The sequence below is a fragment of the Streptomyces caeni genome (assembly GCF_042678285.1).
Classification (GTDB): domain Bacteria; phylum Actinomycetota; class Actinomycetes; order Streptomycetales; family Streptomycetaceae; genus Streptomyces; species Streptomyces caeni.
Window position 1 is genome coordinate 1 of the sequence record NZ_JBHUDX010000089.1, and the last position, 44,122, is coordinate 44,122.

At 69.9% G+C, this 44,122-nt stretch carries 48 protein-coding genes; 43 read left to right on the top strand and 5 right to left on the bottom strand.

From position 1 onward, the window contains the following. The first annotated feature begins 13 nt into the window (after nucleotides 1–13). The 15 genes from ACFSL4_RS29425 (at nucleotide 14) to ACFSL4_RS29495 (ending at nucleotide 11,151) form a co-directional block, all read left to right on the top strand. Nucleotides 14–532, top strand: a complete 519-nt coding sequence (locus ACFSL4_RS29425) for a GAF domain-containing protein (RefSeq protein ID WP_381089552.1) — start codon at nucleotides 14–16, stop codon at nucleotides 530–532. A gap of 87 nt (nucleotides 533–619) precedes the next feature. After that, the gene (locus ACFSL4_RS29430) at nucleotides 620–1,873 is read left to right on the top strand and encodes an acyl-CoA dehydrogenase family protein (RefSeq protein WP_381089444.1); all 1,254 of its coding nucleotides are present in this window, start codon (nucleotides 620–622) and stop codon (nucleotides 1,871–1,873) included. 128 nt (nucleotides 1,874–2,001) lie between these two features. After that, nucleotides 2,002–2,493 carry a LuxR C-terminal-related transcriptional regulator gene (locus tag ACFSL4_RS29435; protein WP_381089447.1) on the top strand — a complete coding sequence of 164 codons (492 nt, stop codon included), beginning with the start codon at nucleotides 2,002–2,004 and terminating at the stop codon, nucleotides 2,491–2,493. Nucleotides 2,494–2,567: 74 nt separating this feature from the next. Beyond that, on the top strand, nucleotides 2,568–3,140 hold the full coding sequence (locus tag ACFSL4_RS29440) for a carbohydrate kinase family protein (protein ID WP_381089450.1): 573 nt from the start codon (nucleotides 2,568–2,570) through the stop codon (nucleotides 3,138–3,140). After that, nucleotides 3,137–3,712 (top strand): DUF6624 domain-containing protein, encoded by a 576-nt coding sequence (locus tag ACFSL4_RS29445; protein ID WP_176119292.1) that lies wholly within the window; start codon nucleotides 3,137–3,139, stop codon nucleotides 3,710–3,712. The genes ACFSL4_RS29440 and ACFSL4_RS29445 overlap by 4 nt, the downstream gene beginning before the upstream one ends. Before the next feature lie 73 nt (nucleotides 3,713–3,785). Then, nucleotides 3,786–4,253 carry a DUF6082 family protein gene (locus ACFSL4_RS29450; RefSeq protein WP_381089453.1) on the top strand — a complete coding sequence of 156 codons (468 nt, stop codon included), beginning with the start codon at nucleotides 3,786–3,788 and terminating at the stop codon, nucleotides 4,251–4,253. Between the two features lie 59 nt (nucleotides 4,254–4,312). After that, nucleotides 4,313–4,723: a 6-pyruvoyl trahydropterin synthase family protein gene (locus tag ACFSL4_RS29455; RefSeq protein ID WP_381089456.1), complete on the top strand. Its 411-nt coding sequence runs from the start codon at nucleotides 4,313–4,315 to the stop codon at nucleotides 4,721–4,723. Further along, nucleotides 4,720–5,463 carry a 7-carboxy-7-deazaguanine synthase QueE gene (locus ACFSL4_RS29460; RefSeq protein ID WP_285557734.1) on the top strand — a complete coding sequence of 248 codons (744 nt, stop codon included), beginning with the start codon at nucleotides 4,720–4,722 and terminating at the stop codon, nucleotides 5,461–5,463. The genes ACFSL4_RS29455 and ACFSL4_RS29460 overlap by 4 nt, the downstream gene beginning before the upstream one ends. A gap of 56 nt (nucleotides 5,464–5,519) precedes the next feature. After that, a complete protein-coding gene (gene folE / locus ACFSL4_RS29465) occupies nucleotides 5,520–6,149 on the top strand; it encodes a GTP cyclohydrolase I (RefSeq protein ID WP_181802182.1) in 630 nt (209 codons plus the stop codon). Next, nucleotides 6,146–6,973 carry a hypothetical protein gene (locus tag ACFSL4_RS29470; RefSeq protein ID WP_189902691.1) on the top strand — a complete coding sequence of 276 codons (828 nt, stop codon included), beginning with the start codon at nucleotides 6,146–6,148 and terminating at the stop codon, nucleotides 6,971–6,973. Before folE ends, ACFSL4_RS29470 begins: the two co-directional genes overlap by 4 nt. Then, nucleotides 6,970–8,049: a hypothetical protein gene (locus ACFSL4_RS29475; RefSeq protein ID WP_367547403.1), complete on the top strand. Its 1,080-nt coding sequence runs from the start codon at nucleotides 6,970–6,972 to the stop codon at nucleotides 8,047–8,049. Before ACFSL4_RS29470 ends, ACFSL4_RS29475 begins: the two co-directional genes overlap by 4 nt. After that, entirely contained in the window at nucleotides 8,046–8,738 is a 693-nt protein-coding gene (locus ACFSL4_RS29480) for a dTMP kinase (protein ID WP_381089462.1), read from the top strand. Before ACFSL4_RS29475 ends, ACFSL4_RS29480 begins: the two co-directional genes overlap by 4 nt. Nucleotides 8,739–8,774: 36 nt before the next feature. Further along, nucleotides 8,775–9,704, top strand: a complete 930-nt coding sequence (locus ACFSL4_RS29485; protein ID WP_381089465.1) for a DUF2797 domain-containing protein — start codon at nucleotides 8,775–8,777, stop codon at nucleotides 9,702–9,704. Between the two features lie 59 nt (nucleotides 9,705–9,763). Beyond that, nucleotides 9,764–10,609, top strand: coding sequence for a class I SAM-dependent methyltransferase (locus ACFSL4_RS29490; protein WP_381089468.1), 846 nt, complete (start codon nucleotides 9,764–9,766; stop codon nucleotides 10,607–10,609). Further along, entirely contained in the window at nucleotides 10,606–11,151 is a 546-nt protein-coding gene (locus ACFSL4_RS29495) for an NUDIX hydrolase (protein WP_176119282.1), read from the top strand. The genes ACFSL4_RS29490 and ACFSL4_RS29495 overlap by 4 nt, the downstream gene beginning before the upstream one ends. Before the next feature lie 20 nt (nucleotides 11,152–11,171). Here ACFSL4_RS29495 and ACFSL4_RS29500 read toward each other — a convergent pair whose 3' ends face one another. Beyond that, complete coding sequence (locus tag ACFSL4_RS29500; protein WP_381089472.1) at nucleotides 11,172–11,678, bottom strand: NUDIX domain-containing protein; 507 nt, start codon at nucleotides 11,676–11,678, stop codon at nucleotides 11,172–11,174. Between the two features lie 166 nt (nucleotides 11,679–11,844). Here ACFSL4_RS29500 and ACFSL4_RS29505 point away from each other — a divergent pair, with 166 nt between their 5' ends. The 18 genes from ACFSL4_RS29505 (at nucleotide 11,845) to ACFSL4_RS29590 (ending at nucleotide 31,087) form a co-directional block, all read left to right on the top strand. Continuing rightward, a complete protein-coding gene (locus tag ACFSL4_RS29505; RefSeq protein ID WP_381089475.1) occupies nucleotides 11,845–13,053 on the top strand; it encodes a hypothetical protein in 1,209 nt (402 codons plus the stop codon). A gap of 470 nt (nucleotides 13,054–13,523) precedes the next feature. Further along, nucleotides 13,524–13,991 carry an NUDIX domain-containing protein gene (locus ACFSL4_RS29510; protein ID WP_381089478.1) on the top strand — a complete coding sequence of 156 codons (468 nt, stop codon included), beginning with the start codon at nucleotides 13,524–13,526 and terminating at the stop codon, nucleotides 13,989–13,991. Then, on the top strand, nucleotides 13,988–15,085 hold the full coding sequence (locus ACFSL4_RS29515; protein WP_381089481.1) for a DNA-3-methyladenine glycosylase family protein: 1,098 nt from the start codon (nucleotides 13,988–13,990) through the stop codon (nucleotides 15,083–15,085). The genes ACFSL4_RS29510 and ACFSL4_RS29515 overlap by 4 nt, the downstream gene beginning before the upstream one ends. A 585-nt stretch (nucleotides 15,086–15,670) precedes the next feature. Beyond that, the gene (locus ACFSL4_RS29520) at nucleotides 15,671–17,539 is read left to right on the top strand and encodes an ABC transporter ATP-binding protein (RefSeq protein ID WP_381089484.1); all 1,869 of its coding nucleotides are present in this window, start codon (nucleotides 15,671–15,673) and stop codon (nucleotides 17,537–17,539) included. A 267-nt stretch (nucleotides 17,540–17,806) separates the two neighbouring features. Beyond that, nucleotides 17,807–19,192 carry an MFS transporter gene (locus ACFSL4_RS29525; RefSeq protein WP_381089487.1) on the top strand — a complete coding sequence of 462 codons (1,386 nt, stop codon included), beginning with the start codon at nucleotides 17,807–17,809 and terminating at the stop codon, nucleotides 19,190–19,192. Next, nucleotides 19,189–19,638, top strand: coding sequence for an NUDIX hydrolase (locus tag ACFSL4_RS29530; RefSeq protein WP_381089490.1), 450 nt, complete (start codon nucleotides 19,189–19,191; stop codon nucleotides 19,636–19,638). Before ACFSL4_RS29525 ends, ACFSL4_RS29530 begins: the two co-directional genes overlap by 4 nt. Nucleotides 19,639–19,829: 191 nt before the next feature. After that, nucleotides 19,830–20,135: a hypothetical protein gene (locus ACFSL4_RS29535; RefSeq protein WP_381089493.1), complete on the top strand. Its 306-nt coding sequence runs from the start codon at nucleotides 19,830–19,832 to the stop codon at nucleotides 20,133–20,135. Nucleotides 20,136–20,146: 11 nt separating this feature from the next. Continuing rightward, on the top strand, nucleotides 20,147–21,061 hold the full coding sequence (locus ACFSL4_RS29540) for a methyltransferase domain-containing protein (RefSeq protein ID WP_381089496.1): 915 nt from the start codon (nucleotides 20,147–20,149) through the stop codon (nucleotides 21,059–21,061). Continuing rightward, complete coding sequence (locus tag ACFSL4_RS29545) at nucleotides 21,058–21,591, top strand: HIT family protein (protein WP_381089499.1); 534 nt, start codon at nucleotides 21,058–21,060, stop codon at nucleotides 21,589–21,591. Before ACFSL4_RS29540 ends, ACFSL4_RS29545 begins: the two co-directional genes overlap by 4 nt. Before the next feature lie 134 nt (nucleotides 21,592–21,725). Beyond that, nucleotides 21,726–22,424, top strand: a complete 699-nt coding sequence (locus tag ACFSL4_RS29550; RefSeq protein ID WP_381089502.1) for a class I SAM-dependent methyltransferase — start codon at nucleotides 21,726–21,728, stop codon at nucleotides 22,422–22,424. After that, nucleotides 22,421–23,800, top strand: coding sequence for a phosphotransferase (locus ACFSL4_RS29555; protein WP_381089505.1), 1,380 nt, complete (start codon nucleotides 22,421–22,423; stop codon nucleotides 23,798–23,800). Before ACFSL4_RS29550 ends, ACFSL4_RS29555 begins: the two co-directional genes overlap by 4 nt. Nucleotides 23,801–23,850: 50 nt before the next feature. Further along, nucleotides 23,851–26,175: a methyltransferase, FxLD system gene (gene fxlM, locus ACFSL4_RS29560; RefSeq protein WP_381089508.1), complete on the top strand. Its 2,325-nt coding sequence runs from the start codon at nucleotides 23,851–23,853 to the stop codon at nucleotides 26,173–26,175. Nucleotides 26,176–26,362: 187 nt separating this feature from the next. Further along, nucleotides 26,363–26,977 (top strand): GFA family protein, encoded by a 615-nt coding sequence (locus ACFSL4_RS29565; protein WP_381089511.1) that lies wholly within the window; start codon nucleotides 26,363–26,365, stop codon nucleotides 26,975–26,977. A gap of 373 nt (nucleotides 26,978–27,350) precedes the next feature. Then, a complete protein-coding gene (locus ACFSL4_RS29570; RefSeq protein WP_381089514.1) occupies nucleotides 27,351–28,424 on the top strand; it encodes an NUDIX hydrolase in 1,074 nt (357 codons plus the stop codon). Nucleotides 28,425–28,619: 195 nt separating this feature from the next. Then, on the top strand, nucleotides 28,620–29,384 hold the full coding sequence (locus tag ACFSL4_RS29575) for an NUDIX domain-containing protein (RefSeq protein WP_381089517.1): 765 nt from the start codon (nucleotides 28,620–28,622) through the stop codon (nucleotides 29,382–29,384). Nucleotides 29,385–29,449: 65 nt separating this feature from the next. Next, the gene (locus ACFSL4_RS29580) at nucleotides 29,450–29,878 is read left to right on the top strand and encodes an SAM-dependent methyltransferase (RefSeq protein WP_381089555.1); all 429 of its coding nucleotides are present in this window, start codon (nucleotides 29,450–29,452) and stop codon (nucleotides 29,876–29,878) included. 15 nt (nucleotides 29,879–29,893) lie between these two features. Beyond that, entirely contained in the window at nucleotides 29,894–30,529 is a 636-nt protein-coding gene (locus ACFSL4_RS29585) for a M15 family metallopeptidase (RefSeq protein WP_381089558.1), read from the top strand. Between the two features lie 39 nt (nucleotides 30,530–30,568). Next, nucleotides 30,569–31,087 (top strand): P-loop nucleotide/nucleoside kinase family protein, encoded by a 519-nt coding sequence (locus ACFSL4_RS29590; protein WP_145870844.1) that lies wholly within the window; start codon nucleotides 30,569–30,571, stop codon nucleotides 31,085–31,087. Here ACFSL4_RS29590 and ACFSL4_RS29595 read toward each other — a convergent pair. Genes ACFSL4_RS29595 through ACFSL4_RS29610 form a run of 4 tightly spaced genes read right to left on the bottom strand, consistent with a single transcriptional unit; the run spans nucleotide 31,065 to nucleotide 34,733 of the window. Further along, nucleotides 31,065–32,513 carry an amidase family protein gene (locus tag ACFSL4_RS29595; RefSeq protein WP_381089521.1) on the bottom strand — a complete coding sequence of 483 codons (1,449 nt, stop codon included), beginning with the start codon at nucleotides 32,511–32,513 and terminating at the stop codon, nucleotides 31,065–31,067. The genes ACFSL4_RS29590 and ACFSL4_RS29595 overlap by 23 nt on opposite strands. Continuing rightward, the gene (locus ACFSL4_RS29600) at nucleotides 32,510–33,718 is read right to left on the bottom strand and encodes an MAB_1171c family putative transporter (protein ID WP_381089524.1); all 1,209 of its coding nucleotides are present in this window, start codon (nucleotides 33,716–33,718) and stop codon (nucleotides 32,510–32,512) included. The genes ACFSL4_RS29595 and ACFSL4_RS29600 overlap by 4 nt, the downstream gene beginning before the upstream one ends. Beyond that, nucleotides 33,715–34,227: a hypothetical protein gene (locus ACFSL4_RS29605; RefSeq protein WP_245765974.1), complete on the bottom strand. Its 513-nt coding sequence runs from the start codon at nucleotides 34,225–34,227 to the stop codon at nucleotides 33,715–33,717. The genes ACFSL4_RS29600 and ACFSL4_RS29605 overlap by 4 nt, the downstream gene beginning before the upstream one ends. Before the next feature lie 35 nt (nucleotides 34,228–34,262). Further along, a complete protein-coding gene (locus tag ACFSL4_RS29610) occupies nucleotides 34,263–34,733 on the bottom strand; it encodes an XRE family transcriptional regulator (RefSeq protein ID WP_234377040.1) in 471 nt (156 codons plus the stop codon). 845 nt (nucleotides 34,734–35,578) lie between these two features. Here ACFSL4_RS29610 and ACFSL4_RS29615 point away from each other — a divergent pair. The 10 genes from ACFSL4_RS29615 (at nucleotide 35,579) to ACFSL4_RS29660 (ending at nucleotide 43,961) form a co-directional block, all read left to right on the top strand. Then, the gene (locus ACFSL4_RS29615) at nucleotides 35,579–36,466 is read left to right on the top strand and encodes a helix-turn-helix domain-containing protein (RefSeq protein ID WP_381089529.1); all 888 of its coding nucleotides are present in this window, start codon (nucleotides 35,579–35,581) and stop codon (nucleotides 36,464–36,466) included. Between the two features lie 2 nt (nucleotides 36,467–36,468). Continuing rightward, a complete protein-coding gene (locus tag ACFSL4_RS29620) occupies nucleotides 36,469–37,185 on the top strand; it encodes a zinc finger domain-containing protein (RefSeq protein ID WP_055493677.1) in 717 nt (238 codons plus the stop codon). 155 nt (nucleotides 37,186–37,340) lie between these two features. After that, the gene (locus tag ACFSL4_RS29625; RefSeq protein WP_040896654.1) at nucleotides 37,341–37,985 is read left to right on the top strand and encodes a WhiB family transcriptional regulator; all 645 of its coding nucleotides are present in this window, start codon (nucleotides 37,341–37,343) and stop codon (nucleotides 37,983–37,985) included. Further along, entirely contained in the window at nucleotides 37,982–39,712 is a 1,731-nt protein-coding gene (locus ACFSL4_RS29630; RefSeq protein WP_381089535.1) for a collagen-like domain-containing protein, read from the top strand. The genes ACFSL4_RS29625 and ACFSL4_RS29630 overlap by 4 nt, the downstream gene beginning before the upstream one ends. Then, nucleotides 39,709–39,900 carry a hypothetical protein gene (locus ACFSL4_RS29635; RefSeq protein WP_055493674.1) on the top strand — a complete coding sequence of 64 codons (192 nt, stop codon included), beginning with the start codon at nucleotides 39,709–39,711 and terminating at the stop codon, nucleotides 39,898–39,900. Before ACFSL4_RS29630 ends, ACFSL4_RS29635 begins: the two co-directional genes overlap by 4 nt. An 88-nt stretch (nucleotides 39,901–39,988) precedes the next feature. Further along, nucleotides 39,989–40,222 carry a hypothetical protein gene (locus ACFSL4_RS29640; RefSeq protein WP_006143111.1) on the top strand — a complete coding sequence of 78 codons (234 nt, stop codon included), beginning with the start codon at nucleotides 39,989–39,991 and terminating at the stop codon, nucleotides 40,220–40,222. A gap of 113 nt (nucleotides 40,223–40,335) precedes the next feature. After that, on the top strand, nucleotides 40,336–40,854 hold the full coding sequence (gene mobC, locus ACFSL4_RS29645) for a plasmid mobilization relaxosome protein MobC (RefSeq protein WP_381089540.1): 519 nt from the start codon (nucleotides 40,336–40,338) through the stop codon (nucleotides 40,852–40,854). A gap of 59 nt (nucleotides 40,855–40,913) precedes the next feature. Continuing rightward, nucleotides 40,914–42,641: a relaxase/mobilization nuclease domain-containing protein gene (locus ACFSL4_RS29650; RefSeq protein ID WP_381089543.1), complete on the top strand. Its 1,728-nt coding sequence runs from the start codon at nucleotides 40,914–40,916 to the stop codon at nucleotides 42,639–42,641. A gap of 83 nt (nucleotides 42,642–42,724) precedes the next feature. Beyond that, nucleotides 42,725–43,180, top strand: a complete 456-nt coding sequence (locus ACFSL4_RS29655) for a hypothetical protein (RefSeq protein WP_381089546.1) — start codon at nucleotides 42,725–42,727, stop codon at nucleotides 43,178–43,180. An 82-nt stretch (nucleotides 43,181–43,262) separates the two neighbouring features. Beyond that, nucleotides 43,263–43,961 (top strand): hypothetical protein, encoded by a 699-nt coding sequence (locus ACFSL4_RS29660; protein ID WP_381089549.1) that lies wholly within the window; start codon nucleotides 43,263–43,265, stop codon nucleotides 43,959–43,961. Nucleotides 43,962–44,122 lie beyond the last annotated feature (161 nt).

Below are 44,122 nucleotides of genomic sequence, written 5' to 3' on the forward strand. Positions count from 1 at the left end.
CTGCACCTGTGTGGTGCGATGCTCTGGCTCCGAAGCATCGCACCACACTCGTGATCCGAACTCCAGACAGGACCTAGGCGTGCCCACCGCTGCCAGCGAGGACTTCGACGAACTGGCCCGCGACATGGCCACACAAGCCGGGTTCCTGTACGGCTTCGTCAACCTCTTCCTGGAGGAGCAGACCTTCGTCGGGCTGCACCAGCCGCCCGCGGACAGCGGGTACGTCATCGTCGGCCGCACCATGAGCCGCGACCACGGCTGGTGCCCGGAGGTCATGGCCCGCAAGAAGGCCCTTCCGCTGCACGACGTGCACGCCAGCCCGCGCTTCAGCGGCAACCCCGTGGTCGACGCGGTCGGGATCCGCTCCTACTTCGGTGCCCCGCTCATCCACGACAGCGGCACCGTGCTGGGCACGGTGTGCGTCATCGACCCCGAGAAGCGGCCCCTGAGCGAGGCCCGACGGCTGAGAGACATCGTCATCAACGCCGGCGTCCGGGTGATGGACCACATCGCCCGCGCGCCCGTCCGCTAGTCCGTTGCACGACCCCCCACCCGGGAGCCGCAGGCGATCCCCGGCCGCTCCACCGTGCGACTTTCATCCAGGGAGAGGGAGAGGACCATGCCCGCCACACCCACCACGCCGCCGCCGGCGCTGCGCCCCTATTTCAACGCCCGCCACGAACTGCTGTGGGACGAGGCGGACGCCTTCGCGGCCGAGCACATCGCGCCGCGCGCCGCACGCATGGAGGCCGCCCCCGGCAGGGTGGAGCGCAAGGTCGCCGACCTGATGGCCGCACGACGGTGGTTCGCCGTCACCGTCCCGTCCTCCTTCGGCGGGCTGGACGCCGGACACGTGGCCAAGACCATCCTCGTCCACCGCATTGCCCGCGTCTCGGCAGCTGCGGCGGCCATCCTCCAGGCCACGCTGATCCCCGTCGGCGCCCTGCTGCACTTCGCCACCTACGAGCAGAAGGGCCGCTGGCTGCCCCGCGTAGCGGACGGTTCACTGCTCTTGTCGATCGCCGTGACCGAACCGCGAGCCGGCGGACACATCGGCGGCATCGAGACCATCGCCGAGCACGTCGGCAACCAATGGGTGATCACCGGCAGCAAGATCCACATCGGGAATAGCCACCTCGCGGGAGCCCACCTCGTGGTCGCCCGGACCGCCAAGGCAGGCGTGAGCACCTCCCAGGCGCTGACCGCGTTCATGGTCGAATCCAAGCGCCGAGGGCTCTCAGTCGCCGACCACCGTCCCGGCCTCGGCCTGCACGGCTTCTCCGCCGGCCGCCTCGACCTCGATCACGTCCACGTCCCCGAGGAAAACGTGGTCGGAGAGATCGGCCAGGGGCTGGGCGTAGCGCAGAGCAGCAGCATCCTGTACGGCCGTCCCAACCTGGCCGCAGTCAGCCTGGGAATACACGAGGCAGTCGTGGCCGCCTCGACCGCTTACCTCAAGGCGCGCTCCCGCTACCGAGGCGCCCTCTCCGATCTGCCGGTTCTGCGGGACCGCATCGGTGACATGGAGGCCCGCCTGCGCGCCGGGCGAATCCTGGCCTATCAATCCGTGCACCTCCTCGACCAGGGCCTGCCCTGCGACACCGACCTGATCAACGCCAAGTATCTCGGCCACCAGTGGGCGATGCAGTCAACCCAGGACGCCATGGAGCTGCACGGCGCCCACGCCCTCAACGGCGACTACATCCTCCAGCGCCTGTGGCGCGACATCCAGTTCACCTACCCACCGGCCGGAACCGGCGAAGTCCAGCGCATACGCCTCGCCGACGCCGCCTTCGACGAGGCCCACATCCAGTGGTCAGAACGTCTCGCCGCCGAAGCGGCGTGGGCCCGCCCCGACCCGACAGCCGCATGAGCCCCCGTGTGCGGCGCCCCGTGAATCCAGACCGCCGCGCACGGGCCCGTGTCGCCGGCCCCCGTCCCCCGCGGGGTCCGGCGACACCCCACCCGATATCCCTCAACCCAGCCGCGAAAGAGACACCCGTGACCCCGCGCATGACGACCAGCGCACCGATCACCCCCCTGACCCCGACCCAGCAGCGCGTCGCCCAGCACCTCGTGGACGGCCTCAGCCCTCAAGAGATCGCCACGAGGACCGGGCTGTCGGCCGTGACCGTCCGCCAGTACGTACGCGACATCCGGGAGAGCCTCCACTGCCCGCCCCGCTGCAAGCCCCCGGTGATCGTGCACTTCCTGTGCAACGCCCGGCAGGTCGCTCCGCCCACAACGGACAGGCCAATCCCGGAACTCAGTCCAGAGCAGCAACTGTTGCTGCGGGCGGTCGCTGAGTACAGCAATCCCAGCGACATTGCTGCCATGGCCAAGATCGCGCCCGCCGACGTCCGAGCCGCACATGACGAACTGCTCGACAAGACCGGGGCGGCCAACACCACCCAACTTGTCGTCTGGGCCCACGCGTGGGGCCTGCTGGGCACCAGGCGGGCCACCACGATGGAGAGCGGAGCGAGCCAGTGAATGCCTCACCCGCTTCTGCGGCCTTCGAGTCCTCCCCCGCGCCTCGAAGCCAGTGCGCGACAGGGTTACCGGTCGTGTACGAGATGCGGTCGTTGCGCACCGACGCCGAACGGGACGAGGCCGCGGCCCTCGTCCAGGACCGTCAGCGCTGGCTCGCCATGCGCGGCGTGCCTACACCCGCCCGGTCCGATATCCCGGCCCTGTTCCGCGCCCCGCAGGTGAAGCCGGCTGGACTGTTCGAGGACGGGCTGCTGCTGGCCTGCATGATCCCGCAACGCGGGACCGACCTCGGATGGGGCGAAGGCCCGTGCCTCTTCCTGGACTGCGTCCACACCCTGCCCGGTCACTCCGATGACACCGTCCGGCTGATCACTCTGTGGGCCTCCGACTTCGCCGCCCGGCTCGAGGTACCGCTTGTGCGGGCCGAGGCCATGGCCCGCCATCCTCTCGACGTCGATCCGATCGCCACATTCCTTCGTCGGCTCACCGACATGGGCTGGGACGTCCGTGGATCGGGCACCGGACAGCACCATGAGCGAGTCGCGCGCCTCGAACTCACCGCCGAGCTTCGGCCTGGGCTGAGCGCGCTCATCGGCTGCCAGGTCCACGAGCCGCAGTCCGCCGCCGACCAGCGGAGTATCGCGTGAGGACCGCGGAACCGCTGCGGCCGGACCTCGCCCGCGAACTCATCGCCCGCGCCGCACAGTCGGCAGCACGCCGGGCAAGACGCGTACGCAACCAGCTCGACGCCGTCCACCTCGGCCAGGACCGTCACGCTGAGCACGCCGACACCAAAGTGCTGCGCCGCATCCTGGCCGAACATGACTGGCCCGGCCACCGTCTCGTGGGCCCCGACGCAGCACGTGCCGCCTGGAGCATCGCTCTTCACGCCGACGACGAACCCGACTTCCAGCGGGCGGCCACCACCCTTTTGAAACGTGCGGTCCAGGACGGCGATGCGCGCATCCAGCACTGGGCCCACCTTCACGACCGCGCCCTGGTCAACAGCGGGCGACCCCAAGAGTTCGGGACGCAACTCGTCCTCAGCGCAGCAGGGGTGGAGCTGTGCCCACTGCGTGCGCCGCAGTTGCTGGACCAGCGAAGGGCCGCCGTCGGACTGCCGCCGATCGCCGTCGCTTTGGACACTGTGCGCCGCCGGTACGCCCTGGATCGCATTGTCGGCGGCTCACCGGCCGTCGTGCTAGCGGGGGTCGCATGACGCAGCGAGCCCCGCAGGCTTCCACAGACCCGCCCTCGCCCCAGATCACTTTGCGTGAAAGGACCGTTAAAGCATGAAGCTCACCACCGCCGTCCTCGCTGCCGGCGCCGCGGTTTCCCTCGCCACCGTCGTGGTCGGAGCCGCCCGGCTGAGGCAGGACGCGCGGCACCAGGCCGAACGAAATGAGGCGACCGTCGCGCGCAACCAACTCGACTGGCTGACGCAGATGTCCGCCAACCCTGACCTCGCCAAGCTCTGGACGCCCGAGGACCTGGACGTCGAGGAGTACATGCAGCTGCTGAAGGCCAACCAGCTCATCTGCATGCTCAGCCTGCGCGACCGCCTCGGCTTCGTCCGGGAGGGGCGTCTGCCGTTCTACGCCTCGAAGCTGATGGAGAGGGACGTCTGCCGGCGGTACTGGGCCCGTTTCGGGGGCCTCCGCGCTCAGGAGGCCGAGGGCGACGAGCGCGCCGAGCACTTCACCAAGGTGCTGGACAAGGCCGCGAAGAACCACCTGGGGGCACAGACCGTAGCCGCCTGAAGAGGCGGCTGCCCCATCCCGCCCGAATCAGCCACACCCTCACCTCTCGGAGAAATCGAATGGGCTTCAGTGCTGTTCCACTACCGCCCGGCAACTTCACCATCGGTAAGAAGTTCGCCTTCGAGGCTGGCCATCGGCTTCCCCGGCTGCCGCATGAGCACAAGTGCTCCCGCCAGCACGGGCACAGCTACGAGGTTGAGGTCATCCTCACTGCATCCGCGCTGGAGGATCCCGGCTTTGTCACGGACTTCGGTGCGCTCGCCCCGTTCAAGTCGTTCCTGGACACCGAGCTCGACCACCACAACCTGCACGAGATCCTGCCCTTCGAGCCCACCTCGGAGCGCCTGGCCCAGTTCCTGGCCGGCTGGTTCGTTCAGAACCTCCAGTCGGAGATCCCCGGCCGCCTTGTCGCCGTCCTAGTCCGCGAGACCGCAAGCAGCTGGGCCCGCTTCGATGTGGTGGGCCAATGACCACAACCAAGCCGCTCAACCTCGAACCGGAAGCTGCCGAAGGCGAATCCCTGATCGTCGCGGAGTGCTTCGGTACCGAGGTGCCGACGTTTCAGGGCGAGGGCCCAAGCTGCGGACACCCGGCCCTGTTCATCCGCCTGTCCCGGTGCAACCTCACTTGCACGAGATGCGACACGAAGTACACCTGGGACTGGTCTCGTTTCGACCCGCACGAGGAGTCGACGAGGCAATCCGTCGCGGGCCTGGTGGCCTGGGCCACGTCTTCACCGGTCGAGCTGGTCGTGATCACCGGCGGCGAGCCGTTGATCCAGCAGGCGCGACTGGTGCCTCTCGTCCGGGGACTGATAGCAGCCGGCAAGCGGATCGAGTTCGAGACGAACGGCACCATCGCGCCCACTCCCGAGCTGGTGGCCGACGGGGTCCGGTTCAACGTCTCGCCCAAGCTTGCCAGCTTCGGCGTGAAGGAGACGAAGAGCATCGTGCCAGCCGCGCTGGAGGCGTTTGTGGCCTCCGGGCGGGCGGCGTTCAAGTTCGTCGCTTCCACGGTGGACGACCTCGACCGGATCGCCGAGCTGGCCGACGCCCACCGGCTCGCGCCGGTGTGGGTGATGCCGGAGGGCACCACCCCCGAGGTGATCACCGCGACTACCCGGGTCCTCGCGGACGGGGTCGCGGCCCGGCACTGGCACTTCACCACCCGCCTTCACGTGTTGGCCTTCGCGGACGCCAGAGGCCGCTGACCGCACGCGACTCCACGCCCCATCCGTTCCCCAGTCCCCGGAAACGAGAGACGCCCATGACGACCTCTATCGCCAGCCCTGCGGCGGCGCCGACGGCTGCCGTCGCCGGGCCCACTGCGGTCATCGACACCGGCCGGGTCGCCGGCCTGATCCACCAGCTCTTGGTCGAGCTGGGCGAGAACCCCGCCCGCGAGGGGCTGACCGGCACCCCGGACCGCGTCGCGGCCTGGTGGAGAGCCTTCCTGTCCCCGGACGGCGCCGAAACGGCCACCTGCTTCACCGAGTCCCAGCTGGGTGGTCAGCTGGTCATCGTGGGCGGCATGAGCGTGTGGTCGCTCTGCGAGCACCACATGCTGCCCATGAACTTGCAGGTCACGGCTGGATACGTGCCGGATGGCGAGGTGGTGGGCCTGTCGAAGTTCGGGCGGATCGCCCAGCACTTCGCCGGCCGACTGCAGGTCCAGGAACGCTTCACCCGCCAGGTCGCCGAATACCTCAACGGCGTGATCGGACACGAGAACATCGCCGTCGCCGTGCGCGGCGTGCACCTGTGCATGAGCATGCGGGGCGTACGGATGGAGGAGGCTCGCACCACCACGGTGCACTCGGGCGGGCGCTTCGGCACCGACCCCGTCCTTTCCCAGCAGTTCCTCACCCTCACCACCGGCCTGTGGGGGGCGTCGTGATCACCACCGCGGGCATCGACTTCTCCGTCATCGCTCCGCCTGCCTACCTGAAGAACTTCGTCGCCCAGGAGCCGGCCCGCGTTCACCACGTGGCCGCCCAGCACGTGCTGTCCGACGAGAGCTACCGGGCCTTCTTCGCTCACGAGGCCGAGCGCGGCGCCGAGATCATCATCGACAACGGGCTCTTCGACCTCGGCTACGCCCTGCCGGCGGAAAGCCTCGTCGAAGCCGCGCTGGCGGTGTCCGCGAGGGAGATCATCCTGCCGGACGTCATGCGGGACGGGACCGCGACCTTGAAGGCGAGCGAGAAGGCCGCGCGAGAGATCCGGAAGCTGTCCGGCGACGCATTCCGGCTGTGCGCGGTCCTGCACGCCGCGGACGACGACGAGTGGCTGCGCACCTACGACGCCTTCGTGACCAGCGGCTGGGCCGGGGCCATCGCCCTGCCGGCCTCGCGTCGACCGGATCCCGACGAGCAACTGTGCCGCACCCGCTGGTTGGCGACCGCCTACCTGCAGGATCGCGGCCTGGTCGACGATCTGCTCATCTACCGGCTGCTCGGTCTGGGCCGGACCGGGCACCTGGAGCTGATCGAGCAGCGCGAGCACGAGTGGATCTCCTCCGTGGACGGCGCAGCCCCGGTCATCCTCGGCGCGATGGGCGTCGCCCTGCTGCCCGAAGGGCCGTACGAGAAGCCCTCCACGCCCCGCATCGAGAAGCTCGGCCCGATCCCCGAAGACCGGTTCGACCTCATCCGGAAGAACATCTCCGTCGTTCGCGCGGCGGCCGGCAGCACCGTGACGATCGCCGAGGAGCACCGATGACGCCCTTACTCGCCGACCCGACCCCCGGACTCCTGCGCGCCGCCCCGATCGAGCCGGCCGGGCACACTATGACCCACGCGAGGCTGCTGCGCTACCTGGAGATCAAGGTCCACCACCTCATCCAGGACCAGGACTGGGACAGCATCCGCGTCATCGGCGGCTACGACCGCACGGCGGTGATCTCCCGGTACGAGAAGACCGGGAAGCTGTTCAACATCGAACGGCCCACCGCAGAGATCCACGGCCGTGACCTCATCGTCAAGGCGTTCCCCGGAGCCGACTACGTCCAGCACTACGCCCTGATCATCGCCACGTACCTGGCCATGACCGGCCGCCCCGCCGATACCGTCACCTATCAGCCGCCCGAGCAGGAGGAGTGCCGAACGGCGCTCGATGCGCTCGACCTGGAACTGGACGGCGACCTGGTGATCGTCGGCTGGGGCCTTCAGTACCTCGCTCCCGAGAACGGAGTGTGGACCCGCGGACCCGGCTACGCCTGGCAGCGCCTCGACGTCGCCGGCCGTCGCGTGGTCTACCTCGGGTTCCTCCACAGCATCTGGGGAGACGTGGCCGGACGGGTCGTCACGCGCCTTGCCGAACTCGGCGCAGGCGACGTCGTCTACGTCGGCAAGGTCGGCTCGCTGACCCCCGGCGTCGAACCGAACGCCTGGCTGGCGACCGGCAACACCAGCCTGGTACGCGGGGCGATGGTGAGCTGGGACGACTTCTTCGGCGACTACGCCGCCGCCCACGATGGGGTGCGCAGCGGCCTGCACGTGTCCTCCCCGTCGATCCTGCTGGAGAACCGCGACTGGCTGGCCCAGCACACCGCCTCGTACGCCTTCGTCGACCCGGAGATCGGCCCCATGGGGGCGGCGGCGCGCCAGGCGGGGATCAGATTCGGTTACCTCCACGTCATTTCCAACAACCTCGCCACGCACTATCCCGCCGACCTGTCCAATGAGCGTCACAGCGACGTCCTGCGCCAGCGCGCCGTCCTGGTGGACCGCATCCGCACCATCATCACCGGCCGCCTGACCGCCAGCCCGACCCACCCCTTGGGAGAATCCCGATGACGGCGAACGCGCCGACCACCACCGCAGCCGGGAAGCTGATCACCTTCGTCGGTGGTGACGGGGCCGGCAAGTCCACCCTCGCCGCCCGCCTGCACCAGGCCCTCAACGACGCCGGCCACACGGCAGTCCTCATCGGCAAGCACAGCACCGACGTCCGCCGGGACCCGGAGCTGTCCGCCTACCTCGACCGCCTCAACGAGCTGGTCTACCGGCGCGACGCCGGCGTCGCCCAGGCATGCGGCGACCACTACTGGCTGCTTGCCCTGGCCTCCTGGTACACCCTGCAGGACCAGCTCGTCATCCAGCCGGCCCTCGCCGCGGGAACCCACGTGATCCTCGACAACGCGCACCACAAGATCCTCGCTCGGTACGCGGTCAACCCCGAGGTCTCCCCCCGCCTGTGCGAGCAGGTCTTCGCGCATCTCACAAAGCCGGACCTGGTGTTCTTCCTGAACATCGGTGCCCGCGAGGCTCTCGTCCGCAAAGGCTCGTTCACTTCCCTGGAGGCCGGCCACGCCGGCGGCGGTGACGAGGACTTCATCCGCTACCAGGACACCGTCCTGGACCAGATGCGCGAACAGGCGGAGCGCGGCGCCTGGCTGACGCTGGACGTCGCCCAGTTGGACCGCGACCAGGTCTTCAAGGCCGCCGCCGCTGCCCTGACCGACCGTCTGCGCCTGACCGTCTAAACCGGCCCTCCCTCCCCGATCGACAAGGAACGCACCATGGACCAGGCCCTGCCCGCCAGCGGGACATACGTCTGTCACGGCATCACCTGGGCGAGCGCAGACCCCCGTCTTCTGCTCGCCCCCGTGACCGGCGGACCACTCGTCTACGCCCCGGTCATGGGCAGGCGCCTGAGTTACCAGGTGAGCGGTACCGGCCGGTGGTGCACCGGCCGGTACCGGTTCGCCGACCGCGTCCGCGTCGAGGCGGTCGCCTGCCCTGACCGGGCCCCGGCCGAGGCCGGCGGACAGTGCCCGGCCTGCGCCGGGCGGGACGACTTCCGCTTCGCCCACCGGTTCCACTCCGGCGGGCATGTTCCCGACGCCCTGGCGGCGTACATGGCCCAGCCGCACTGGCTGTACCTGGCGACGTTCGCCGACGGCACCACCAAGATCGGCACCGCGGCCGAACCCCGTAAGCGCTCCCGCCTCGACGAACAGGGTGCCCTGATCGCTACCTACCTCGCCCGGAGGGCTGACGGCCGCGCCGTGCGGTTCCTGGAGGATGCCCTCACCCGCCACCTCGGCCTGACGCAGACCGTGCGAGCCGCGGCCAAGCTGACGGCCCTGGCCGAGCTGCGCGACCTCGCCCCGGCCGGTGCCGCCCACCATCAGCACCTCGACCGCGCCACCGCGGCCCTGAGCGGCCTGAACGTCCCGGCCACACCGGAGCCGTGGACGCCGCCCGGCGAAGGCGACCTGCTGCGGACGCCGAAGACCGGGCGCGCCTTGTACCCGCACGACCCACGCTCCGGTGAGCACGGGCTGACGGTGCTCTCCTGCCTCGGCTCCCAGGTCCTCGCCACCCTCGACGGCGACGGTGAACAACTGCCCTACCTGCTCGACCTCGGCACCCTCAAGGGCCGGCGCATCGTCCTCGGCGCACAGTTCTCCTCACCGCCCGCCGCCGTACAGTCCGCGCTCTTTTGACCCTGCCCGAGCGCCCGGCCTGCACTGCCGGGCCGCCCTGAGAAGCGAGGCCACACAACATGGCACCCCAGGACGCCATCCTCGGCTGGGACGAGGACAGCAACGCCGAGGCGTACGACGCCTTCACCCGCGCTTACCCCATGTATGACGCGACCAGCCGCGACCTCGCCCGTCGAGGCCATCTGGCCAACGCCAGCCTGGTGGTCGACCTGTGCGGCGGCGCCGGCGCGACCGCCCGCGCGATCCTCGACCTGATCCCGGCCCGCGCCCGGGTCGTCTCCGTCGACAACGCCGCCGCGATGCAGCGCGTCGGCCGCCGCACCCTGACCGACGCCCGCCTGACCTGGATCACTGCCCCGGCCGAACGGCTCGCCGACCACCTGTACGCCGGCAGCGCCGACGCCGTGGTGTGCAACTCCGCGATCTGGAAGACCGACACCGCCGCAGTGTTCGCGGCCGTCGCCCACATCCTGCGCCCAGGCGGGCGCTTCGTCTTCAACATCGGCGGTGGCTTCGCCGGCGTCCGGCACCCCGACGAACTGTCCATCCGCACCGGACCTACCCTGAACGCCCTCATCCGCCAAGTCGCCGCTGAGACCCAGGGATACACCCCACCGCCGCGCGACGCGGACAGGCCGCCGAAGCTGCCGATGACAACAGTCACCGAGCAGCTGACCACAGCCGGGCTGACGGTCGTCGGCACAGAGGTCACCGCCCAGCACAGCACCATGGCCGAGAAGAAGGCGTGGCTGTCCATCCCCGTCTTCGCGCGGCCCGAGGGCGACTTCACCCACGCCCAGCGGATGCATATCCTCGACACCGCCTACGCCATGACAACCCCAGACGCCCCGGCCGTGACGAGCTGGCTCGTCGTCGTCGCCCAACGGCCAGAGGCCGCCGCATGACTCCGGCTGGCCCGGCTCCCGACGGCGGGGCCCGCCTCTGTGACCACGCAAGCGTCGGGGTACTGATCTCCTCTCCGAGCGGCCTGCTGGTCTTCGAGCGGGCGATTCCTCCGGCCGGAATCGCCCCGGTCGCCGGCCACGTCGACGAGCATGGCGGCCCCGAGCAGGCCGCCCGCGACGAAGTCACCGAAGAGGTCGGTCTTACCGTCACCCACCTGCACCTGCTGCTGGACCAGTGGCGGCCCAACCACTGCCACCGCACGCCCAGCGGGCCGGTCGGCCACCACTGGTGGATCTTCCAGGCCGAGGTTTCCGGGTCGCTGTGCCCCTCGCCCCGGGAGGTCCGCACCCCTCGGTGGATCCACCCGGCCCAGCTGCAGCAGCACGCGCTGCGGACCGCCGCGCACGCCAACGGATGCCTGGACCGTGAGGAGTTCGAGCGCGAACCCGGCCTGGAGCCGGTGTGGTGCCGCTTCCTGCACGACCTTGAGCTCGTCACGCTGCCCTCGGCCGACCTCGACCGGATCGAGGCCGTCCTGTGAACGGCGGCCAGGGGCCTGCCTCAGCGGGAGCCGACCGCCCGGCCCGCTGCCAGACGGCGAGCGTGCGCACGGATGCGCTCGCGGTCTTCGGGGAAGACGCTGTCCCAGCCTGTGTCCAGACGGAACCATGCCGCCGGCTGGTTCTGCTCCCCGGCGAGCGGAACGTCGCGTCCGACGATCGCGGCGTAGGACAGGCCCAGCGTCGGAGTCCAATCGGCCCGGTAGGAACGCACCGCCACGGCTGCGGGCTCGGGCAGCAGCTCGCAGCGCAGGCCGGTCTCCTCCAGCAGCTCTCGTGCCGCCGCCGCACGCGGCGCCTCGCCCGGCTCCACCTTGCCGCCCGGCGGCACCCATCCGCGCACGCGGTGCTTGACCAGCAGGACGTGCTCGAAAGCAGGGTCGGTGACCCACACCTCGGCCGCCAGCGGCTCCATGGGATGTCGGCGGGCTTCCTCCAGCCAGGCCCGTGCACCGTCGAACTCCCATGCGGCGAGGCGGGCATCCGCAACAGCCTCGTCCAAGATCACCTGACCGACTTCACCATGACTCACCCGCCCCACCCTAGGCCGACGAACCGGCCGGACGTCGCAGCGACGAGCAGGCAGCCATACGGGGATGTCCGGCCGACCCGGTGGCCCCTTCGGGCTGCAGGGCGATCACCCGTGGCACCCGCTTCACACGAAGGAGACCAGCGTGCACGATGAGCAGCCCTCGTACCGGGGAGCCTGGGTCGTCCTCGGCGGCGTCCACCTCCTCAACCGCACCGCGCCACGGCGACCAGACGAGCCGATCGTGCTCGTACGGGTGCCACCGCAGGAGGTATGCCGGCCGGCCACCACCGTGATCGTCCGCTGGAACGCGCTGGGACCCTGCCCGGCCGAAGCGCTGCACCCCGGCGGCACCCGGCTCGGGGCAGCCAGGATCGACGGCGGCGAACTGTTCCCCGACGCCATCGCTGGCCCCGCCCTGCGCGGCCTGGTCGGCACCGAGGACGCCCCCGGCCTGGTGCCGCTGTGCTACCTGGCCGAACACCCCGGCGGCGGCTACCACGCGTACGCTCAGATCCGCTTCCACCCCGAGGACGCCTGCTTCGTCCGCACCACCCGGGAACCAGTCGGCCACGGCCCGGTCGAGGAACTGCGCTGGTTCGACCCCGTGCTGACGGCGCACGCAGAGTCGAGTACGGCGCTCAACAACCATCTGCGGTACTTCCGCAAGCACTTCTCCGGCACTGAGCTGGAGATCAAGTACACCCTCGACCCGGCACCGGACATCTGGTCCGCGTCCATGGAACTGCTCAAGGCACTGCGCGACGGCAAGCTGGAAGGCTGCGGTCCGGAGTACCGGGAAGAGTTCCAGATCCACCACACCGAGAACCATCTGTTCGACGTCACCGGTCCCGAGCCCGAGATCGGCTACGCCTCCTTCATCCCCACCGTCACCGCCGGGCACGTACTCAAGCGAAAGTGGTTCACCGAGGACGCCTTCGCCCGCCGCGAGGAACTCACCCCTGGCCTCGACATCACCCCCGACCGCTTCGAGACGTTCCTGCGCGAAGACCTGAACCTCCAGGTCCGGGCCATGCCGCCCTTCCAACGCGTCCGCTACGACATCCAGTGCGAGTCGCTACGCACCGGACACGTCTACGGCATCTTCCTCGACCGCTGCGCCCTCCTGGCGGCCCCCGACGTGGTGCTCTCCCAGTGCGAGCTGGAGTACCTCCGCTCACGCAGCATCCTCGACCACGACCAGGACGAGATCCTCATCGAGATGAAGCGGATCGACAGCTGGCTCTGCGAGTACCTCGCCAGTCACGGTTGGGCCGCCGAGCACACCTTCTACTCCAAGCGCAGCTTCCTTCGCGACGCCGTCGCCCTCCGCCCGGACCTCGCCAGGCCATGACCGACCAAGCGCCCCCCGGCAATCCCCCGCAGGAGGTACCGCAACCCACATGAGTGATCGAACACTGCATCACAGCCCGCCCCACCCGACCACACAAGGAGAGAGCCCGGTATTCGAAATCACGTTCTAGATTTCGCTCCCCTCCACCCGTTACGGCTACAGCAGGACCGCCGTTACCCGATCACCTGTCCGCATCTCGCCCCGAGGAGTCCCCATGCATCCCGTACGCCGCCCTGGACTCGTTCATCCTGCGTTCGAAAATGCCGCTACCTCCTCGGGCGCCAGCCTTCGCCTCACCTCCGGTCGCGCAGCTCTGCTCGACGACGGGTCACGACCGGATACGAGGTACCTGGCATGACGCAGCCCACACCTCTCCCGTCCTCCGTCCTCACCCATAGCTTTCGGCACGGCGGTGCCCTCGTGACCAACGGTCGGCACACCGTAGAACGCCTGGTACAGGAGGGCCGCCCGTGAGCGACTCGCCTCACCAGCTGATCGCCGACGTGGCACAGGTCCTGCTCCGTACGAACGGCGCCGCCCTGTGCGTACGCCGCGCACTGGACGCCGCCCTCGCACCGGGACAGCTCACTGTCGTGGGCGGCCACCTGGAAGTCGGTGAACCACTCGACCACGCTGCGCGACGCGAGGCCATGGAGGAGGTAGGGGTCCATATCACTGCTGAGCAGCAGGAGTTCTGCGGGCTAATCCACCACCATGACTCCGACGGTGGCCTGGACCGGATCACCGCCGTGTTCCTGGCGCAGTCGTGGACGGGTGAGCCGTACAACGCCGAGCCACACAAGCACGAAGGGCTCTTCTGGGTGCCGATGGAACGACCGTCGCCGGACTGTCACCCCTACACCGCCACCATCTTCCACCTGCTCACCCACGGCCCGTCCTACCGGGCCATCAACTGGCCTGCGGGAGGCGCCCGGTGAAGAGATTCTTCGGCCCGGTCACGATGGCCGATCCGCAGGTCTCCGACGCCGAACACGAGCTGTTCGGCGGCCCCCTGCGACCCACGGCCGCCACCCGGGAGCATGACGTGAACCCCCGCACCCTCGACCACACCGACACCCTCGAACTACCCGTCACCGGCGACGGTCCGTTCAACGCCCTGCACACCTTCTGGAAGCCGTCCCACTACGCCACCGGCCTGGAAGCCCACACCGAGTCCTGCAGCTGGCGTACCTTCCGAGTCGGCGACCTCGTGGTCGGAGTCCGGCTGCATGCCGAGGACCGCACCGTGATCGCCGACATCTACACCGACGGCTACTTCAAGCCCGCCGACCGCGAGGAGCTGACGCGCCGGCTCATCTCTTCATACGGGTTGGACGAAGACCAGGCGGCGTTCGCGGAACTCGCGTCCCGAGTGCCCGCAATGCGCGAGGCACTCGCAGCCCTGGGCGGGATGCGGCAGTCGTGCCCGGAGGACCACTTCGAGGTCGCCGTGATCGCCCTGCTGCTGCAGAACGTCACCATCCGCCGCACCGCCCAGATGACCCGCAACCTGCTGGTCCACTACGGCCGTCTCGTCCACTTCGACGGGATTACGCTGCGGGCCTGGTTCACCCCAGACGAGATCGCCCACATACCGCCGGAGACGCTGAAGGAACGGGACCGTCTGGGGTTTCGCGCCAAAAGCCTTCCGCACTACGCGGCCTACTTCCGCGACCACAGCACCGAGGACCTCAAGGCCGCCGGAAACCTGATGGAGGCCGTCCAGGAAATCCAAGGAGTGGGCCCCTACACCGCCGCGGTAATTGCCTCGCACGCTTCCCGCGACCCTGCCGTCTTCGGCATCGACGTGTGGAACCGCAAGATCCTTGCGTGCCGCCTCCTCGACGCTGACGACGCCGCGCCGGAGACCGTGATGACCCGCCTCAACGAACTATTCCCCGGCTACGCCGCCACCGCCGGCCTCTACCTCGTCGAGCACGAGTACCTGACCAATCCCGTCGCCCCGCTCTTGCGTTCCGGCCCCGACGCCCTCACCGCATGGAACGGGGCCCTGGAGCAGACCGGAACCTGACCCGCCTCCCAGGTCGAGAGCAGCGGACGCCACCGCCGCCGCTGCTCCTCGTTGCCATGCCCGCACCGCGCCCGACGGGATCCCCCGCAATACCTCGAAAGGGTGATCCCAGCTGTTCGAGCGACACAGGCGCGACCCACGACAAGGCCCGCTTGACCCCGGACACCCAATAGAACGTCCGTCCACTATCTGCCCCGGATCTGCCCGTGACAGACCCGTCCGGGGGCCGTTGTTAGAGCACCAGTACCCCTCGTGCGTCCATCTGGAGGACTCCGTGAACCCTGTGCCCGTCCCCGCAAATCCCATCGCCGCATTCGAACGACCTATGCCGGCTGTCCCGTGCTCCGCACGATCCGGGCGGCAAGTTGACGCCGCCGCCCAGCGCGCAGCACGACCGGATACGAGGTGGGCAGCATGAGTGAGCCCACCGATGCATCACCCGACAACATCCCGGGGCCGCGCACCGCCCCGCTGGAGTCCACCCCCTCTTCGTTGCCTCCCGGACCGACGACCGGGCCCGACGCGTCCTCTACAGCCGAGCCAGATGAGCCATCGGAATCGGAAACGGCTGCCACGGAGCCGCAGATGCGGTATGTCGATCTGACGGGCAGCCGTGAAGCGGCCGGCCGTTCGATCAGGATGCGCGATATGGCCCGGCGGCTGCCGCAGTTGGTACGCCGGTCACTGGCTCTCGCGTGGCGGGTCGACCGCCGAGCGACCATCGGTCTCCTGCTATGCCAGGCCGTCACCGGCGTGATGCAAGCCCTTGGCCTGGTCGCCATCAGCGGCACCCTGACCGCCCTGCTGACCAGCGGAGACGTCTACCAGCGGCTCCTTCAGGCGTGGCCGTCCGTGGCCCTGCTGGCCGGCACCGCCGGCGTACGCGCCCTTTTGGGGATCACCGTCTCCTGGCTGTCTTCCCGGTTGGGCCCACTGATGTCGCGCGAGGCCGAGCAGATGCTCCTCACCGGCTGCGCCGAGGTGGAGCTGTGCGCCTATGACGAGCCCGACTTCAACCACGACCGCGAAGCCGCCGACCGCGGGGCGCAGGTCACCGGGAACCTGATCGACGAGGGGCAGGACCTGATCGCCTCGTCGGCTTCCTTCGTCGCCGGAGCGATCGTGCTGGCCGGCGTGCACTGGGTCCTTCTCCCCCTTCTGGTCGCGGCCAGCCTGCCGCAGGCCCTGGCCCAGGTCAGCGCCGCACGTGTGCGATACCTGGCGAATCTGCGCAGCAACGGCGACCTGCGGATGCTGTCGATCCTGCGCTGGCACATCTACACCAAGGAGGCTGCCGACCAGATCCGTGCCGGCACCATGGCCGGTTTCCTCTCCGGCCGGTACCGGCAGACGGTCGCACGGATCAACCGCGAGGACCGCGCCGCCGCCGACAAGGGGGCCCGCATGTCCTTGATCGGCGCACTGTGCGGCGGCGTGGGTTCGGCAGTCGTATGGGCGGCGGTCGTGTGGCTGCTGGCCACCGGCCGCATCAGCGTCGGGCACGCCGGGACGGCTGTGTTCGCCTTGCAGACGGTGGGCCAGTCGGTCCGCGGTCTGGTCTCGGTAGGGGCGCGCGCCGTGCGCACGGGCCTGTACATGGACGACTGGAGCGGCTTCCTGGACAAGGCCGGAGGGTTCCGCATGCGCCGGGGTGCGCATCGCCCGGGGCCGCCGAAGAAGATCGAGGTCAAGTCGGTCACGCACCGGTACGCGGGCAAGAACCAAGATGCTCTGTCCGACGTGACGCTCACCCTGCGCCAGGGCGAGGTCACCGCCCTTGTCGGCTTCAACGGCTCGGGTAAGTCGACGCTGTCGAAATTGATCAGTGGCCTGTACCTGCCCACCGAGGGGCAGGTGCTGTGGGACGGCGTTCCCACCGGCGACGCCGAGCCGCAGGCGCTGTGGAAGCAAGTGGCCCTGGTACCCCAGACCTACGCGCGTTGGCCGTTGACGGTGCGGGAGAACATCACCCTCGGGCAGCCCACGGCACGTGGCGACGCGGCGGTACGCGAGGCGTGTGAGGCCGCCGGCGCCGACGAGGTCGTCGACAAGCTCGGCGCCGGCCTGGACACTCTCCTCGCTCGCGAGTGGCTCAACGGGGAGGAACTGAGCGGGGGCCAGTGGCAGCGCATCGCTCTCGGACGAGCCTTCTTCCGCCAGGCGGGGCTTTTGGTCCTTGACGAGCCGACCGCGAACCTCGATCCGCTTGCCGAGTACCGGATTTTCCAGCGGCTACGGGGTCTTGCCCGGGACCGGGTGGTACTGCTGGTGACCCACCGCATCACCAGCGTCGCCGTAGCCGACCGAATCGTCGTTCTCGACGAGGGCAGGGTCGTGCAGGAGGGCACCTACGAAGAGCTTGCCGAGCAACCGGGTCTGTTCCGACAGCTGCTGTCGTGCCAGGTCTCCTCGGATGCCCGGGACGACGACGCACAGCGGCAGGCATCCGCATGAGCACACGCCCGCGGAAGAGCATCATGCTCACAGACCTGTCCGCCGCCGTGAGCACACAGCACACCGCCATGCTGACCCGTCCGGATGCCGATGTGCTGAACGGCCCCCATCCATGTGACGCTCCCCTTCTGCGGCGGAAGGGGTTTCTGCTCCGCGGCGCCAGCGACCCGGCCGTGGACACTGCGGTGCCCGGGATGCCCGAGCAACACGATCACGCAGCCACGGTCGTACCAGGCGTGCGCCCGACGGAAGCCGAGGGAGTAGGTCATGTCCTCCTCGTGTGACCCCGTCTCGTCGGCCGGGCGGACGTCGCTGTGGCGGCACCAAGACTTCCGTCGGTACCTGACCGGCCAGGCCGCCAGTGTGGCCGGCAGCTCGATCAGCTCGATGGCCCTGCCCGTGCTGGCCGTTCTTCAACTGGATGCCAGCCCTGCCCAGGTCGCCTGGATCACGTTCATGGGCCAACTCCCGCCCGCGCTACTGGCATTGCACGCCGGAGCGCTGGCCGACCGGCGCTCCAAACGGAAGCAGATGATCACCGGAGATCTGGTCAGCGCCGCCGCGCTGGCCAGCGTGCCCGCAGCGGTGGCGCTGGACAGGCTGTCCCTGACCCAGCTCATGGTGGTCGCTGCGGTGCAGGGTGCGGCAGGGGTGCTGCATGATGCCGCCGCGATCAGTCTCCTGCCCAGCTTGGTCGACCGGTCCCTGATCCAACGGAGCAACAGCCGTATCGGAGCCCTGTTCGCCGTCGCCGCCACCGCCGGCAGCAACCTCGGCGCCACCCTGACCGCGCTCCTCGGACCGGCCCGGGCACTGCTCGGCGACGTCGGCTCCTACCTCGTCAGCGCCTGGTGCACCGCCCGCATCCAGACACGCGAAACCACCCGGGCGCGAGCAGGAAGCCACCGTCTGCACACCGAGATCGGTGAGGGCCTGCGGTACGTACGCCGTGACCATCGGCTGCGCACACTGACCCTGGTCAACGCGACTACCTCGGCCGCCCTGGCACTCCTCAACACCTTGTGGGCCCTGTACCTGCTCAAGTCCCTTTCGATGAGCCCGACCGCCTTCGGCGTGGTCCTGGGGCTGGGAGCCCTCGGCGCGGCGGCAGGAGCGCTTGCCGCCCCGGCCCTCGCGCGACGGTACGGGCCCGGGCCGATGATGCTCGTCGCGCTCGCGCTCACCCCGCTCACCCAGATCCCGCTGCTGCTCGCTTCCCCAGCCCTGGCCTGGCAGATCGGCATCGGCGCCGCCCTGTTTCTCCAGCTGGCCTGCGCCGCGGCGGCGGGAACCACCCAGCGCTCCATTCGTCAGGTCGTCACCGCCGATGACATGCAGGCCCGCATGCAGGCCGTCAGTACCTGGCTCACCTCAGGCGCCCGGCCGGTGGCCGCCCTGGTCGCGGGCGGCCTCGGGACACAGATCGGCGTACGGCCCACCCTGGTCGTCGGCACCTGCCTGCTCCTCGTCCCCCTCGTGGTTCTCTACCGCTCCCCACTACGCGGCCTCCGCCAGATGCCCGGAGCCCAGCCCGTCCCCTCCCATCCAGGAGATCCACTCATGCAACCACCCGTCCCCTCACCTTCACCCGGCGCCGCCCCCGCCGGCGACGGACAGCGCAATCCCGCGGTGGGCGGAGGTGGTACGGCGTGAGCGCGGAACTGAATGTGATCGGCGGCCACCTGTACCTGGAGCGGGACGGCATGGTGCTGCTCGGGCAGCGGCACCCGGATTCGGCATACGCGGGCGGCCAGTGGCATCTGCTCGCAGGCCATGTGGAACGAGAACCGGCCCGGAGCTGCGTCGCACGGGAGGCGATGGAGGAGGCGAAGCTGGTCGTCGCCGAGGAGGACCTCACCCTCGTGCATACGGTGCACCTCCTCGACCACGAGGACGCCGTACCGCGCGTTCAACTGTTCTTCCGGCCCAGCCAATGGGCGGGCGAGCCCAACGTACTGGAGCCGGACAAGTGCCTCCGTTGGACCTGGTGGCCTGCCGACCGCCTGCCGGAGCCGACCGTTCCCTACACCCGAGCGGCCATCGAGGGGATTCGTGCCGGCCGGCTGTATACCGAGATCGGTTGGGAGCGGCAAAAGTGAGCGCCCCGGAGATGGACACGCACCGGCCTGGTCCTGAAGCCGCCCAACAGCCGGACCTCTCTTGCAAACACCGCGCAGGGATCCCGGATACACCCGCGCCTCCCGGTGCAAGCACGAGAAGGACGGACGTAGGGCCAACCGGTCAGGAACGAGGAGAGGGTTCTGGATCGAGCACGTCCCAGCGTCCGAGGATGTCCGCTGACCTGCTCGCCGCAACGGCCGCCGCCCGCACCGCGATGGTCGACCGCCTCGTCGCCGACGGCGTGCTGACCGACCCGCGGCTGCGCGACGCCCTCCTGCGTGTGCAGCGGGAAGTGCTTCTCCCCCACGCGTATGTCCGGGTCAGTGGCCCAGGCGCGGATCCGATCGACTGGCGGCTACTCGACGGCTCGCACCCCGACGACCAGGCGGAGTGGCTCGACCTCGTCCACAGCGGCGACTCCGTCCTGCTCCAGCGTGACGGCGAGCCGCTGGACGCCCTTCGCCGGGACCGGTGACCGGCGGCCACATGACCTCCATGAGCACTTACGCCCCTGCCACCGTTGAGGTGTTGCAATGCCTCCAACTGGATTGTGGGCAGCGGTTCCTGGACCTTGGTTCGGGTCCGGGGATCTCCCTGGCGCTCGCCGCTGCCATCACGGGCCCTGGCCGTGCCACCGGGGTCGAACGCGATCCGCATATGAGCGTGTTCGCCCAGCGGAACCTGGACCGGCTCGGGCTGGAAGCGACGGTCGTCGAAGGTGACGCGCTCAACGGACACGCCACCGGGGCACCGTATGACCGGATCCATTCCGGCATCGGCGTGCCCTGCATCCCGCTGGCCTGGGTGGAGCAGCTCGCCCCCGGCGGAACGCTGCTGACCACGCTCGTGACCAGAACGCCCAGCTGGCCAGGTCAGATGCGCGCCACTCGCACGATGAAGGGCAGGCTTCAGGCGGTGCTGACGGGCAGGCCGCGCGGCCACCGGCCCCTGCTCGGCTACGAGTGGCTCACCGCCGTGACCCACCGGCCCAAGGTCAAGGCTGACCCCGGCCGACCGCGCCCAACCCGGCTCGCGCCGCCCGACGATGACGCCCACGGCCTCTGGATCGCCGCCGCGTACCTGGCACCGGGCTTGGTCAGGGATTTCCAGGCCGACACGATGACCATCGTCGCCCCGGACGAGGATTCCTGGGCGGTGGCCGGCCCCGGCGACGGCACGGTCCGCGTGCACGGGCCGCGTGATGTGTGGGCCGAACTCGAAAACGTCCACGACGCTTGGGAGCGGGCGGGCCGTCCGGACACGTACCGGGTCGATATTCCGGACGGCGGGGGCCCGCAGCGCGTCGCCTCCGGTCCCGGCCGGATGGCCCTCACCTGGACGCTGCCCCCGCTCGCCGCCGTCCCCCACCAGACGTCTCCATCGCTCGGGAGTTGTCCATGACCCAGCAACGGCACCCCGTTCCCCCGCCCGCCGACGGCCCCAGTCGACCGGCCGGGTGGTCCGAGGAATTCCTCCGCCACCGCGACGGCCAGGGCTGCCCCATGTGTGACAACGACTTCGCCGCCGACGACATCGGCTGGGGGATCCTGCTCCACCAGGGCGAAGTGGCCAACGCCTACCTGTGGCGCTCGGGCCAGGTCCGGGGCTACTGCGTACTCATTCACCGCGGCGCACCGCACGTCGCCGAGCCCACCGACCTCTCAGACGCCCACGCCGCCGCGTACTGGGCCGACACCCTCACGCTCGGTAAGGCCCTGACGACGTTCTACCAGCCGGTGAAGATGAACTACTCCACCCTCGGCAACGTGGTGCCCCACCTCCACACCCACATCGTGCCCCGCTACGCCGACCACGCCGACCCGGCGCCAGGCGGGCCGCTCCCGTGGACGGCCCTAGATACAAACCGCCCGGACGAAGTACAGCTCCAGGCGGACGCCGCCGCGCTGCGCGCGCTGCTGGAGCAGGCATGAGGGGCCGCCCGGATGAAGAGTCCGGGGACCTGTTCGCCTCTGCGGCGGCCGATTACGCCCGATACCGGCCGGGCATCCCGTCCGAAGCGGTCCGCCTACTCGTCGGCACAGTGAGAGGTGTCGCTCGGCCTGTCGTGCTCGATCTCGGCTCCGGGACCGGACAGGTTGCAGCTGCGCTGCTCCCCGCTCTTGCGCATGTGGCCCGCCTGGACTTAGTGGATCCGGACGCAGGGATGCTCCGCGAGGCCGCTGAAACCCTCGCCCCGCTCCTAGGTGACTGCCCCGCTGGCTTCCACCGCGTCGGAGCCGAAGACTTCACGCCGCCGTTCGACGGCTACCGAGCAGACCTGGTCACCTGCGCGCGGGCGTTTCACTGGATGCCTCGGCCCGCAGTCCTCTCGATGGCCGACCGCGTCACCGCTCCCGGGGCCAGCATGGCGATCATGGGGGATGGCAGCCTCTGGACCCACCCAACGCAATGGACGACGGAGCTGAAGCGGCTCATCCAGTCCTACCTCGGCCCCGAGCGACGGGCCGGCACCGCTGGGGCGTACACAGAGCCGGTGCGCCGTTACGAGGACGACCTCGCCGAGTCCGCGTTCAGCGACGTCACCGAGCACCGGTTCCCAGTCCGCCGCAGGTGGACACCCGCAGCTGTGGTCGGCTATCTGCGCAGCACGAGCTTCGCCCGCCCGGCGCTCTTCGGCGATCTGCACGCACGGTTCGAGCAGGAGGCTCATTTGCTGCTGGAGGAACACGGACGAAATGAAGGGCTCATTGAGTACGCTGTGTTCACCGTGCTGCTCGCCCGCCGCCCCGGCGGTGACCGGTGAGCGGGGGGCGGCACACCGAGCCGCTGGACGTGCACCTGGTCGCGGTCCGCGATACCGAGGCCGGCACCGAAGTGCTCCTGTCCCGGCGGGCCGGCGACGTCTACGCGACAGGACTTTGGCACCTCCCATCTGGTCACCTCGACCCCGGAGAGGATGTCGTCACCGCGCTCGTGCGGGAGACCGGAGAGGAGACGGGCGTCCTCGTCGACCCCGCTGATGTCCGCGCGGCCGTCACCGTGCACCACCGTTCCCCCGGCGGGGGCACGCGCGTGGGGTTCTTCTTCGAGGTCCGGCACTGGCGTGGCAGCCCCCGCGTCATGGAGCCGGACCGGTGCGACGCCATGGCCTGGTTCCCGCTCGACGCGCTGCCACAGCCGATGGTGGCCTACTGCCGGGCCGGGCTGGACGCCTACCGGGCCGGAGCCCGGCTCGCCCTGCACTTCCAGGAGCCCGGCGATCCCATCGCCTACGACCCGGCCGTCGACCGGCTGCGCCTCCTCCCCCACGCCGGCCCAGGCAGCACGATGCCCGAGGACGCGGTGCGGGGCTTCGTCGAGCGGGCGGTCGGCCGGATCACCGACTGGACGGATGTCTCCTGGGCACGTAAGGGCAGCCAGGTGTGGCGGGCACGCGATGCCGAGGATGGGGTGTGGTTCGTCAAGACCCACCAGAACGACCGCTTCCACCAGCGCGAGGTGGCCGCCTTCCGCAGCTGGGTCCCCCGTCTGGGCCCGATGGCACCCCGGCTGATGGCCGCCGATAAATCACTACGGGCCGTCGTCCTCACCGCGGTGCCAGGCCGTTCTCTGCACGGCGCCGTCCACCCACCCGAACAAGAGCGACGGATCTTCCACCGCATCGGGCAGCTCGCGGCAACCATCCACCGCAGCGCCCCGGCACTGCCGCCCCTCCCCGACTCCATGCCACTTGAGAAGCTGGAACGGCACCTGGACGGCGCACGCGCCTACCTTGAGCCCGGGGACGAGGCATTCATCCGCGCCACCACAAAGGGGGCAGCAGGTCTGCCGGCACTGGAGAGGGTTCCCACGCACGGCGACTTCCAGCGGCGGAACCTTCGCTGGGAGAAGACGACTGGCACGTTGTACGTGATCGACTTCGAAAGAAGCGAACACGGTCCGGCCGTCAGGGACTTCGTCCGCCTGTCCGACGCCTGGCACGGCCGGCCGGACCTGCACGAGGCCCTGATGACCGGCTACGGCCGCCCCCTGTCCCTCGCCGAAGAAGAGCACCTGGTCGTCCTGTCCGTATTGGATGCCGTCTCCGGCATCCAATACGGCGCCGCCCACGGCGATCCGGAACTCGTCGAGCGAGGCCGCCGCACCCTGGCCCGGCTCCGCGCAACGGACCGTCTTTGACCAGCACACCACACCACCCACCAGCTGAAGAGCAGTTGAGGAGCACGCCCGTGGCGTACGTCGTCCGCGACCAGTGGCAGCAGCACTATGCCGACGGCAAGGGGTTCCGGGAACTCGGTGAGCGCGAGCGGGCCCTGCTCGCCGAGCACGCTCCCGTTCCCGATGGCGGCGGACGGGCGCTCGATGTGGGCTGCGGCACCGGCAGCCTGGCCGCCTACCTTTCCTCCCTCGGCTACACGGTGGACGCCGTCGACTTCGCCGACAGTGCTCTCGCCCGGGCCCGGGACGAACACGCCGACGTCGAGCGGGTGCGCTGGATCTGCCTGGACATCGAGCGCGACGACCCGGCAGATCTGCACGAGGACGGCTACGACCTGGTCACCATGCGGCTGATGTACCCCTTCCTGCGCGATCGCAGCCGCGTCCTGCACGGGCTCGGTGAACGAGTGCGGCCCGGCGGCACGCTTGTGGCCATCACCCCCGTGGTCGAGCACACCCCGGCCGAACGACGGGACATCGCCCTCGACGAGGACGAGGTCCGCCTGCTCGCCGAAGGCTGGGAGACCGTCGAGCGGCTGGAGGCGGACCAGCTCGCTGTCCTGGTCCTGCGCGGCCCGTGCCACACCGGCACCCGGGCGGTGGAGCGACAGCGACCGCCCACCGGTCTGGCTGTGACAGGCGCCCTTGCGGTCGTCACCGACGAGGCCGGCCGGGTCCTGCTCGGCCGCTCGCGCCGGGGCATGTGGGAACTTCCCGGCGGGAAGACCAGTGGTGCGGAGTCCTTCGAAGCGGCGGCGGTTCGGGAACTGGCCGAGGAGACGGGCCTGACCGCCTCGGCCTCGGACGCGCACGTGGTCACGATGCTGGCCGACGACAGCCACGGCGTGCCGCGGCTCACCGCGGTCGTCCGTATCACCGCATGGTCCGGCACCCTCGCCAACCGAGAACGGCAGTTGTTCGACCGGTGGGAGTGGCATGACCTGCACGCCGTGGCCTGCCTCGGTCCCGTGTTCGCTCCAGCCGCGCAGGCCCTGGGCGCGACCTGGCCCGGGGTTATTCCTGGCCTTGCACCGGTCCACTCCTATCCGCTCGCGATCGACCAGCCGCCCGTGCCCGGTGAACCGGCCGAAGCTGTCCGGCTGCGCCAGCAGATGACCCAGACGGTCATCGACGGCGGCTGGGCGCCCTCCGAACCGGTACAGCAGGCGCTGCGCACGGTGCCCCGGCACCGCTTCGTCCCCGAGAAAGCCCTGAAGACCGCGTACGACGGCGGCGACCGGGCCGTCGTCACCCGCCGCGACGAGACGGGGAAGGCGACCAGTTCGGTGTCCGCTGCCTGGCTCCAGGCCGACATGCTCCAAAGCCTGTGCCTGAAGCCGGGAGCGATCGTGTTCGAGGCGGGATCCGGCGGCTACAACGCCGAGCTCATCGCCCATGTGGCCGGCCTCACGGGCAGGGTGGTCACCGGCGACATCGACCCCTACGTCGTACACCGCACCCGGCGGTTGACCACAGAGGCCGGCAGCGGCCGTGTCACCGCGTTCCACGGCGATGCGGCACTCGGCGCCCCCTCACACCTCGTACCGCGCGGCGGCTTCGACGCAACCGTGATCACCTACAACTCCTGGGACATCTCCCCAGCCTGGCGGGAGCAGGTCGCTGAGGGCGGGCGCCTAGTCCTGCCCCTCGAAATCCACGGATACACCAGGGCGATCGCGTTCGAGCGACGCTGCGAGGTACTGCACGCGCGAAAGTTCACGCACTGCGGATTCCTCCGCGCCCAGGGCGAACACGCCCGCCCTATCCCGGCCGTGGACCTCCTCGACGGCGAGCTGAAGCTCCGATTCGAAGACGGCACCCCCGCCTCGACGAAGGGATTGGAAGAGGCGCTGCGCGGGCCGCGCCACCAGGTCGCCACCGGGGTCACCATGGGGGCGGCCTTCTACTTCGGCTCGCTGCAGCTCTACGCGGCCACCACATTGCCAGGCTTCGTCCGTCTGTCCGCCCACCGGGACAAAGGCACGGGCGTCACCCAGATCGCGAAGGACGGCGATGCGCCGGCGATCCTCGGCGACGCCTCACTGGCCTACCTCATCCACGTCCAGACCCGGCACGGTGACAGCCCTGCCGAAAAGGAGTGGGAGTGGGTCGTCCACGCCTTCGGCCAGCACGGCCCGCAGCTCGCCGAGCAGCTGGCGGCCACGGTGAGAGCCTGGGACCGCGACGTACGCACGAACGACGGCAAGCAAAACGACCCTGTCCTGACCGTTCACCCGGCTAGCACCCCCGACCGCCAGCTACCCGCCGGCGACGTCCTGGACAAGCCCCACAGCCGCCTCGTGTTCCAGTGGCCGGGCCGTGTGCCGTCGCCGTAGACCGGGCCGGACGAAAGACGTGGGGCTGGCGCTGAAGCGCGCCGGACCAGGACGGCCTGCTATGTCCGGCATACGTGAGCCCGACGGAACCCCGGCTCACGGGCGTCGAGTCCCACCCATCGATCCCTGCACCTGCTAGAAGCCTCCACGACCCTGCCGTCCGCATCCCATTTCCCCGAGGAGATCCATGGCCGAGACGACCCGCCCCTCCGAACAAACCGAGCGCGAAATCTGCAACACCACACGCAGTCCTTCCGGTGACCCGGTGCTGGTGCACACACCGCCCCGCCTGGTGTCCGAGAGCCAGCAAGCCGACGGATCCGAAGCCACCGAACAGGCTGTCACCCTCCTGGCCCCAGAGATCCGAACCGGCCGATGCCAGTGCGGTGACATCGCATACGAGGTAAGCGGCCTCCCGGATGATCCCCATCTGTGCTCATGTCCTCACGAAACCCGGATCTCCGGCGGTCCAGCCGTACTCTGGGTCGGCTTCCACAAGAACGGGCTGGCCTGGACAGGCCCCGGCGGTCAACCAACCTGGTACTCGACATGGCCAGACCTTCGCCGCGGGTTCTGCCCCCGCTGCGGCACCCACCTGATCTCCGTCGCTGACTCCACAGACATGATCATGGTGACCGGCTTCAGTCTCGACCTCCCCCACCAACGCGGTATCGAGCCCGTCGGGCATTCCTTCCGAGAGAACGCCGTTCCGTGGATGAAGATCACTCTCGCCCCAGAACCGCCCCGGTCCGCGGCCACGCTACCGTGCGGTTCATCACCAGCCCGCACGCCGAGCGGCTGATGTCCGTCGCCGGGCTGCCGAAGCCGGCCCAGGCATGCCGGTCGTCCGCTCGCGGACGCCGATCGGCAGCACAGTCCACACCCTGCCGCCAACGCGACTCACCAACGTGGCCATCAGCAACCGGATCGGCGTCCTGGACGAAGGACAGATCATCCAGGAAAGCACCTACGACCAACTCACCCAGGAACTGAGGCTGTTCCAGTCCCAGTGAGAGCTGCAGCGACGGAGCGGCGGCGCCGCCTGATCCACGCTCCCCCGTCCGCGCCATGACACGCCCGCCCACCGTCCTGAAAGGCAGAGCCACGTGACTTCCCCCGCTTCCCCTTCGGATCGCGTTGCACCTCGGGCTGCCCTCTCGGCAGCGCAGTACGCCGTGTCCTCCCGGCACGCGGTGTGGCTCGGCGCCGCCGCGATCGTCACCGACCAGGTCGGCCGCGTCCTGCTGGTACACCCCACCTACCATGAGGACGACCGGTGGCTGTTGCCCGGAGGAGTCGTTGAACCCGGCGAACACCCGCACGACGCCTGCCGACGCGAGATCACCGAAGAACTGAGTCTGCCGAACCTGCCCCTGGCGAGCGTGCTCGCCGTCCACTCCCTCTCGTCACACCACGCCGCCATCCGGCGCGGCATCCCATGCCCCGGAGAGATCCGCTACGTCTTCGACGGCGGAACCCTCACCCCTGACCAGGCGAAGGCGATCCGCCTGCCGCGCAAGGAACTATCCGAGTACGCCTTCCTCGAAACGCGGGACGCGATGCAGCGGCTGCGCCCCGTGGACGGGCAGATCATGCTAGCCGCCTACCGCGCCCGCCTCGGGAACACCGCCACCGCCCACCTCGCCGACGGCCGGCACATCCTCGATATCCCACCCCTGGACCGCCATGACGTCCACGTCCGCTACCGGCCCCTGTGGGACAGCCCCCTCAACCGTGACCCTGTCCCTGAACGGCTCCCCGTGCAGCAAGCCTGGGCGTGGTGCTTCGTACCCGACGGCCGGGTCGTCCTCGTCGCCGACCCAAGCCCCCGGGGCGCCCTGCCCATGCTGCCAGGCGGCACTGTGGAAAGGACCGACACGACACCCGAGGACACCCTCCACCGCGAAGCCGCCGAGGAAGCCCAGCTCACCCTGACCGACCCGGTGCGACTGGGCTGGGTGCTGGACGAGACCGGCGAGGTCTACGGCGGAGTGGGCCCCAACGCCCGGCTCCGCCTAGCCGCCCGGGTCACCGATATCGGGCCGGCGACCGTCGACCCCGCCACCGGCCACCCCTTCGCACGCCTGCTCGCAACCCCCGCCCAGGCAGCTGCCCTTCTGGGATGGGGGCCGCCAGGAGCGCGGCAAGCCCGACTCGCCGCTGAGACAGCCCGAGAGCGTTGGGGCCTGCCCACCGCTCGCCCCACCGCAATCGACGAAGTCCCTGCGGAGGGGATGCGGCTGAGCTGAGACGAACGACCGCCCTTTTCAACTCTGGACCAGCCAGACCATCGATCGGAGGCACACGTGCCTGACGACACCCAACAGTCGATCTCATCTGTCCCGAGCCCGGCGACAGGAGGTGGACCGCGGGAGCACCACATGCACCTGCTCCCGCGGTACTACCGTCAAGTAGAGGCAGGACGCAAAACGATCGAAGTGAGGGTGGCCACCCCGCAGAAGCGCGCCGTTGCCGTCGGCGACACGGTCGTCTTCCACGACCGCGACACAGGCCGGGAGCTCGACGTCATCGTGCAGCGGATCACCCCGTACCCCTCCTTCGAGGATCTGCTCAGTTCAGAGGACCCTGCGCGCATCGACCCGAACGGGCCGCCCGGAGAACTGCTCGCCAACCTGCGCAGCATCTACCCGCCAGCCAAGGAGCGCCTCGGCGTCCTCGCCTTCGCATTCGACCACCGCCCTGCACGGCCAGGCCGACCGATGCCGATGACGCCCGCGCAGTACGCGCAGACCGTCCCCCACCATACGGTGTACGGCTGCCTGTACATCCGCGACGAACACGACCGGCCGGTTCAACTGCGCTCGGTCTACGGCTCGCGCCTCTGGCAGTTCCCGGGCGGCAACCTGGACGCCCAAGGAGAGGACCCGCTGCAAACCGCTCGCCGCGAAGCGGTCGAAGAGACCGGCCTCCAACTGGGCCTGGACACGCCAAAGCTTCTCCTGACGCACTTCCTGCACGCCGGGCCCCGCCTGCCGCTGAACAAGATAGGGCTCATCTTCGACGGAGGCCGGCTCACCGCAGAGCAGCTCGGTCGGATCCGACTCGATCCCGCCGAGCACGACATGTGGGCCGTGCACGACCTCGCCACCTGGCAGGGCCTGATGGCGCCGCGCGCCTTCGCTCGCCTCGACGCCATCGAACGGGCCCGTCGTGGCGAAGGCCCCGCCTACCTCACCACGCACACCTGATCCCCAGCGCGCCCACCCAGGAGGCAATCGTGGCCGCCGAGGACACCAACACACGGGCCTGGCATATGTATGGCCGACAACTGGCTCACGCCTACACCCCGCCCGTCCCCGACCAGCTCACCTGGACGCCTTGGGAAGGGGTCGGACCGGGAGCAGAAGTCCTCGGTGACGTCACCGGCCGCAGCGTCCTGAACATCGGTTCGGGAGCTGGCCACCACGCCGTCCATCTCGCCCGAGCGCACGGAGCCCGCGTCACCGGAATCGAGCTGTCCCCGACCCAGCACGAACGCGTCATCTCCGCCCACACGGACGTGGACGGCGTGGAGTTCGTCCAAGGAGAGGTTGGGCGAACCTGGCCATCGACCACTCGCCAGCGCACTCCACGCGTTTCGCATCCGGACCTGCGGCCACGCCGGCCAACGGCCTGGTCTGACCGCCAACACCGACGTACACCTGTCGCGCCACTCCTCTTTTTAGCGTCGAAGGAGACGTAGTTGAAGATCGTGCTGATGTCCGACCCTCGGGTCGCCGCCATCCCCGTTCAGGACTGCGGCGAGGAACTCATCGACATACGGGCGTCCGGCCTGTTCCTCGTCGATCAACGCAAGCAGGACTCCGACGGCCACTTCGCGCACCTGCGGCACGGGCTCATCGAGCGCCTGGAACACGCCCAGCGACTGCTTCTCACTGAGTTCCGCCTGCTCGTCGTCGAGGGGTACCGGCCTCCGGCGCTCCAGCGGGCGTACTTCGAGGAGTACGCGACCAAGCTGCGTCGCGGAAACCCCGACTGGAGCGACAGCCGCGTCCACGAGGCCGCGAGCCGCTACGTCTCCCCACCGGAGATCGCGCCGCACAGCGCCGGCGCGGCCGTCGACCTGACCCTCGCCGCCCCGGACGGTCAGGAGGTGGACATGGGGACGAGGATGAACGCCTCCCCAGAGGAAAGCGACGGCGCCTGTTACACCCACGCGAACTCGATCATCGGCGCCGCCCGGGCCCATCGCGACACGCTCTGCCGCGTCATGTCAGCCGCCGGTTTTGTGAACTATCCAACGGAGTGGTGGCATTTCAGCTACGGAGACCGATACTGGGCCCTCCACACCGGCCAGGCAGCCGCCGTCTACGGACCACGCGACCGCACGTAAGCAGCAGCTTTCAGCAGTACCGCGAGGGAGCGCGACATCGTGAGCAAGCCGACCGCCGTCCTGCTCATCGGGATCACCGGCTCCGGCAAGACGCACCTTGCACAGGCCCTCGCCGCGATGGGCCTTGTCCGCCTCAGCGTTGACGAGGAGGTCCACCGCCTCCACGGCCGGTATGGGGTCGACTACCCCGAGCACGGGTATTTCGAGCGCGAGGCTCCTGCGGTCGAGACCGTACGTGCGCAGCTCACGGAGCACCTGCGCGCGGGCCGTGCCGTCGTCCTCGACCACGGCCTGTGGCGTCGTTCCGATCGCGAGGAATGGAAGAAGACAGTCCAGGCCGCGGGCGGACTCCCGCTGCTCGTCTACCTGCCAGCCTCCAGGGAGGAGCTCCTGCGGCGCCTCGCCGCGCGCAACCAGCGCAAGGACGCCAATGCCTTGAACGTGACTCCCGAAGCCTTGGACGACTTCTTCGCTCGGTTCGAACCGCCCACCGACGATGAAGGTGCCGTCATCACCTGCAACGGCGACGCAGAGGTCATCCGCTCCATGATCCGATGACGCCCGCGGCCGTCCCGCCGAGCAGAGGCGCCAGGTGCTCGGCCATCACGAGCAAGGACCGCTCCGAATAGGCCGATCCTACCAGTTGCACACCGATCGGGAGGCCATCGGCGCTACGCGCAGCAGGCATGACCAGGCTGGGCAGACCGACGTGGCTGGTCAGGTTGGCCCAGCCGGTCTGGTCGAAGAAGCTCCGCTCAACGCCGTCGACCACGAGAGAGCGGCTCCCGGCCGGGATCGCCGCAGTAGGAGCGGCGGGCGTAATGAGGACATCGTGCTGGGCGTCGGCGAAGAACCGGTGCCACGTCTGCCGGAGCCGGAGGCGCTCCTCGTTGGCGCGGAGCCAGACACGGTGTGTCTGCGTTCGGTGGCGGAGGAAGGCGGCTCGAGGGCTCGCATCGTCCGTGTGCAGGTCACGGGCAGCGGCGAGTTCGGCGGCGCCGGCGTCGTCGTCGGTGGCTGCGGTCGTGGTGGCGTAAAGGAGCTGCTCGAAGAGGCGCAGAGAGTCAGCGAAGCCGACCGGCCCCGTGGTGTGGCGGACACTCGCGCCAGCGGAGGTCAGCGTTTGTTCGACGGTGGCGAGAGCATCGGCGGTGTGGCGGTCGACTGAGCAGCTCGCGTCGTCGGCCCACACTGCCACGCGGAGCTGGCCGATCTCGCGTTGCGCCGTGGGCAGCGTGACGCTCCAGGGGTTGTTCTCGTCGGGTGACGGTGTCGTCAGTGCGGCGAGGAGCAGGTCGAGGTCTCGGGGGTGCCGGGCCAGGGGGCCGGGGGTGACCATGTCGCTGCTGGTGATCCACCCCGGCGGGCGAGGGACGTGGCCGCGGGCTGGGATGAGTCCCTGTGTGGGGCGCAGGCCGTAGACACCGCAGTAGTGGGCGGGGAGCCGCAGGGAGCCGGCGAGGTCGCTGCCGAGGTCGGCGGGGGTCAGACGGGCGGCGACTGCTGCGGCGGGGCCGCCGGAGGAGCCGCCGGTAGTGCGCTTGGGGTCATGCGGGTTAAGCGTGGGGCCGAACAGGACGTTGTCGGTGTGCAAGTCCTGGCAGTACGCCGGGGTATTGGTCTTGCCCATGATGACGGCGCCTTGGTAACGGAGCCGGGCGACGGCGTCGGCGTCGTGTGCGGGAACGTGATCGGCGAGGTCTTCGGCACCGCTGGTGGTGCGCAGGCCGGCCGTCTCGAAGCTGTCCTTGATCGTGAGGGGAAGGCCGTCGAGGATGCCGGTGCTCTCGTTGCGGGCGCGGCGTTCGTCGGCCGCGTGTGCGAGGGCTGGGGCAGCGCTGTCGTCGCGGGTGACGATGGCGTTGATCTGGCTGGCGTCGATCTTGGCCAGGTGGAGGTCGAGCAGTTCGCGGCTGGAGATCTCGCGGCGATCCAGGGCCTGTAGCTGGACGTGGGCGGGCTGGTGGGTGAGGTCGGTCGTCATGCTGAGACCTGCTCAAGGTGGGGGGCTCGGGCGGGCTGGCGGGGCAGGTGGCGCGCGACGTCGAGGAGAGCGTCGATGTCGTCCATGGGCCTGCTGGTCTGGCGTTTGGAGTCGGCGAACTCGGTGAGCTGGTCGGTCTCCGGGCGGGTACCGGCGGCCCGGGCGGCGATTCCGGCGAGGATCTGGTCGGCGGTGACGGCCGCGGACAGCTCTTCTCCGTGAAGCCCTCGCGCCCGGTGGCGGGCTTCGCTGGCTTCGCGGACTGCGGCATCAAGGTACTGACGGATCACGAACCGTCCGTCTCGGATCTCGACTGCTCGGCGGTAGAGCCGGATCGAGATGCTGCGGAAGCGGCGCCTCTGGGCCGGGTCGACTCGGTCGATCGGCAGTGCGATCTCGGGCGCCTCGCTGTAGAACGCCAGCCACAGGGGGCGTAGGCCGTAGTAGCTGCGGTATTGCTTGATCCGGTACTGGAGGCTCTGAGCCTGATCGTTGATGGTGGGCACTAGCCAGCCGATGAGCGTGAGCATGGCGCCGACATCGCCGCAGGTCCACGCGAAGCCCTCCCACTCTGCGAGCGACGCGTTGAAGGCGCCGGCGATCACGTTCCCGATGCGCACGGCGCTGTATCCGAGAGTGACGGTCGCGCCGAGGGCGACGATGCGCAGGCCGATACGGACGGACCCGCGTGTGCTGCGGCGGGCCAGTCGCCAGCAGGCACGGGCGAGGGACAGTTCACCGATGGTGTAGGCCGTGACGTACAGGGTGAGATACGCGGCGTACCAGCCATCATGCGCGTAGTACAGCGTGAAGTTGATCGGTCGCGGCGCGTTCGGCGTCAGCAGGGCGAACAGCACCAGCAGCCCTGCGATCACAGCGAAGCCGGCGGCTAGCCACTCCCGTGCCCTCCTCCGGGCAACTTCGGGGGGTGATCCCCAGTAGGTGAGGACGATCTGCTGGCAGGCGAGCAGCGCGACCACGCACCCCATCGCCAGGGGTACGGAGAGGTTCACCACGCCCAGGACATGATCGAGGTACTGCCACATCAGTGTGATGGAGAACAGGAACGACAGCCCTGACAGCAGGAAGACGGCGGCCAGCGCGGTGAAGGCGGGGTCTCGGCGGCGGGTCGGCACGTCCCGCAGCAAGCAGAGGAAGCCGAGCGTGGCGACGACGAGGCTGATCGGGTGGAGCAGGTCCTTCACGGCCGGGCCTCCCGTCGGCGCAGCAGCGTGTGCGTGACCCGGTCCTGCACTTCGTCTCCGGAGGACTCGTCGCTGCGCAGCCACCGGTCGATGATCCGGCGCTGGATCAACGAGGCGAGGAGTTCGGTGTCCCGCTCCTCGTCCTCGTCGTACTTGGTACGGCCCAGCATCATCTCGACGGTGGCCGAGCCCACGCTGGTGAAGATCGTTGAGGAGAGCGCGGACGCCGGGCGGTTCTTGTGGTGGCCGAGCAGCAGGTGGCTGAACTCGTGGGCGATGATGTGGTCCTGGTGCAGGGAGCTGGTCCGCGGGTCGTAGTACACGTGGAAGGCACTCTCCGTGACGGCGCATGCCCCGCACACGGAGGGCGCCTGCTCACGGGCCTCCAGGACCACCTTCCGTCCCGTGCGGCGTGAGACCTCGTCGCTGAGGTCGCGGATATTGGTGACGTGCGGGAGCTGCAGCTCGGCCAAGAGGTCAGGCCGGCGCAGCCTACGTGCGGACCACATTGCTTTTCCTTGATCACTTACTGAACGCGGCCGTTTTACGAGCCAGTTGAGGGTGGCAACCCCTCGGATTTTCGTACGCTCTCGACGATTCCCAGGACGGCATCCTTTCCGTCTGCGGAAACGTCGGACAGGCGAAGGAGCACGTTTTTGATCTTCGTGTCGCGAAGCAGTGCGAGCAACTCAAGTTCCTGCACGGTCTTTTCGGCGACGACGTCGTCGAACCAGTATGCGGGGTCCACGCCGAAAAACCCTGCTAGCGCTTCGAGGTGACGCTTCGTCGGGTTATCGCGCTGCCCGGTCCGCAGGAGCCAGAGGTACTGGGCCGACAGTTTGCCCAGCCCGCGCTTCTCCATGAGTTCGGCCACCTCGGCGTTGCTGAAGGGGCCGCGGTCGGGCGGGTGCACTGTGTCGAACAGGCGGTTTAGGCGGTCCATGAGCCCCTTGGGGCTCACCTGGCCTTCGGTCGAGTCTTTCATGATCCTTTCCTGGGTGGACTTCGTCGTCACTTCAAGCACCCTACCCCGCGATAAACGTGAGTTGACGAGCTGATCCACTGTATGGAAAGTTCTTCCTCACCAGCACGTTTCCGTGTGACGCGTACCGCCTGTTTCAGGTCGGCCTGTCCGTTTCTACCGGCAGGAGTATGCCGGGTGAGTGGCACAAGCCACAGCCAGCGACATAGGTCACGTCTGGCACGCAGGATTTTATCTTCGACCGGAAAGCGCGGAGGCGGCAGTGGAAACACCCCATCCGCCTCGCATTTCCACTGCAGGGAATAACAGACACCCGTTCCAATTCGGACACAGTGACACGCTCTCGGCGTTCGAGGCAACCGCGGCAACGGTGCGCTTCGACGCGGGGGTGCGCCCCAGGTCGCGCCGTACGGACACTTGCGGCACACGATCATCCGATGACTCTCTGCAACCAGTACAGAGTTTAAGAACCAAGTCTGGATCTTGATACGGGTCCGTGCGTATGTTCGTCGTCCCCGGGCAGCCCGCCCGCAGCGACGGACATGAGGAGAGCACGAGGACGGACCGGACCGCGAAGGTCCACAAACAGCGACGGCGCCCGGGAGCGGTAACTCACGGACGCCGAACGCTAAGCGGCATACCCGCCCCGGCAAGGGCGGAGATTGCCCACCATCACCACGCTGAGTCCTTCCAAGGGGCGCGTCAGCGTGGCAACACTGCAAAGGGGAGTATCGCATGTCTCCTGCCCTGCGCAAAAGGCCCTTTCGCCTGGCCTGCGCGGCAGCCATCTCCGCCTCGGCGCCTCAGCGCCCCGAGCCGGACCGCACGTTCATGGCCCCGCCGAGCTGCGGGACCCGCCCGCTCGTCGGGAGCTGCCGATGAGCAGCGAAGCCCGCGACTGGGTGTGGGAGCACAGTTGCAGCCGGGGGACGGCGCGTCTGGTCCTGCTGTCGATCGCCGACCGGGTGGGCGACGAGCAGTGCGTTTCCTGGGCCTCCCTGTCGAGCCTGGCCAAGCGCACCCGCGCCTCCGTCTCCACGGTCCGTGAAGCCATCGACCGTCTGGTCGACGCCGGTGAGCTGGAGCAGCTCGAAGACCTCACCGGCCCGCAGCGCAGCACCGTCTACCGCCTCCCCCTCGCCGCCAAGGTCCTGGCGGAGACCGTGGACGACAAAGACCCCGACCAGACGCCGGCGGAGGGGACCGAAGCCACCCCGGCGCTCCGGATCTCGGCCCTGCGGCGCTACAACATCCGCCCGCGTGAGGTGCCGGAATCCCCTGCGAGGGCCCGGAAACCGGCAGTACCGGAATCCAGCAGGTCCGGACGGAAACCGGCACCTCGACGTGCCGGGAACCGGCACAGCGATGTACCGGAAACCGGCACACAGAACCGTAGTGAACCGGATTTGAACCGGAGGTACAGCAGTGGTGGTGCTGCCGTCCTCTCAGCTGCCGAGTGGCAGGTCGACCCAGCCACCCACACCTGGGCCCGCGAGCAGGGGCACCTCGACCGTCTGGGCGAGCAGGGCCTGCAGGCGGCCGACGCGAAGTGGCGTGCCCACCGCTCCGGCTTCAAGCCGAGGCCGGCGGCTGTGTGGGCTGCCGACTGGCGTTCCTGGGTCGCCCGGGAGCACCCCCCTGGCCGCCCGAACCTCTACGCCGTGCCCGGCACGGGTCCCGGCCAGCCCGGCGGCATGACGCGGGCAGAGGCCCACACCGCCGCACTTCTCGCCGCCCTGAACGAGCCGACCGGAACGGAGCAGTAGTCGTGGACCGCCGTGAAATCGCAGCCCTGCTGGCCTACATCGGCCGACTCGACCCCCGCACCATCCGCACCAACCAGGGCGAGGCACGCGACCAGCTCGCACAGTGGCACGAGCTGCTTGGCGACGTGCCGATGGCCACTCCGCACGGCTGGGACGCCCGCGTCGCCGCCCGCCAGCACATCAGAGTCTCGCCGTACCAGATCCTGCCCGCGGACGTCGCCCGCCCCTGGGAGAGCTACCGTCGCGACCGCCTGGCCCGGCACTCCGATCCCACGCCGTCCGCCGACCCGGACGACCAGGCCGCCTGGACCGCCGAGCTGGTCGGCACCCGCCGCGCCGTCGCCGCCGGCACCGCGCAGCCCGCCCAGGCCAGAGCCATCACCAGCGGTCGCGACCGCATCGACCCAAGGTTGGAGGCGAGGCTGCGGCAGATCGGCTCCTGCATACCGCCCGCCGCCCGCGCAGCCCTCGCCCCCTATCGGCCCGCTCGCGCAGCCCGCGAGGCCGCCGTCGCTCAGGGGCTGCCCGACGCCCTGAGCGTCAAGTGCGAGTGGTGCCTGGCCCAGCCCGGTGAGCCGTGTCGTCGCCGCCGGATCGGTCCCGACGACGGGGTACGCACGACCGCCCCGCGCGCCACCCCGCACCCCGGCCGCGTCGACCTCGCCGCCGCCCGGCAGGCCCAGCCGAGCGAGCAGGTCCAGCAGCCCGCCGTGGCCTGACCGGCGCATCGGTCGCGTGCATCCCGCCCGATGCACCGCTACCCCCTATCACCGTCCCGCCCCGGCTGCGGCGCACGCCCGCGCGCTGCGGCCACCCGACGCCGCGCCCAGCACCGCCCCAGCCGGCCGACGCGGCAGCACATCGGAGACCACCCTTGCGTCACATCACCACCCACGACGCGCCGGCCACCGGCCTGCGCAGTATCGGAGACACCAACTGGCACACCCAGGGAGCGTGCCACGGCATGGACGTCGAGGACGCTGACGCCGTCTTCTTCCCGCTCCCGCGGGACCACGAAGCCATCGCCGAGGCGAAGGAGCTGTGCGGCTGGTGCCCGGTACGCAGCGACTGCCTCAACTTCGCCCTGGAGAACGTCCTCAAGGAGGGCATCTGGGGCGGCCTCACCGAGGCCGAGCGGCGTCCCTGGCACGACGGACTGCACCAGCGCCTCGACTACCGACGCGTAACCTCCTTCTTCCTGGGACGCGACGTGCATCTGACCGAGGCCGAGCGGCAGGTCGTCATCGACCACGCCTACGTACGCGGCTGGCGGCCCGACCGGCTCGCCACCGCCCTTCAGATCAGCCACAAGCACGCACGCGACCTGCTGCGGCAGGCGGCCAACAAGGTGTTCGACCGCGACCGCACCTACGGCGTGCCGCGGCCCAAGAAGAAGCGGAAGAAGACCGCCCCAGCAGCAGGCGGCCCCCCGCCCGCCTCAGCACCCGGCACACAGCAGCCAGCAGCCCGCCCGGCAGCGTCGACTCCGGCGCACGCCTCTCTCGGAAAGGCCGCATGACCCACCCCTTCCTGTCCCTCGGCGCCGCTCCGGACCTCTCTCTCCTCCTCGCCGCCGTGGTGCCCGCCGCCGTCGTGCTGGTGCTGACCGCCTGGACGATCCGGCGCCAGGGCACACGCCCGCAGAAACGTCTCAGCGGTCCGGCGGTCAAGGTCGCTGCCCTTGCCGCCCTCGGCTGTACTTGCTACTCCGCGGACACGAGCTGGCGGTTCGCCGCCGACTACCTCAACATGGCCGGCACCGCCGAGCGGGCCGGCATGTTCGCCGCAGCCGAGCTGGCGCTCTTCGCGACGGCGCTAATGGCACGGCAGAACCTGGCCACCGAGGGCGCCCCCGGCCTTCCGGGCACGTTGGTCTGGGTGATCACCGGAGTGCAGGTGATCCCCGCCTATGCCGAGAGCGGTCCTATCGGCGGCACGGTAAGGGCCTTCGTCGGGCCGGTCATGGCGGCGATGCTGTGGCACCTCGCCATGGGGATCGAGCTGCGCCTGCGCACCCCGGGTGCCGCCTCCCACGGACTGATCGCCGTCCTGGGGCGGGAAGCACGCGAGCGGCTGCTGTCCCGCCTCGGGATCGCCGCACGCGACCGCGACGCCGCACAGATCACCCGGGACCGGGCCACCGCCCGCGCAGTCGCCCTCGCCGTCCGCCTCGCCGAACGCACACCCGAGCAGCAGCAGAGCCGACGCGGCCGGCGGCTGACGCGGCGCCTGTCGAAGGCGGTCGGCAGGGCCTCGGTCGGGACCGACGCCCGCCAGCGCGCACAGCTGCTCGACCAGCTCGCCGCACGCCGGCACGCACTCGCGCTCGCCACGGTCCCGCTTCCCTCGCCCTGGTCCCCGGCGCACATCACCGCGAGGGCAGCCGCCGTCCCCTCGCATCCGGCCTCGACGGCGCCGGTCCCCGCAGCCGATCCCCCCGGCCCCCACGAGTCGTACAGGGACCGGGGACCGAGCGCCCCGAGGGGACCGGTCCCCAAGATTGCGGACTCTAAGGCGTCGGATGGCGCGGGGACCGGGGGCGAGAACGCGGGGACCAGGGTGGGGACCGAGGTTCCAGCCACAGGTGGGGTCCCGGGGACCGGTCCCACCGACCCGGAAGCCTCACAGGGGGACGCCGGAGGCGTGGGGACCGACCGCACTGCGCGAGAAGTAGCTGCTCAAGGCCCTGATTCGCATCCAGGACCGAACGCCGCCGAGTCGGGGACCGAGCCCACCGGGGACCGGGGACCGAACGACACCGACACGGGGACCGAGCCCACCGGGGACCGGGGACCGAACGACACCGACACGGGGACCGAGCCCACCGGGGACCGGGGACCGAACGACACCGACACGGGGACCGAGCCCACCAGGGACCGGGGACCGAACGACACCGACACGGGGACCGAGCCCACCGGGGACCGGGGACACACGGTGCCTCTGCGGAGCAAGACGGCCACGAAGCCCCGGACTAAGACCAAGGGGAAGCGCGCCCGGTCCCGCAGCCCGCAGACGCAGCGCGCGCCGCGGGAGCTCGAGCAGTCGGTGGACCAGCTCGTCCAGCAGGTCCGTCCGCACGTCTCTGCCCTGCTCGAACGGGACGGCAACGAGTCCGTCACCCGGGTCCAGCTGCGGGAGATTCTCCGCCGTGAGGGCCTGAAGGGCGGCCGGAACGACCGGCTGAGCCTCGTCCTCCAGGAACTGCGGAGTGACGCCACCACGACGACAAGGAGCTCCGCCCGATGAAGACCTGCCACCAGTTCGACACCGTCCGTGCGGAGTACGAGCGGGAGATCGGCTTCATGCTCGCCCACTCAAAGCGGCACGAGGGCAGGCCGGCAGCGAAGTCCAGCGCGAAGCAGGCTGCCTCGACGAAGCAGCGGATGGCCCGCGCGCTCAACAGCCACGTCGGTCGCTGCCCCGAGTGCGGCTGAACCGGCAAAACCCCGCTCAAGGCCCCCTAATCGCAAAGGGGGGCCCGGCTCCGTGCCGGGCCACCCGCCCCGCTTGAGGAGACACGCCTTGATTCCGCGTCCTGTTCGCTCATCCGAGGCCACGGTCGTCGAGGCCAGCGCCTGGGCGGACGTCCTGGTCCGCCGGAGACTCCTGCACGCCGCCGTCCTCGCGCCTACCGGCCAGTGGCTCGTCCAGGGCCACTCAGAAGGATCCGTCCGCGTCCTTACGGGACCGGCCGACGTCCTCGCGCTGGCCGCGAGCATCCAACAGCACACCCGCTCCACGAGGCCCGAATCCTGATGACGAACCCCACCCAGACCGGCACCGCCCCGGAACCTGCTCCCAACTCCAACTCGGTCTCGGGGCGAGCAAGTTATCGGCCAAGACACTCTTCCCCGTCGGGGAAGCGCGCCTTGGCCAAGCCCGCCCCGGGGGTGGCGAGAGCGGACCAGCACCGGGGGGTGCTGGTCCGTGAGACAGCGACCGAGGGAGGATCGCATCTGGAGGAGACGCCTTCACTGCGCAAGCCGCGCGCCGCGAAGAAAACCTCGCGCAAGCGCTCGCCCAAGCCGCCCTCGCACAAGCGTGATTACGTCTGCAGCGTCCGCCTGAACGGCGACGAGAAGACCCTGCTCTGCGCTGCCGCCACCGCGACCCGTACGAGCCTGCCAGGCTTCCTCGCCCGCAGCGGGCTCGCCGCCGCTCACGACCTCGACAGCACCGCCGCCGCCATCGCCGGCCACCGCGAGCTGATCGCCGAGCTGTTCGCCGCACGCCGGCACCTCGGACAAGTCGGCAACAACCTCAACCAGATAGCCCGGGCCATCAACTCCGGCGGCCAGCCAGCGGAAATCGACGCGGTCGTCGCGGCGGTCCAGCGCGCCGTGACCCGCGTACAGGCAGCCACAGACCGACTGCTGGAGCAGCGCTGAGCTCGCTCCCCTTACCGCCCCGCATCCCGCCACTCCCAGCGACGACCTCGGACAGCAGCATGATCCCCCGGATACAAAAGCGCGGGCAGCGCACCATCGGACTCCTCTACTACCTCTACGGGCCCGGGAAGCACGAGGAGCACATCGACCCGCACCTGGTCGCCTCGTGGGACCACAACGCTCCCGACCCCGGCCGCGACCCGTCTGCCACCCTCAAGCACCTCCAGCAGCTCCTGGACCAACCCGTCGAGAACATCGACCAGGCTGACCGGCCGAAGAAGCACGTGTGGCATCTGTCCGTCCGCAACAGTGCCGAGGACCGGATCCTGACCGACGAGGAGTGGGGCGAGGTGGCCCGCCGGATGGTCGCCGCCACCGGTATCGACTACCCCGAACAGGGCGCGGGCTGCCGGTGGGTGGCCGTCCGGCATGCCGACGACCACATTCACATCGTCGCCACGCTCGTCCGTGAGGACGGCTACAAGCCCGACCTCGACCACGACGCCGCTCGCGCCCAGGCCCAGGCCCGCGCCTTGGAAGCGGAGCTGGGCTTGCGCCGGCTCAACAAGGGCGACGGCACCGCGGCCCAACGCCCCACCAGCGCCGAGCGCCACAAAGCCGAACGTCAGGGCCGCGAGCGCACCGCGCGGGAGGAACTGCGCGAAACCGTGCGCCGCGCGGTGGCCGGCGCCAGCAGCGAGACCGAGTTCTTCGACCGGCTGGCCGCCGCCGGCCTGATCATCCGTAAGCGCGTCGCCCCCTCCGGCGACCTGCTCGGCTACAAGGTCGCCCTGCCCGACGACCGCAACAAGGACGGCGAACCGGTCTTCTACCCCGGCGCCCGCCTGGCCCCCGATCTGTCCCTGCCCCGTATCCGGGAGCGCTGGTCCGCCGACACTCGCGACCAGGACGCCACACCGGCAGATGTGCCCGCCCCTGCGGCGCCGAGCGACCCGGCCGCCGCCCGCCGACGCACGGCCTCGGCCGCGTGGAACGCGGTGCCCGTCATCGAGCACGGCGACGACGCCATCGCCGCCGCGTACATTGCCGCTGCCGGCGAGGTCCTGGACGCGCTCGCGAAGACCTCCGCGGCCCGCACCAGGCGCGAACTGCGTGACGCCGCCTTCGCGTTCGAGCGGGCCTCCCGCTCCCACGTCCGCGCCGAGCGTGGCCACGACCGAGCGCTGCGGCAGGCCGCCCGTGACCTCGTCTATAGCGGTCCGGCGTTGGGCCGCGGCGAGGACGGCGCGACCACCGCGATGGCGATCGACATGCTGTTCTTCCTCATCACCGCCGCCGCCCACTGGCACGCGAAGAAGAACCACGCCCAGCAGGCCGCCGCCGCCCGCCAGGCCGCCGAACATCTGCGCGCCGCCTACCAGGCCGCCGCCGCCCAACCCCTCGGTGCCCTCTACCAGCGAGGCCGGCGCCTGGGCCGGGCGCTGCGGCAGCGGCAGCGGCAGACGACGGTGCTGCGCACAGCGCTGCCGGAGTTGGCCGAGCAGATCCTCGCCGAGCCCGGCTGGTACGCGCTCGCCGCCACCCTCGCCGACGCCGAAGCCGCTGGCCACGACCCGGCCGCCCTGCTCGCCGACGCCGCGGGTCGGCGGGAGCTGGACACGGCGGAGTCCGTCAGCGACGTCCTGGTGTGGCGGCTGCGCCGGGCAGCGGACCTGCCTGCGGATACCACCGGCATGGTGCCCGACGCTCACGCCGCACAGCGCTCGGCACAGCGCGCCGGGCAGCACATCCCCGGACAGGCCCGGCCTGGGCGTGGCCGGTCGTGACTGTGGACTTTGTGAATCGAACAGGTCAGCGGACTTCGCGCACGATCATGACGCGTGCAGGACGAGACGAGGGAGGACACCGGGTGTTTCACCGGATACGACGACGCCGCCGCGCGGAAGAGGAAGAGTTCAGTGAGGTGCAGCGCCAAGCGTGCGAGGCGTGGCTGCGGATGGCCGACCAGGTGCCGCCGGTCCTGCAGATGCAGGAGGAGCATCAGCTCGCGGAGCCGGCGCCGGTTGTGGACAACTTCCTCCCGCCGGAGCTGCGCGTCCCCAGCCACGACCAGCTCGACGGCCGGGTGATGCCCTGGCCGTGGCCGGTCGTCCTGGACGGCGAGGTCGTCGCCTGCGCCGAGTGCGGCGCCTACCGCGAGTGGCTCATCCTCTCCACCCACGACCAGGTCTGGCTGCGCTGCCAGGCCGGCCACGAGCAGCACGAGACCCGTCTCGACACCGCGTGGTTCAACCGACACTCCGGCCCGGGAGATGCCATCCACGCCACGTTCGAGGACTGCCTGCGGCACCTCGGCCACCGCTGACCTCCACTCCTTCGACCCCTTCTCGGGCCCACGGGCCCGCACTGTCCAACCGTCACCGAGCACCACAGGGGTCAGTTCACCCATGCGCGTTCGCCTCACCATCACCGCCCTCGGCCTCACCGCCGCCGCCCTCACCCTGCCCGCCTGCTCCGCCGGCACCAGCCAGGCGAAGTCCACCTCCCCGTCCTCCGCCCCCGCAGACCACCCGGCCACCACCAAGCAGAGCGACGCCCCGCTGTCGTCGGCCGCGCTTCAGCCCCGCCTGCTCGACGAGAGCGACCTCAGGTCCGACTACACCCGCAAGCCGGAGGACACCTCCAGCCACGACGACGTCACCGTCACCGGCTGCCCCGCCCTGGAGAAGCTGGGCGGCGACGCGGCGGCCAGCGGCTCCCTCGACTTCCCCAACAAGGCGAAGGTGTCCTTCACCTACACCGGCGGCAGCGCCGGTTCGGAGGTCTCCGAGGAGCTGTACAGCGACACCTCCACGAAGCTGTCCGACGGCATCGATCGGATCTTCGACGCCATTACCGGCTGCCCGACCTACCAAGTCGTCTCCGGCAGCACCGCCATCAACGTCACGTCACAGAAGACGACCGCGCCCCGGCTCGGCGACCAGCAGTGGAGCCAGCTGATGACCTTCACCTCCGGTGGGCAGGACAGCGTCGTCAAGCAGACCGCGATACGTGAGGGAAGCCTGCTCCTCATCGTCTCCGGCGCGCCAGCCCTGGTCGGCCAGCATCTCGATACGGCCCTCGCCAAGGCGACAGCAACCCGCTGACGCGCCCGCAACGGCGCCCTCGACCACCACGGTCGAGGGCGCCGTGTCGATCCGAGGATTCAGAGCATCCGGGTGAGCGTGCTGGGCGTCGCCGAGCAGCGGCCGGCCTAGACGAGTCATTCCGAATGCTGACGGTGCGTCCGGGAACGCAGACAGGGTGT

Excerpts from the sequence above, each read along its gene's own strand:
- ACFSL4_RS29630 (WP_381089535.1), top strand. The coding sequence starts at position 37,982 with ATGACCCACCCCTTCCTGTCCCTCGGCGCCGCTCCGGACCTCTCTCTC.
- ACFSL4_RS29475 (WP_367547403.1), top strand. The coding sequence starts at position 6,970 with ATGACGCCCTTACTCGCCGACCCGACCCCCGGACTCCTGCGCGCCGCC.
- ACFSL4_RS29595 (WP_381089521.1), bottom strand. The coding sequence starts at position 32,513 with ATGACGACCGACCTCACCCACCAGCCCGCCCACGTCCAGCTACAGGCC.
- ACFSL4_RS29520 (WP_381089484.1), top strand. The coding sequence starts at position 15,671 with ATGCGGTATGTCGATCTGACGGGCAGCCGTGAAGCGGCCGGCCGTTCG.
- ACFSL4_RS29565 (WP_381089511.1), top strand. The coding sequence starts at position 26,363 with ATGGCCGAGACGACCCGCCCCTCCGAACAAACCGAGCGCGAAATCTGC.
- ACFSL4_RS29605 (WP_245765974.1), bottom strand. The coding sequence starts at position 34,227 with ATGTGGTCCGCACGTAGGCTGCGCCGGCCTGACCTCTTGGCCGAGCTG.
- ACFSL4_RS29495 (WP_176119282.1), top strand. The coding sequence starts at position 10,606 with ATGACTCCGGCTGGCCCGGCTCCCGACGGCGGGGCCCGCCTCTGTGAC.
- ACFSL4_RS29460 (WP_285557734.1), top strand. The coding sequence starts at position 4,720 with ATGACCACAACCAAGCCGCTCAACCTCGAACCGGAAGCTGCCGAAGGC.
- ACFSL4_RS29535 (WP_381089493.1), top strand. The coding sequence starts at position 19,830 with ATGTCCGCTGACCTGCTCGCCGCAACGGCCGCCGCCCGCACCGCGATG.
- ACFSL4_RS29660 (WP_381089549.1), top strand. The coding sequence starts at position 43,263 with ATGCGCGTTCGCCTCACCATCACCGCCCTCGGCCTCACCGCCGCCGCC.
- ACFSL4_RS29650 (WP_381089543.1), top strand. The coding sequence starts at position 40,914 with ATGATCCCCCGGATACAAAAGCGCGGGCAGCGCACCATCGGACTCCTC.
- ACFSL4_RS29430 (WP_381089444.1), top strand. The coding sequence starts at position 620 with ATGCCCGCCACACCCACCACGCCGCCGCCGGCGCTGCGCCCCTATTTC.
- ACFSL4_RS29525 (WP_381089487.1), top strand. The coding sequence starts at position 17,807 with ATGTCCTCCTCGTGTGACCCCGTCTCGTCGGCCGGGCGGACGTCGCTG.
- ACFSL4_RS29490 (WP_381089468.1), top strand. The coding sequence starts at position 9,764 with ATGGCACCCCAGGACGCCATCCTCGGCTGGGACGAGGACAGCAACGCC.
- ACFSL4_RS29540 (WP_381089496.1), top strand. The coding sequence starts at position 20,147 with ATGACCTCCATGAGCACTTACGCCCCTGCCACCGTTGAGGTGTTGCAA.
- ACFSL4_RS29450 (WP_381089453.1), top strand. The coding sequence starts at position 3,786 with ATGAAGCTCACCACCGCCGTCCTCGCTGCCGGCGCCGCGGTTTCCCTC.
- ACFSL4_RS29485 (WP_381089465.1), top strand. The coding sequence starts at position 8,775 with ATGGACCAGGCCCTGCCCGCCAGCGGGACATACGTCTGTCACGGCATC.
- ACFSL4_RS29635 (WP_055493674.1), top strand. The coding sequence starts at position 39,709 with ATGAAGACCTGCCACCAGTTCGACACCGTCCGTGCGGAGTACGAGCGG.
- ACFSL4_RS29585 (WP_381089558.1), top strand. The coding sequence starts at position 29,894 with ATGTCCGACCCTCGGGTCGCCGCCATCCCCGTTCAGGACTGCGGCGAG.
- ACFSL4_RS29455 (WP_381089456.1), top strand. The coding sequence starts at position 4,313 with ATGGGCTTCAGTGCTGTTCCACTACCGCCCGGCAACTTCACCATCGGT.
- folE (WP_181802182.1), top strand. The coding sequence starts at position 5,520 with ATGACGACCTCTATCGCCAGCCCTGCGGCGGCGCCGACGGCTGCCGTC.
- ACFSL4_RS29545 (WP_381089499.1), top strand. The coding sequence starts at position 21,058 with ATGACCCAGCAACGGCACCCCGTTCCCCCGCCCGCCGACGGCCCCAGT.
- ACFSL4_RS29580 (WP_381089555.1), top strand. The coding sequence starts at position 29,450 with ATGTATGGCCGACAACTGGCTCACGCCTACACCCCGCCCGTCCCCGAC.
- ACFSL4_RS29480 (WP_381089462.1), top strand. The coding sequence starts at position 8,046 with ATGACGGCGAACGCGCCGACCACCACCGCAGCCGGGAAGCTGATCACC.
- ACFSL4_RS29615 (WP_381089529.1), top strand. The coding sequence starts at position 35,579 with ATGAGCAGCGAAGCCCGCGACTGGGTGTGGGAGCACAGTTGCAGCCGG.